Annotated in this window: 44 protein-coding genes (2 of these 44 cut by a window edge); 18 read left to right on the top strand and 26 right to left on the bottom strand. The window is 69.9% G+C overall.

What is annotated here, in order from left to right; translation table 11 throughout:
• A protein-coding gene (locus tag ACIPWY_RS19195) for an N-acetylmuramoyl-L-alanine amidase (protein WP_393700706.1) crosses the window boundary here: on the top strand, positions 1-1,740 show its 3' portion. It extends 246 nt beyond the left edge of the window; the window shows 1,740 of its 1,986 coding nt (coding positions 247-1,986); the start codon falls outside the window, past its left edge; it ends in the stop codon at positions 1,738-1,740.
• 70 nt (positions 1,741-1,810) lie between these two features.
• Here ACIPWY_RS19195 and ACIPWY_RS19190 read toward each other — a convergent pair whose 3' ends face one another.
• Positions 1,811-2,311: a hypothetical protein gene (locus ACIPWY_RS19190; protein WP_362902750.1), complete on the bottom strand. Its 501-nt coding sequence runs from the start codon at positions 2,309-2,311 to the stop codon at positions 1,811-1,813.
• A gap of 208 nt (positions 2,312-2,519) precedes the next feature.
• Positions 2,520-3,143 (bottom strand): CGNR zinc finger domain-containing protein, encoded by a 624-nt coding sequence (locus ACIPWY_RS19185; RefSeq protein WP_393700704.1) that lies wholly within the window; start codon positions 3,141-3,143, stop codon positions 2,520-2,522.
• A 6-nt stretch (positions 3,144-3,149) separates the two neighbouring features.
• On the opposite strand from ACIPWY_RS19185, the gene ACIPWY_RS19180 reads away from it, so the two are divergent.
• Positions 3,150-3,917 carry a leucine-rich repeat domain-containing protein gene (locus ACIPWY_RS19180; RefSeq protein WP_401533994.1) on the top strand — a complete coding sequence of 256 codons (768 nt, stop codon included), beginning with the start codon at positions 3,150-3,152 and terminating at the stop codon, positions 3,915-3,917.
• Between the two features lie 60 nt (positions 3,918-3,977).
• Here ACIPWY_RS19180 and ACIPWY_RS19175 read toward each other — a convergent pair whose 3' ends face one another.
• From ACIPWY_RS19175 to ACIPWY_RS19150, 6 genes are all read right to left on the bottom strand, one after another.
• Positions 3,978-4,892, bottom strand: a complete 915-nt coding sequence (locus ACIPWY_RS19175; RefSeq protein WP_393700699.1) for a universal stress protein — start codon at positions 4,890-4,892, stop codon at positions 3,978-3,980.
• A 198-nt stretch (positions 4,893-5,090) separates the two neighbouring features.
• Entirely contained in the window at positions 5,091-5,333 is a 243-nt protein-coding gene (locus tag ACIPWY_RS19170; protein ID WP_116500600.1) for a DUF397 domain-containing protein, read from the bottom strand.
• A gap of 82 nt (positions 5,334-5,415) precedes the next feature.
• Complete coding sequence (locus tag ACIPWY_RS19165; RefSeq protein ID WP_362902742.1) at positions 5,416-6,603, bottom strand: thiolase domain-containing protein; 1,188 nt, start codon at positions 6,601-6,603, stop codon at positions 5,416-5,418.
• Entirely contained in the window at positions 6,600-7,646 is a 1,047-nt protein-coding gene (locus ACIPWY_RS19160; protein ID WP_362902740.1) for a thiolase domain-containing protein, read from the bottom strand. The genes ACIPWY_RS19165 and ACIPWY_RS19160 overlap by 4 nt, the downstream gene beginning before the upstream one ends.
• On the bottom strand, positions 7,647-8,603 hold the full coding sequence (locus ACIPWY_RS19155; RefSeq protein WP_362902738.1) for an OB-fold domain-containing protein: 957 nt from the start codon (positions 8,601-8,603) through the stop codon (positions 7,647-7,649).
• Positions 8,604-8,631: 28 nt separating this feature from the next.
• Positions 8,632-9,456: a crotonase/enoyl-CoA hydratase family protein gene (locus tag ACIPWY_RS19150; protein ID WP_362902736.1), complete on the bottom strand. Its 825-nt coding sequence runs from the start codon at positions 9,454-9,456 to the stop codon at positions 8,632-8,634.
• Between the two features lie 196 nt (positions 9,457-9,652).
• On the opposite strand from ACIPWY_RS19150, the gene ACIPWY_RS19145 reads away from it, so the two are divergent.
• The 3 genes from ACIPWY_RS19145 (at position 9,653) to paaK (ending at position 13,610) form a co-directional block, all read left to right on the top strand.
• Entirely contained in the window at positions 9,653-11,269 is a 1,617-nt protein-coding gene (locus ACIPWY_RS19145) for an acyl-CoA synthetase (protein WP_393700695.1), read from the top strand.
• A gap of 92 nt (positions 11,270-11,361) precedes the next feature.
• A complete protein-coding gene (locus ACIPWY_RS19140; protein ID WP_362902732.1) occupies positions 11,362-12,150 on the top strand; it encodes a GNAT family N-acetyltransferase in 789 nt (262 codons plus the stop codon).
• A 164-nt stretch (positions 12,151-12,314) separates the two neighbouring features.
• Positions 12,315-13,610: a phenylacetate--CoA ligase PaaK gene (paaK, locus tag ACIPWY_RS19135; RefSeq protein ID WP_362902730.1), complete on the top strand. Its 1,296-nt coding sequence runs from the start codon at positions 12,315-12,317 to the stop codon at positions 13,608-13,610.
• 89 nt (positions 13,611-13,699) lie between these two features.
• On the opposite strand, the gene thrS is transcribed toward paaK, so the two are convergent.
• From thrS to ACIPWY_RS19115, 4 genes are all read right to left on the bottom strand, one after another.
• Entirely contained in the window at positions 13,700-15,010 is a 1,311-nt protein-coding gene (thrS, locus tag ACIPWY_RS19130; protein WP_393700692.1) for a threonine--tRNA ligase, read from the bottom strand.
• 191 nt (positions 15,011-15,201) lie between these two features.
• Positions 15,202-16,722, bottom strand: coding sequence for an acyl-CoA synthetase (locus ACIPWY_RS19125; protein WP_393700690.1), 1,521 nt, complete (start codon positions 16,720-16,722; stop codon positions 15,202-15,204).
• Positions 16,723-16,955: 233 nt separating this feature from the next.
• Positions 16,956-18,557 (bottom strand): acyl-CoA synthetase, encoded by a 1,602-nt coding sequence (locus ACIPWY_RS19120; RefSeq protein ID WP_393700688.1) that lies wholly within the window; start codon positions 18,555-18,557, stop codon positions 16,956-16,958.
• Entirely contained in the window at positions 18,554-19,681 is a 1,128-nt protein-coding gene (locus ACIPWY_RS19115; protein WP_393700686.1) for an NAD(P)H-dependent flavin oxidoreductase, read from the bottom strand. Before ACIPWY_RS19115 ends, ACIPWY_RS19120 begins: the two co-directional genes overlap by 4 nt.
• Before the next feature lie 161 nt (positions 19,682-19,842).
• Here ACIPWY_RS19115 and ACIPWY_RS19110 point away from each other — a divergent pair, with 161 nt between their 5' ends.
• Positions 19,843-21,663: a serine hydrolase gene (locus ACIPWY_RS19110; RefSeq protein ID WP_393700684.1), complete on the top strand. Its 1,821-nt coding sequence runs from the start codon at positions 19,843-19,845 to the stop codon at positions 21,661-21,663.
• Positions 21,664-21,739: 76 nt separating this feature from the next.
• Here ACIPWY_RS19110 and ACIPWY_RS19105 read toward each other — a convergent pair whose 3' ends face one another.
• The 3 genes from ACIPWY_RS19105 to ACIPWY_RS19095 form a co-directional block, all read right to left on the bottom strand.
• Positions 21,740-23,290 carry a phytoene desaturase family protein gene (locus ACIPWY_RS19105; protein WP_393700682.1) on the bottom strand — a complete coding sequence of 517 codons (1,551 nt, stop codon included), beginning with the start codon at positions 23,288-23,290 and terminating at the stop codon, positions 21,740-21,742.
• Between the two features lie 412 nt (positions 23,291-23,702).
• Positions 23,703-25,961 (bottom strand): tetratricopeptide repeat protein, encoded by a 2,259-nt coding sequence (locus ACIPWY_RS19100; protein WP_401533985.1) that lies wholly within the window; start codon positions 25,959-25,961, stop codon positions 23,703-23,705.
• Positions 25,934-26,875: an oxygenase MpaB family protein gene (locus tag ACIPWY_RS19095; RefSeq protein WP_401533983.1), complete on the bottom strand. Its 942-nt coding sequence runs from the start codon at positions 26,873-26,875 to the stop codon at positions 25,934-25,936. The genes ACIPWY_RS19100 and ACIPWY_RS19095 overlap by 28 nt, the downstream gene beginning before the upstream one ends.
• Positions 26,876-27,002: 127 nt before the next feature.
• Between ACIPWY_RS19095 and ACIPWY_RS19090 the strand changes: the two genes are divergently transcribed.
• The gene (locus tag ACIPWY_RS19090) at positions 27,003-27,218 is read left to right on the top strand and encodes a hypothetical protein (RefSeq protein WP_362902713.1); all 216 of its coding nucleotides are present in this window, start codon (positions 27,003-27,005) and stop codon (positions 27,216-27,218) included.
• A gap of 101 nt (positions 27,219-27,319) precedes the next feature.
• On the opposite strand, the gene ACIPWY_RS19085 is transcribed toward ACIPWY_RS19090, so the two are convergent.
• Positions 27,320-28,795, bottom strand: a complete 1,476-nt coding sequence (locus ACIPWY_RS19085) for an MFS transporter (protein ID WP_362907373.1) — start codon at positions 28,793-28,795, stop codon at positions 27,320-27,322.
• A 232-nt stretch (positions 28,796-29,027) separates the two neighbouring features.
• Between ACIPWY_RS19085 and mptB the strand changes: the two genes are divergently transcribed.
• Together mptB and ACIPWY_RS19075 are read left to right on the top strand one after the other, a co-directional pair.
• Positions 29,028-30,488, top strand: coding sequence for a polyprenol phosphomannose-dependent alpha 1,6 mannosyltransferase MptB (mptB, locus tag ACIPWY_RS19080; RefSeq protein ID WP_401533981.1), 1,461 nt, complete (start codon positions 29,028-29,030; stop codon positions 30,486-30,488).
• Positions 30,489-30,601: 113 nt separating this feature from the next.
• Entirely contained in the window at positions 30,602-31,300 is a 699-nt protein-coding gene (locus ACIPWY_RS19075) for an SDR family oxidoreductase (protein ID WP_362907375.1), read from the top strand.
• Positions 31,301-31,608: 308 nt separating this feature from the next.
• Here the strand turns inward: ACIPWY_RS19075 and ACIPWY_RS19070 are convergent, their stop codons facing one another.
• From ACIPWY_RS19070 to ACIPWY_RS19060, 3 genes are read right to left on the bottom strand one after another with little or no spacing between them, the layout of a single operon-like run.
• Positions 31,609-31,995: an excalibur calcium-binding domain-containing protein gene (locus ACIPWY_RS19070; protein WP_362907377.1), complete on the bottom strand. Its 387-nt coding sequence runs from the start codon at positions 31,993-31,995 to the stop codon at positions 31,609-31,611.
• A gap of 4 nt (positions 31,996-31,999) precedes the next feature.
• The gene (locus tag ACIPWY_RS19065; protein WP_393700670.1) at positions 32,000-33,652 is read right to left on the bottom strand and encodes a prepilin-type N-terminal cleavage/methylation domain-containing protein; all 1,653 of its coding nucleotides are present in this window, start codon (positions 33,650-33,652) and stop codon (positions 32,000-32,002) included.
• Positions 33,649-34,293, bottom strand: a complete 645-nt coding sequence (locus tag ACIPWY_RS19060) for a hypothetical protein (RefSeq protein WP_362907381.1) — start codon at positions 34,291-34,293, stop codon at positions 33,649-33,651. The genes ACIPWY_RS19065 and ACIPWY_RS19060 overlap by 4 nt, the downstream gene beginning before the upstream one ends.
• Positions 34,294-34,636: 343 nt before the next feature.
• Here ACIPWY_RS19060 and ACIPWY_RS19055 point away from each other — a divergent pair, with 343 nt between their 5' ends.
• Positions 34,637-35,812 carry a hypothetical protein gene (locus tag ACIPWY_RS19055; protein ID WP_393700668.1) on the top strand — a complete coding sequence of 392 codons (1,176 nt, stop codon included), beginning with the start codon at positions 34,637-34,639 and terminating at the stop codon, positions 35,810-35,812.
• Between the two features lie 202 nt (positions 35,813-36,014).
• Here ACIPWY_RS19055 and ACIPWY_RS19050 read toward each other — a convergent pair whose 3' ends face one another.
• The 3 genes from ACIPWY_RS19050 to ACIPWY_RS19040 all read right to left on the bottom strand — a co-directional run bounded on the left by ACIPWY_RS19050 (position 36,015) and on the right by ACIPWY_RS19040 (position 38,250).
• Positions 36,015-36,563, bottom strand: coding sequence for a PadR family transcriptional regulator (locus ACIPWY_RS19050; RefSeq protein ID WP_362907385.1), 549 nt, complete (start codon positions 36,561-36,563; stop codon positions 36,015-36,017).
• 226 nt (positions 36,564-36,789) lie between these two features.
• A complete protein-coding gene (locus tag ACIPWY_RS19045) occupies positions 36,790-37,614 on the bottom strand; it encodes a prepilin peptidase (RefSeq protein WP_393700665.1) in 825 nt (274 codons plus the stop codon).
• 249 nt (positions 37,615-37,863) lie between these two features.
• Entirely contained in the window at positions 37,864-38,250 is a 387-nt protein-coding gene (locus ACIPWY_RS19040) for a prepilin-type N-terminal cleavage/methylation domain-containing protein (protein ID WP_362907389.1), read from the bottom strand.
• A gap of 320 nt (positions 38,251-38,570) precedes the next feature.
• Here ACIPWY_RS19040 and ACIPWY_RS19035 point away from each other — a divergent pair, with 320 nt between their 5' ends.
• The 6 genes from ACIPWY_RS19035 (at position 38,571) to ACIPWY_RS19010 (ending at position 47,549) form a co-directional block, all read left to right on the top strand.
• Positions 38,571-40,322, top strand: coding sequence for a GspE/PulE family protein (locus ACIPWY_RS19035; RefSeq protein ID WP_393700663.1), 1,752 nt, complete (start codon positions 38,571-38,573; stop codon positions 40,320-40,322).
• 76 nt (positions 40,323-40,398) lie between these two features.
• Positions 40,399-41,610: a type II secretion system F family protein gene (locus ACIPWY_RS19030; protein ID WP_393700661.1), complete on the top strand. Its 1,212-nt coding sequence runs from the start codon at positions 40,399-40,401 to the stop codon at positions 41,608-41,610.
• The gene (locus ACIPWY_RS19025) at positions 41,607-42,041 is read left to right on the top strand and encodes a type II secretion system protein (RefSeq protein ID WP_362907395.1); all 435 of its coding nucleotides are present in this window, start codon (positions 41,607-41,609) and stop codon (positions 42,039-42,041) included. The genes ACIPWY_RS19030 and ACIPWY_RS19025 overlap by 4 nt, the downstream gene beginning before the upstream one ends.
• Positions 42,038-42,562, top strand: coding sequence for a type II secretion system protein (locus tag ACIPWY_RS19020; protein ID WP_362907397.1), 525 nt, complete (start codon positions 42,038-42,040; stop codon positions 42,560-42,562). The genes ACIPWY_RS19025 and ACIPWY_RS19020 overlap by 4 nt, the downstream gene beginning before the upstream one ends.
• On the top strand, positions 42,559-46,386 hold the full coding sequence (locus ACIPWY_RS19015) for a hypothetical protein (RefSeq protein WP_393700658.1): 3,828 nt from the start codon (positions 42,559-42,561) through the stop codon (positions 46,384-46,386). The genes ACIPWY_RS19020 and ACIPWY_RS19015 overlap by 4 nt, the downstream gene beginning before the upstream one ends.
• Positions 46,383-47,549 carry a type IV pilus twitching motility protein PilT gene (locus ACIPWY_RS19010; RefSeq protein WP_393700656.1) on the top strand — a complete coding sequence of 389 codons (1,167 nt, stop codon included), beginning with the start codon at positions 46,383-46,385 and terminating at the stop codon, positions 47,547-47,549. The genes ACIPWY_RS19015 and ACIPWY_RS19010 overlap by 4 nt, the downstream gene beginning before the upstream one ends.
• Positions 47,550-48,015: 466 nt before the next feature.
• Here the strand turns inward: ACIPWY_RS19010 and ACIPWY_RS19005 are convergent, their stop codons facing one another.
• The 4 genes from ACIPWY_RS19005 to ACIPWY_RS18990 all read right to left on the bottom strand — a co-directional run bounded on the left by ACIPWY_RS19005 (position 48,016) and on the right by ACIPWY_RS18990 (position 55,405).
• Positions 48,016-51,993 carry a P-loop NTPase fold protein gene (locus tag ACIPWY_RS19005; protein ID WP_393700654.1) on the bottom strand — a complete coding sequence of 1,326 codons (3,978 nt, stop codon included), beginning with the start codon at positions 51,991-51,993 and terminating at the stop codon, positions 48,016-48,018.
• Between the two features lie 277 nt (positions 51,994-52,270).
• Entirely contained in the window at positions 52,271-53,482 is a 1,212-nt protein-coding gene (locus ACIPWY_RS19000) for a HEPN-associated N-terminal domain-containing protein (protein ID WP_393700652.1), read from the bottom strand.
• Between the two features lie 296 nt (positions 53,483-53,778).
• Positions 53,779-54,039 (bottom strand): transposase, encoded by a 261-nt coding sequence (locus tag ACIPWY_RS18995; protein WP_393700650.1) that lies wholly within the window; start codon positions 54,037-54,039, stop codon positions 53,779-53,781.
• A gap of 175 nt (positions 54,040-54,214) precedes the next feature.
• Entirely contained in the window at positions 54,215-55,405 is a 1,191-nt protein-coding gene (locus ACIPWY_RS18990; protein WP_362907403.1) for an acyl-CoA dehydrogenase family protein, read from the bottom strand.
• A 248-nt stretch (positions 55,406-55,653) separates the two neighbouring features.
• Here ACIPWY_RS18990 and ACIPWY_RS18985 point away from each other — a divergent pair, with 248 nt between their 5' ends.
• Together ACIPWY_RS18985 and ACIPWY_RS18980 are read left to right on the top strand one after the other, a co-directional pair.
• Entirely contained in the window at positions 55,654-56,544 is an 891-nt protein-coding gene (locus tag ACIPWY_RS18985; protein ID WP_362907405.1) for a GNAT family N-acetyltransferase, read from the top strand.
• Between the two features lie 204 nt (positions 56,545-56,748).
• Positions 56,749-57,671, top strand: the 5' portion of a protein-coding gene (locus ACIPWY_RS18980; RefSeq protein WP_401533972.1) for a hypothetical protein. It continues 208 nt past the right edge of the window; the window shows 923 of its 1,131 coding nt (coding positions 1-923); its start codon is at positions 56,749-56,751; its stop codon lies beyond the right edge, outside the window.

The raw sequence follows: 57,671 nt of genomic DNA, 5'->3' as shown, positions 1-57,671 counted from the left end.
CACGGCGGTGCGCCCAGCGTCGCCGGGGGCTACGGCCCCATGCACCTCACGGACGCCCGCGCCGCGCTCGCCGGTGCGGCCACGCACAGCGAGGCGGCGGGCGATCCGCGCGGCGACTCGTCACGGCGGGCACTCACCCCGAAGACGAAGGTGCCGAAGAACTCCCAACTCCCGGCCCGTCTCAAGTCGTTGACACGCGCCGCCGAAATCAGCGGCATCCCCGCCGAGGAGCTGCGCTCCGACCCCGCGGCCAATGTGCGCGGCGGCGCCGCCCTGCTCGCCGCGGCGCAGAAGGCCCTCGGCAAGCCCCTCAGCTCCGACCCCGCCGACTGGTACGGCGCGATCGCGAGGTTCTCCGGCGCCGACGACACCGCCACGGCGGCCACGTACGCGAACGACGTGTTCGCCGTGATCCACGACGGTGAGCGGCGCACGACGGACACCGGGCAGCGCGTGGAGCTCGCGGCCGTCCCCAGCCTGAAGCCCGACGCGACGCAGGTGCAGAGCATGGGGCTGCGCAAGTCCGACGAGAGCGGTACGGAGTGCCCGCCGACGGTGTCGTGCGAGTGGATCCCGGCGCCCTACGAGGAGTTCGGGGACGGCGACTACGGCAACCACGACCTCGCCGACCGGCCGAACGACCAGAGCATCGACTACATCGTCATCCACGACACCGAGGCGACGTGGGACACGACGCTTCAGCTGGTACAGGACAAGACGTATCTGGCCTGGCACTACTCGCTGCGCTCCACGGACGGGCACATCGCCCAGCACGTGAAGGCCAAGGACGTCGGCTGGCACGCGGGCAACTGGTACGTCAACGCCAAGTCCGTCGGCCTGGAGCACGAGGGCTTCCTCGCCGAGCCGGACTCCTGGTACACGGAGGAGATGTACCGGGCGTCGTCGCGCCTGGTGAAGTACCTGGCGAAGAAGTACGACATCCCGCTGGACCGGCAGCACATCCTCGGCCATGACAACGTGCCCGGCACGACCCCGGCCGGGATCCCGGCGATGCACACGGACCCCGGTCCGTACTGGGACTGGGCGCACTACTTCGCGCTGATGGGCAAGCCGTTCAAGGCGACCGCGGGCACGAAGGGCGGGCTCGTCACCGTGGCCCCCGACTTCGCGAAGAACAAGCCCGTGTACACCGGCTGCGTCAAGGCGGGCGAGGCCTGTGCGGTGCACGGTTCCGGCGCCGTACGGGTCTACACCGCGCCCAGCGAGACCGCGCCGCTGATCAAGGACATCGGGCTGCGTCCCGGCGGCGACGACTCCACGATCGACGTGAACGACATGGGCGCGCGCCTGTCGACCGGCCAGCAGTACGCGGTCGCGGAGCGCAAGGGCGACTGGACGGCGGTCTGGTACCTCGGCCAGAAGGCCTGGTTCAAGAACCCGAAGAAGCAGCCCACGGCCGTGAACGGGGCGGGCCTGGTCATCGCCCCGAAGGCCGGCCGCACCGACGTCCCGGTGTACGGGCGCGCCTACCCCGAGAAGGAGGCGTACCCGGCGGACATCACCCCGCAGGCGATCTCTCCGCTGCCGTACAAGCTCCTCGCGGGGCAGCGGTACGTGATCGGTGGCCGGACGACCGGTGAGTATTTCTACTCGCCGACGTTCGACACGACGTCGCACCGGGTGGTTCGCGGCAAGGACGTCTACTACGAGATCCAGTTCGGCCACCGGGTGGCGTACGTGCGGGCCGCCGACGTGCAGGTGCTGCCGTCGGGCGCCTAGAGCGCACATGACTCGGCCGGGTCCGGATCTGCCGTGGGGGCAGGTCCGGGCCCGGCCGGTTTTCTGTGGCTCAGGCCTGCTGGAACAGCTCGGGGGGCAGCGGCTTCAGGAGCGCGTAGAGGTCGTCCGTGATGGGCCGGTCCCAGGCCGCGATCGTCACGAGGACGTTGTCGCTGCGGTCGAACTGCACGCAGGAGATACGGCTCTCGGAGAGCTTGAGGCGGCGCACGATGAGGAGGTTGTCGCCCTGCATCACCGGGACGTCCTCGGTGTCGACGACGGTGACCTCCTCGTCGTTCTCCAGCGCGAGGAGGAGCTGGGCCACCTCGAAGGGGATCTCGCCCTCGGTGACCTCGCGGGCCGACGATCCCTCGGGGAGATTCCCGATGATCATCGCGGGGCCGCGGCCGCCGAACAGGTCGTAGCGCAGGAAGACGCCCTGGCAGCTGCCGTCGGGGGCGGGCAGCAGGCCCGCGCCGAGATTGCCCGGCCAGTCACCCGGGTCCATGGCGAGGACATCGAAGTCAGGACCCGCGGGTGTGGCGGAGCTGCGTCGGCGGAGGAAGGACATGCCGCAATGGTACGTGCACCGGGGCCCTGCGCGGCGCGGGGGCCGCGGCCCCGACGGGGCTCTGACCCGACGGACGCGGGCGGATCCGGGTGCGTCCCCGGTTCCCGCGGGCAGGGTCCGGCCTGCTCATGGGGGTGCGGCCGGCCGGCCGCGAGCGTCCGGGCGCACGCCCGCGAGGTCACTCAACGACCTCTCCCCCGCGTCGCGTTCAGTCCCCTGCGACGTCCGCGCGGTGCCGCTCGTGATGCCGGGCGACCCGTGCGCGGTTGCCGCAGGACGGCTTGCACCACTCCTGGCGGGGATGGTCCTTGAGGAAGTAGCGCACACAGCGCGGGGCGTGGCAGGCGCGCAGCCGCTCACGGTCCTCACTCGCGAGGAAGCCGACGGCGGCACGGGCCAGGGCGGCGGTGAGCAGGTCGGCGGCGGCCGCCGGGGGGCGTGCCTCCTCGCGGACGAGGGGGGTGGCGCCGTCGTCCCAGGTGAGGACGGGGACGGTCGGGGCGAGCGCCGCCGCCGCGTTGAGCCTTCGCACCGCCTCGCTCACGGGGAGCAGCCGGTGGGCGTCGGCCGGGCTGGGCTCGCCGGGGCGCACGGCGTGGGCGAAGAGCGCGCGGACGGCGGCCCGTACCTCGCGCACTTCGGCGAGCGCCGTCGCGTCCGCCTCGAACGCGATGGTGTCCGGCAGCGCCTCTGCGTGCTCCCGCACCCAGGCCGTCAGTCCTTCGGACCGGTCGAGGTCGTCGGCGACACCGCCGTGCCCGTCGTGGCGGATGGTGAGGGCGAGGTCCAGAGCGAGCGCTGTGGCTCCCTGGCCTGTACTGATGTCACGCATGGGCTAATGATAAGGTCCCGCGCATCCATTAGATCTCCCCTCGGATCTCGGAGGTGGACGGCTGTGCTCACGTACTGGCGGGCGGGCCTGAGCGACGTACCGGACGAGGTGTGGGAGCACCCTCGCCTGGAGGTTCTCCTCCTGCCCGACAACGCGCTCACCCGGCTCCCCGACCGCATCGGATCGCTCCCCCACCTGCACACTCTCGACCTCGGCCACAACCGTCTCGCCTCGGTCCCGGACACGCTCGGTGATCTGACGGGTCTGACCCGCTTCCTCTACCTGCACGACAACGCGCTCACCGCGCTCCCGGACTCGCTCGGCGGGCTCTCGCGGCTGGCCTATCTGAACGTCGGCGAGAACCCGCTCGCCGGTCTCCTGGAATCGATCGGCTCGATGGCGGGTCTCGTGGAGCTGCGCGCGCAGCACGCCACCCTCGCCCGGCTCCCCGACTCACTCGGCGGCCTGAGTGCGCTGCGCGAGCTGTGGCTGCGCGGCAACCGGCTCACCGCCCTCCCCGATTCCGTACGGCACCTGCGGGAGCTGCGGGAACTCGAACTGCGGGAGAACGCCTTCACCGACGTGCCCGCGTCCCTGCGCGGCCTTCCGCTGCTGCGGCGCCTCGATCTGCGGTCCAACCGGCTTCACGAGCTGCCCGACTGGATCACCGCACTGCCCTCGCTGGAGAAGCTGGACCTCAGATGGAACGACGTGCACGTGCCGCCCGCGCTGCTCAGGACACTCACGGCGCGGGGCTGCGCGGTGCTGTACTGATCCACCAGGCCTTGTCGTCCAAGCCATGTCGTCCAGGCCTTGTCGTCTAGGCCTTGTCGTCTAGGCCTTGTCGTCCAGGACCGGGGGCACCACCGCGACCGGGCTCGCCGCGTGGAGCAGCACCGCCATGGTCACGGATCCGAGCATCGGTGCGGGGCGCGTGAACCTGCGCCGATGGCGGCCGACGACCACGAGGCCGGCGTCGCGGGAGTTCTCGACGAGGTGCCCGGCCGCGTCGCCCGGGGCCACGTACAGGTCCACCTGTACGTCGGGGTGCGCCGCGCGGAAAGGCGCCACCGCCGCGTTGACGAGCGTCAGGGTCTCGCGTTCGGCCGCTTCCTGGTCGACGGTCGTGGGCGTGAAGTCGCCGAACGTCGTCCAGGCGAGGACCGGCCACGGGAACGCGGCGATCACCTGAAGCCGCGCCCCGCGCCGCTCGGCCTCCTCGAAGGCGAAGGCGAGGAGGGTGTCGTCGGGCTCGTCCACCTCGACGCCGACGACCACGCGGGGTCCGGGCGGCATCTCACTGTCACCGTGCACGGAGCGTCCGGGCCTGGGAACCACGACGACGGGGCAGGCGGCGTCCCGCGCCGCGGCCACGCCGTTCGAACCGAGCAGCAGACTGGCGAAGCCTCCGCGCCCCCGGGAGCCGAGGACCAACAGCTGTGCCTCGGAGCCGAGTTCGGGCAGGACGGCCGCCGGAGCGCCCTCCACTGTCACGTACTCGACCGGTGACAGCTCGCCTCGCCCGGCCAGGCCGGCGCGCACCTCGTCGAGGACCGCGTCGCCCGCGGGTTCCGGCGGGCCGGACACCAGTACCCCGGGCTGGGTCCAGGGGGCGTACTGGCGCACATGGACGATCCGCACGGGCGCCCCGCGCCTGCCCGCTTCCGTGAGCGCCCATTCCAGGGCGCGCAGGCTGTCTTCGGACCCGTCGACGGCGGCCACGACGGGCAGGGGGCGCGGGGTACTCATGTCCAACCTCCGACACCGGGGCACGGTGTCGACGGGCCCCGGCAAGAGCGACTGTTCCTGCCCCCAGCCTCGCGTACACCGGGGCGAAGGAGCAGGGCCGCACGTCGCATGTCGCCGGAAAAGCCGGAAACCTCACCTGACCGCGGCTCGGGCCTGTACGGCTCGAGGTCAGGCAGAGCGGCTCGGGTCAGCCCCGGCTCAGGTCAGGTCGAACTCTCCCTCGCGCGCCCCCAGCACGAACGCCCCCCATTCCGCGGGCGTGAAGATCAGGGACGGATTCTGGGGGCTGCCGCCGTTGCGCATCGCGATGAACCCCTCGACGAAGGCGATCTGGACGTCGCCCCGCCCCTTGCTGCTCGAATGCCAGTCCGCGGCACTCAGATCGAGGTCCGGCTTGTCCCAACCCGCGAGCGTGTGCTGCTCGATGGTGCTTTCGGCCACGTCCGTGCTCCTCCCGGTTCGTCGTCCGCCCGCAAGCCTAGCGATCGGCCCGCGTGGCGGACAGGCCGCGGCGCCGAGCCGTTCAGGACGTGGGCGGGTGCGCGCCGACGAGCCACATCGAGAAGAACTGCGAGCCGCCCCCGTAGGCGTGCCCGAGGACCTTGCGAGCGCCGTCGACCTGGTGTTCTCCGGCCTGCCCCCGGACCTGGAGCGCGGCCTCCGCGAAGCGGATCATCCCGGAGGCGCCGATGGGGTTGGTGGACAGGACGCCGCCCGACATGTTGACGGGCAGGTCGCCGTCGAGTTCCGTGACGCCCGATTCCGTGAGCTTCCAGCCCTCGCCCTCGGCGGCGAAGCCGAGGTTCTCCAGCCACATCGGCTCGTACCAGGAGAACGGCACGTACATCTCGACGGCGTCGATCTCGCGGCGCGGGTCGCCGATGCCCGCCTGCCGGTAGACGTCGGCGGCGCAGTCCTTGCCGGCCTGCGGTGACACGAAGTCCTTGCCCGCGAACATGGTGGGCTCCGAGCGCATCGCGCCGCCGTGCATCCAGGCCGCCGGCTGCGGTGAACGAGCCGCGCCCGCACGGTCGGTGAGGATCATGGCGCACGCGCCGTCGGAGGACGGGCAGGTCTCGGAGTAGCGGACCGGGTCCCAGAGCATCGGCGAGGACTGGACCTTCTCCAGGGTGATGCCGTGCTCGTGCAGATGCGCGTAGGGGTTCTTCAGCGCGTTGCGCCGGTCCTTGTACGCGACCAGGGAGCCGACGTGGTCGGGTGCGCCGGTGCGCCGCATGTACGCGCGCACGTGCGGGGCGAAGAAGCCGCCCGCGCCTGCGAGCAGCGGCTGCGTGAAGGGGATCGGCAGGGACAGGCCCCACATCGCGTTGGACTCGGACTGTTTTTCGAAGGCGAGGGTGAGGACGGTCCGGTGGACGCGGGACGCGACCAGGTTGGAGGCGACGAGTGCGGTGGAGCCGCCGACCGAGCCCGCGGTGTGTACCCGCAGCATGGGCTTGCCCACCGCGCCGAGCGCGTCCGCGAGGTACAGCTCGGGCATCATGACGCCCTCGAAGAAGTCGGGGGCCTTGCCGATGACCACGGCGTCGATGTCGGCCCACGTCAACTGGGCGTCCTCCAGGGCTCGTCGAGCGGCCTCGCGGACGAGTCCGGCGATCGACACGTCCTTGCGGGCCGCGACGTGCTTGGTCTGGCCGATACCGACGACGGCCACGGGTTCTTTGTGCGTGGCGTGCCCCGTACTGCTCATCGGGCGTCTCCTTCCAGGACGGCGACCAGGTTCTGCTGCAGGCAGGGACCGGACGTGGCGTGCGCGAGGGCCCGGTCGGACTCACCTCGGTGGATGCGGGCGGCGGCCTCGCCGATACGCAGCAGCCCCGCGGCCATGAGGGGGTTGGCGGCGAGCGCGCCGCCGGAGGGGTTCACGGCCACGTCGTCGCCCAGCTTCAGCGCCTTGCGCAGGACGACCTCCTGCGAGGTGAACGGGGCGTGCAACTCGGCGGTGTCCACGGGCCGTTCGTAGGCTCCGGCTCGCTCGGCGGCGCGTCGCGTGGACGGGGAGTCGGTGAGGTCGCGGACACCGAGGCTGTGCGCTTCGATGCGGTGGTCCATGCCGCGGATCCAGGCGGGCCGCTCGCACAGTTCGCGGGCCTTGTCACCGGCGGCGAGGATCACGGCGACGGCGCCGTCGCCGACCGGCGGGCAGTCGCCCTTGCGCAGCGGCTGCACCTCGTAGTCGCCCTGCGGCACCGAACCCTTCACCTGCGCATGGGAGTTGGAGCTCGCCGACGCGCGGCTGCGGGCCGCGATCCCGGCGAGCGCGGGCTCATCCGTCTCCCCCGCGTCGATCAGCGCCTGCGCCTGGAGCGCGGCGAGCGCGACGGAGTCCGGCCACAGCGGGGCCACGTAGTACGGGTCGAGCTGGCGGGAGAGCACATCGCGCACGGAGCCCGGTGAGGACTTGCCGTACGAGTAGACGAGCGCGGTGTCGACCTCGCCGGTGAGCAGCTTCACCCATGCCTCGTACATCGCCCAGGCGCCGTCCATCTCCACGTGCGACTCGGAGATCGGCGGCCAGGCGCCCACGCCGTCGAGGGTCATCGTGAACGAGAAGGCGCGGCCCGCGAGATAGTCGGAGGAGCCGGAGCAGGTGAAGCCGATGTCGCTGGTCCTGAGGCCGGTCTGCGCCAGCACCTGGTGCAGCACCGGCATCACCATGTCGACCTCGGAGAGTTCGTCGGTGGTGCGCAGATGGTCGCTCTGCGCGAAGGCGACGATCGCTACCTCTCGCATCTACACCAGCTCCTTGTACGTGTCGTAGTCGGCGTCCGGTTCGCCGGTGGGCCGGTAGTGGTCGGGGTAGCGGCCGCCCTCGGTCCACACCGGCTCGACCCTGAGGCCCATCCGCACCTGGTCGTACGGGATGCCGGCGATGCGGCCGTGCAGGGCGAGGTCGGCGCCGTCGAGCGCGATGTGGGCGTAGACGTAGGGCAGTTCGATGTCGAGGTTCTTGGCCTTGACGTTGACGATGCAGAAGGTGGTGACGGTGCCGGCCGGGCCGACCTCGACCCGGTCGGTCGTGGCGACGCCGCAGGTGGGGCAGGCGCCGCGCGGCGGGACGTAGACCTTGTGGCAGGACGGGCAGCGTTCGCCGACGGTGCGCCGGTCGGCGAGGGCGTTGATGTAGGCGGTCTGGGCGCGTCCCGGGGAGTACACGTAGTCGAGCCGGGCCTGGGCGACGATCCCGGTGACCGCGTCGCCGAACTGCCCGTCGTGGGCGGCGGGTTCGGCGTCCGCGACCTCTGCCCGATCCGCATCGGATGGCTCGAAGCAGGCGATGTCGGTGATGGCGCCGGTACGTTCGGCGGCCCAGCGGACGCGGACGCGCATACCGGTGTGCACGGTGTCGGGGCCGGGTGCGTCGAGGGCGTGCAGGAGGGCGGTGTCGGCGCCGTCGAGGCGGACGAGGACCCAGGCGAAGGGGGTGGCGAGGGGCTGGCCGCGGCGGGGTTCGGGGTTCCAGGCCCAGGTGGTGACGGTGCCGGTGGACTCGACCTCCACGAGGTCGCGTAGTTCGTCGGCGGTGACGGGGTCGTACTCGACGGGCGGGACCATGACCTTGCCGTCGGTGGTCTTCACACCGAGGACGGTCCGCTCGCGCAGCCCGGTGAGGAACGCGCTCTGGACGGGGCCGAGCGAGCGGGTGAAGGGGAACTCGACGACGAGCGGGGCTTTGAGGACTTCGGTCACTTCATGACTCCTTGGCGGTCGCAGGGCTTCACGCGCGCCGGTAGACGGCGGGACGCTTCTCGGCGAAGGCCTTCGGGCCCTCCTTGGCGTCCTCGGTGGCGAAGATCGGCCAGCCGCGCTCCAGTTCGGACTTGAGGCCGTCGGTCTCGGTCATCTCGGCGGTCTCGTACACCGAGGCCTTGACCGCCTCCACCGCGAGCGGGCCGCAGGCGTTGACCTGCTCGGCGATCTCCAGGGCACGGTCGAGTGCGGTGCCGGCCGGGACGACGCTGCCGATCAGCCCGATGGAGAGGGCCTCGGCGGCGCTGTAGTGCCTGCCGGTCAGCAGCATCTCCAGGGCGTGGGTGCGCGGGATCTGCCGCTGCAGCCGCACGGTGGAGCCACCGATCGGGAAGAGGGCGCGCCTGACCTCGGAGAGGCCGAAGGTCGCGGTCTCGGCGGCGACGCGGATGTCGGTGCCCTGGAGGATCTCCGTGCCGCCGGCCACGCAGTAGCCCTCGACGGCGGCGATCACGGGTTTGCGGGGCCGGTGGTGGCGCAGCATGGCCTTCCAGTGCAGATCGGGGTCGGCCTTGAGGCGGTCCCGGTACTGCTCGCCCTCCATCCCCTTGCCGGCCAGGGCCTTGAGGTCCATGCCGGCGCAGAAGGTGCCGCCCGCGCCGGTCAGGACGACCGACCGGATCGAGTCGTCCTCGTCGGCGGCGACCCATCCGTCGTAGAGGCCGACCAGCATCGGCAGGGAGAGCGCGTTCTTGGCCTCGGGCCTGTTGAGCGTGAGGACGAGGGTGGCGCCCTCGCGTCGCACCGTGAGGTGTTCCGTCCCGTGTCCCGCGTCGTGTTCCGTGCCACCCATGGCCGTACTCCCGTCTCGGATGCGTCTCGGATGCCGCGTACGTCTCGGATGCGAGAACAGGTTGCAGTAGCCGGGTGGCCAGTTCAAGAGTTTTCTGACAGTCAGTCAGATTTCTTGTGCGGGGGCCCTTCCCTGTTCCCGGCGGCTCTGCTGAGATGACGGCCACATCGAGATGGTGCCTGGGTCAGGAGGAGCGGTGGAGTACAACCTTGCCGACCTGTTCGAGTCGGTCGTCGACGTGGTCCCCGACCGCGAGGCGCTCGTGCACATCGACCATCCCGGCACGGGCGCGGAGCGCCGGCTCACGTACGCCGGACTCGACGCGGCGGCCAACCGCCTCGCACACCATCTGATCGACAGCGGGCTCCGACCCGGCGAACACCTGGGCCTGCACCTCTACAACGGCATCGAGTACCTCCAGACCGTCCTCGCCTGCCTCAAGGCGCGGATCGTGCCGGTCAACGTCAACTACCGGTATGTCGAAGAGGAGTTGGTCTACCTCTACCGTGATGCGGACCTCGCGGCGCTGGTCTTCGACGCCGAGTTCACCGAACGCGTCGCGGCCGCTCAGCCACAGACGGAGAAGCTGCGCCACCTCGTGCGCGTGGGGACCCCGCCGACCGGTGCGCCGCCCGTCAAGGCCGTGGACTTCGCGGAGGCGGAGGCCGCGGGCTCGCCGGAGCGCGGGTTCGGGCCGCGCTCGGCCGACGACCTCTTCATCATCTACACGGGCGGCACGACCGGCATGCCCAAGGGGGTGATGTGGCGCCAGGAGGACCTGTTCTTCTCGGGGCTCGGCGGCGGCGCGCCCACGGGCGAGCCGGTGAGCAGGCCCGAGGAGCTGTCCGAGCGCGTCGCGGCCGGCGGTGACGGGATCACCTTCTTCCCCACCCCTCCTCTGATGCACGGCACCTCCACCCTCACCGCCTTCATCGGCTTCAACTTCGGTCAACGCCTCGTCATCCACACGAAGTTCGTACCCGATGAGGTGCTGCGCACCATCGAGAAGGAGAAGGTGACGAGCGTGTCGCTCGTCGGGGACGCCATGCTGCGGCCCCTGATCGACGCGCTGAACGGGCCGATGAAGGGCACGGACTGCTCGTCGATGTTCAGCGTCTCGTCATCGGGCGCGATCATGTCGGAGACCGTGCGCGCCCAGTTCCAGGCACTCGTCCCGAACGTGATGCTCCTGAACAACTTCGGCTCCTCCGAGTCCGGCTTCAACGGCACGGCGACGGACGACTCGGGCCCGGAGAAGGGCTTTCGCCTACGGGTCAACTCCCGTACGCAGGTGGTCGATCCGGCGACCTACAAGCCCGTCGCCGCCGGGGAGCCGGGCCGTATCGCCCAGCGCGGGCACGTCCCGCTCGGCTACTACAACGACCCGAAGAAGACGGCCGAGACGTTCTTCCAGAAGGGCGACGAGCGGTGGGTGCTGCTCGGGGACATGGCGACGGTCGACGACGAGGGCATCGTCACGGTCCTCGGACGCGGCTCGCAGTGCATCAACACGGGCGGCGAGAAGGTGTATCCCGAAGAGGTCGAGCAGGCGCTGAAGTCGCATCCCGACGTGTACGACGCGCTGGTGGCCGGGGTACCCGACGCGAAGTGGGGCAATCACGTCGCCGCGGTGGTCCAGGTGCGCGAGGGCGCGGCGCCGCCCTCGCTCGACGACATCCAGAACCACTGCCGCACGCGTCTCGCCGGCTACAAGATCCCCCGCCAGCTGGTCCTGACCGATCACATCCAGCGCTCGCCCAGCGGCAAGGCGGACTACCGGTGGGCGCGGGCGGTGACGGCCGGCGGGGCGTAACCGGACACGGCGACGGCTCCCGCCGGGACACGGCCTCACACCGGTGCACAATCCGGTTGCCACCCCCGTCGTCCCGGTGCTGGAGTGACCGGATGGATCATCAAACGGTGTTGTCCCTGTTCGACCGACAGATCAGGCGGGACGCCAAGCCCGACGGCCTTGGCGCGCGGGTCGAGCGGGTGGACGGCGTGGTGCGGCAGACCGGCGCCGCGGACGGCTGGAGCGGCGTCGTGTGGTCGGACCTCGACGAGAGCTCGGCGGACGCGGCGATCGCCGCCCAGGTACGCCATTTCACCGAGCTCGGGCGCGAATTCGAGTGGAAGGTGTACGGGCACGACCTTCCGTCCGACCTTCCGCGGCGGCTCACGGCCGCCGGATTCGTCCCCGAGCCCGTGGAGACGCTCCTCGTCGCCGAGGTCGCGGACCTGCCGACGGACGTCCCCCCTCCGGAGGGAATCCGGCTGCTCCCCGTCACCGACGAGGCCGGAGTCGGCCTCATGGCCGAGGTCCACGACAAGGCGTTCGGCAGGAGTCTCGGCCTCACCTGGCACCAGCTCCTCGCCCAGCTGGCCACGGACCCGGACGCGGTGCCCGCGGTGCTCGCCCTGGCCGGGGACGTGCCGGTGAGCGCGGCCCGCATGGAGACGCACCCGGGGACGGACTTCGCGAGCCTGTGGGGCGGCGGCACCGTCGCCGAGTGGCGCGGGCACGGCATCTACCGCAGCCTCGTCGCGTTCCGCACCCGCATCGCCGCCGAACGCGGCTACCGCTACCTGCAGGTCGACGCCTCCAGCATGAGCCGCCCCATCCTGGAGCGCCTCGGCTTCGCGGCCCTGAGCACGACGACTCCGTACGTCCACGGGGCCGCCCGTGGCGCCTGAGGGCGCACCGCCGGCGATTGGGTCCGTCCCGCCTCTTGACGTCTGGCCTCGCCCCTTGAATTACTGGCCCTGAACGGATCAACCGAATGATCGGTCGACCGATTCGCCCGTTATGTCACTGCGGGTGGGCGGTCGGCCCCCAGGGCTCGGGAGTGCGGTCGACGATGACAGAACTGCTGGACGCAGGGGAACGCCTCAGCCCGGAGGAGCTGCACGCACAGCAGCTGGAGCGACTGCGGGCGACGCTGCGCCGCGTGTACGAGAGGGTGCCGTTCTACCGCGCGTCCTTCGACAGGGCGGGCGTGCACCCCGATGACTGCCGCTCGCTCGCCGACCTGTCCCGCTTCCCGTTCACCACGAAGAACGACCTGCGGGACAACTACCCGTTCGGGATGTTCGCCGTGCCGGACGCGGACGTGCGGCGCCTGCACGCGTCCAGCGGCACCACGGGCCTTCCCGTCGTCGTCGCCTACACGGAGAACGACCTCTCCATGTGGGCCGCCGTGGTGGCGCGTTCCCTGCGCGCGGCGGGTGCCCACCCCGGCAACAAGGTCCATGTGGCGTACGGATACGGCCTGTTCACGGGCGGGCTCGGCGCGCACTACGGCGCCGAGCACCTCGGCTGCACGGTCATCCCCGCGTCCGGCGGCATGACCGCCCGCCAGGTGCAGCTGATCCAGGACTTCCGCCCCGAGGTCATCATGGTCACCCCGTCGTACATGCTGACGATCCTCGACGAGTTCGAGCGCCAGGGAGTGGACCCGCGCAGCACGTCCCTCAAGGTCGGGGTCTTCGGCGCCGAGCCGTGGACGGAGGAGATGCGCCGCGAGATCGAGGAACGCTTCGCCATTGACGCCGTCGACATCTACGGCCTCTCGGAGGTGATCGGCCCGGGCGTCGCCCAGGAGTGCGTCGAGACGAAGGACGGGCTGCACATCTGGGAGGACCAGTTCTATCCGGAGGTTGTCGACCCGGTCACCGGCGAGGTCCTGCCGGACGGCGAGCAGGGCGAGCTGGTGTTCACCTCGCTCACCAAGGAGGCGATGCCCTTGGTCCGCTACCGGACACGGGACCTGACCCGGCTCCTGCCCGGCACGGCCCGCCCCGCCTTCCGCCGCATGGAGAAGGTGACGGGCCGCAGCGACGACATGGTCATCCTGCGTGGCGTGAACCTCTTCCCGACGCAGGTCGAGGAGATCGTCCTGCGCACGCCGGGCGTCGCCCCGCACTTCCAGCTCCGGCTGACCCGCGAGGGCCGCATGGACGCCCTGACGGTACGCGCGGAGGCCCGCGGCGACGCGACCGCCGCCGAACGCGACGCGGCGGCCCGCGCCATCGCGACCGGCGTGAAGGACGGCATCGGCGTCTCGGTGGCGGTGGAGGTCGTGGACCCGGAGACGCTCGAACGGTCGGTGGGCAAGATCAAGCGCATCGTGGACCTGCGGGGGCGGGAGGGATAGACGAACGGTGGCGCCGGCGGGGCGCGGGGCCAGACGTACGGCGGTCCCGGCGCGGCCCGGTGGCTGCACCCCGGCCGGGACCGCGTTCGTCAGCCCGCGTCGTCCCACAGATCGTGCGCGTACGCGTCGACCACCGCCCCGATCCTCGCGAGCGCCTCCTCGGTGGGCAGCGGGGCGGGGCGACGGCCGTCACGCAGACGCAGCGCGACCCGGCCGTCCGCCGCCTCTCGCGCACCGAGGACCGCCTGGTACGGCACGAGCCGGGCCTCCCGGACGCGGGCGCCCAGGGTGCCGCGTTCCGGGCCCACGACCTCGGCCCGCAGCCCCAGCCCGGCGCATCGCCGCGCGAGAGCGTCGGCGTGCGGCAGCTCGGTGTCCGAGATCGGCAGGATCGCCACCTGGGTGGGGGCGAGCCACGCCGGGAAAGCGCCGCCGCACTGCTCGATGAGGTGTGCGACGGCCCGCTCGACGCTGCCGATGATGCTGCGGTGGACCATCACCGGACGGTGTTTCGCCCCGTCCGGGCCGATGTAGTGCAGGTCGAAACGCTCGGGCTGGTGGAAGTCGACCTGGACGGTGGACAGGGTGGACTCGCGTCCCGCGCCGTCGGTGACCTGAACGTCGATCTTGGGCCCGTAGAACGCGGCCTCGCCCTCCGCGGCCTCGTAGGCAAGGCCCGACCCGTCGAGGACCTCGGTCAGCAGCGCGGTCGAGCGCCGCCACATCTCGGGGGCGGCGACGTACTTCCCGCCGCGGCCCGGCAGGGACAGCCGGTAGCGCGCCGGGGTGATGCCGAGCGCCTCGTAGGCGCTGCGGATCATCTCCAGGGCCGCCCGCGCCTCACCGGCAACCTGGTCGAGGGTGCAGAAGATGTGCGCGTCGTTGAGCTGGATGGCCCGTACGCGGGTCAGACCGCCGAGCACGCCCGACAGCTCGGAGCGGTACATGCCGCCCAACTCGGCCATGCGCAACGGGAGTTCGCGGTAGCTGTGGGGGCGGGAACGGTAGATCACCGCGTGGTGGGGACAGAGGCTGGGCCGCAGGACGACCTGCTCGCCGCCCAGGTCCATCGGGGGAAACATGTCGTCGCTGTAGTGCGCCCAGTGCCCCGAGACCTCGTACAGCTCCCGCTTGCCCAGGACCGGCGAGTACACGTGCCGGTAGCCGGCCCTCCGCTCGGCGGCGCGGATGTACTCCTCCAGGGTGTGCCGTACGGCCGCGCCGGCGGGCAGCCAGTAGGGCAGGCCCGCGCCGATCAGCGGGTCGGTGTCGAAGAGGCCGAGCTCACGGCCGAGCTTGCGGTGGTCGTGCTCGGGGCGCTCACGCTTCGGGTGTTCTTGGTGGCGCCGGTCGTTCTTCAGCCGGTCGTTGTTCGGCCGGTCGTTCCTCTGCTCGTTCATCTGGGGATCCCTCGCGGTCGTCGGGCGAGTGGGCCCACGGCGAAGCCCCGGGGCACTCGCCCCGGGGCTTCGGACTGAGACAGCTGTCAGCGCGCCGGGACACTCTCCGGCGTCGTCGTCATGGCAGCGCGCTTCATGCCGGGACCGTAACAGGGCCCCGGCCGGGCCCGCGCGGCATTTTCCGGTGGGGCTCAGCCCGACGTACGGAACCGGTCCCGCAGCTCGCGCTTGAGGATCTTGCCGCTGGCGTTGCGCGGGAGTTCGTCCACGAAGACGACCCGCTTGGGCGCCTTGAAGTGGGCAAGCCTCTCGCGGGCGTGGGCGATGAGTTCCGCCTCGCTGACCTCGCCGCCGCGCACGACGACGGCCGTGACGGCCTCGATCCACCGCTCGTCGGGCAGTCCGATGACGGCGGTCTCGGCCACCTGCGCATGCGAGTAGAGCGCGTCCTCGACCTGGCGCGAGGCGACGAGCACTCCCCCGGAGTTGATGACGTCCTTCACGCGGTCGACGACGGTGAAGTAGCCCTCGCCGTCGCGCACCGCGAGGTCTCCCGAGCGGAACCAGCCGTCGCGGAAGGCCGCCTCGGTCTCCTGCGGCTTGTCCCAGTAGCCGTCGCACAACTGCGGTGAGCGGTAGACCACTTCACCGGCCGTGCCGTCCGGCACCTCCTTGCCGTCCTCGTCGACGACGCGTGCCTCGACGAACAGGACGGGCCGCCCGCAGGAGTCCATCCGGCCTTCGTGCTCATCGGGTCCGAGGACGGTCGCGAGCGGCCCGATCTCGCTCTGGCCGAAGCAGTTGTAGAAGGCGAGTCCGGGCAGCCGCGCGCGGAGCCGCTCGAGGACCGGAACCGGCATGATCGACGCGCCGTAGAAGGCCTTGCGCAGGCCGCTCAGGTCCCGGGTGGCGAAGTCCGGGTGCTGCGACAGGCCGATCCAGACGGTGGGCGGCGCGAAGAGGCTGTCGCCCGCGCCCGCCTCCACCAGGTCGAAGATCTTCGCGGCGTCCGGTGCGTCGAGGATCGTGTTCTGCGCGCCGACGGCGAGATAGGGCAGCAGGAAGACGTGCATCTGCGCCGAGTGGTAGAGCGGCAGGGAGTGGACGGGCCGGTCCGTCTCCGTGAGGCCGAGGGCATGGATCGCGCTGACGTACTCGTGGACGAGGGCGCGGTGCGACATCATCGCGCCCTTGGGCAGTGCCGTCGTGCCCGACGTGTACAGGAGCTGCACCAGGTCGTCGGCGTCCGGCTGCGGACCGTCGTACGGCTCGGCGGAGGGGATCCGGGCGAGCAGGGAGTCGTCCGCGTCGCGCAGGGCGAGGGTGCGCACGCCCGAGGGGAGCCGGTCTGCCAGGCCTGGGTCGGTCAGTACCAGTGCGCAGCCGGACTGGCCGACGATGTAGGCGAGGTCGTCTCCGGTGAGGCTCTGGTTGACCGGCACGTGCACGAGCCCGGCGCGTGCGCAGGCCAGGAAGCCGATCAGGTACGCGTCCGAGTTGTGCCCGTAGGCGCCGACGCGGTCCCCTCGCCCCAGGCCGAGACCGCGCAGCACGCCGGCCGCGCGCGAGACGGCCGCGTCGAGTTCGGCGTACGTCCAGATACGCGCGGCGTAGCGGACGGCGACGCGTTCGGCGACGCGCCGTGCGCTGCGGCGCAGCGTCCCGTCGACCGTGCTGGCGCGTACGTCTCGTTCATTGCTGACACCCGTCATGGCGCGATCCTGTGCCCCGGCCGTCACGAAATCAAGGCACCTGACACGCGCCGCGGGCAGGCCGCCGCGGACCCTGCGCTCGCGGGCATACCGGTTGGCATGCCCAACTGCCCCTTACCCCGCTCGGCGCCCACCAGTTCGTCGTACGTGAAGGTTCGTCGTACGCATCAGTCCGTCGTACGCGGCGGCAGGCGCATCACCGTGCACGGCGGCACGGAGTCCCCCGGTTCGCGTCACATCGCTCGCGTGCGGCCCTCCCAATACGGGTCGCGCAGGCGGCGCTTGTAGAGCTTGCCGTTCGGGTCGCGCGGCATCGTCTCGATGAAGTCGACGCTCTTGGGCCGTTTGTAGCCCGCGAGTTGGCGCTCGCAGTGGGCGAGGATCTCGGCGGCGAGCGCGTCCGATGCGGTGTGCCCCTCCGCAGGTTCGACGACTGCCTTGACCTCCTCGCCCCAGTCGTCGTGCGGGATCCCGAAGGCCGCGGCGTCGGCGACGGCCGGGTGGGTGAGGAGGGCGGACTCGATCTCGGCGGGGTAGATGTTGACGCCACCCGAGATGATCATGTCGATCTTGCGGTCGCGGAGGAAGAGATACCCGTCCTCGTCGAGAATGCCGAGGTCACCGACGGTGAAGAAGTCGCCGATGCGGTTCTTCTTCGTCTTGGTCTCGTCCTTGTGGTACGAGAATCCGCCGGTGCTCATCTTCATGTAGACGGTGCCGAGTTCGCCGGGCGGCAGCCGGTTGCCGTCGTCGTCGAACACGGCGAGTTCGCTGATGGGCCAGGCCTTGCCGACCGTACCGGGCTTCTTCAGCCAGTCCTCGGCGGTGGCGAACGCGCCGCCGCCCTCACTGGCCGCGTAGTACTCCTCGACGCTGTGACCCCACCAGTCGATCATGGCGCGTTTGACGTGGTCGGGGCAGGGCGCGGCGCCGTGGATGGCGTGCCGCATCGCCGACACGTCGTACGCGCTCCTGACGGAGTCGGGCAGGGCGAGCAGGCGGTGGAACTGGGTCGGCACCATGTGTGTGTGCGTGCACTTGAAGGTGTCGATGAGGCGCAGCATGTCCTCGGGGGTCCACTTGTCCATCAGGACGAGGGTGTGCCCGATGTGCAGGGACGCGCCCGCGAACTGAAGCACGGCGGTGTGGTAGAGCGGCGAACAGACCAGGTGGACGTTGTCGTCGAACGGCTTGATGCCGAAGATGCCGAGGAAGCCGCCGAGGTAGGTCTCCTCGGGAAGTTTGCCGGGCAGGGGGCGGCGGATGCCGCGGGGGCGGCCCGTGGTGCCCGAGGTGTAGTTCATGACCCAGCCGAGGGTGCGGTCGCCCGGTACCGACTCGGGCTGTCCGTCGAGGAGTCGGGAGTACGGGCGGAAGCCCTCGATGTCCCCTACCGCGTACCGCTGTCCTGCGGGCAGTGCCGCCTCGTCGGCGGCGGCCACGGCCTGTTCGGCGAACCGCTCGTGCGCGACGAGGACCTTCGCTCCGGAGTCGGCGACGATCCAGGCGATCTCGGGGCCGACCAGATGGTGGTTGACCGGGACGAGGTAGAAACCGGCCTGCGAGGCGGCGAGGAACGCGGTGAAGAACTCCACCCCGTTGGGCATGACCACGGCGAACGCGTCGCCTCGTTCGAGCCCGGCCGCGCGCAGACCGTGCACCAGCCTGTTCACGTCGGCATGCAGCCGGCCCGCGGTCCACTCCTCCCCGTCGGGAGCGACGAGGACGGTGCGGCCGGGATCCGCGGTGGCCTGGGCCCAGAATCCGTTGGGGGGCGTGCTGTTGGAGGGAGTGCTGCTGGGACGGGGGCTACTGGGGCGGGGGCCTGTGCTCACGACTGGCCGCTCCTTCCTGCGATGCGGTTGATGCGGTCGACGGCGCGCTCGAAGCCGCGCGTGAGGTCGTCGAACACGGCCTGGACGGGGCGTTCGCTCGTCATCCGGCCGACGATCTGCCCGACGGGCGTGCCGAGCAGCGGATCGACCTCGTACTTCTGGATACGGGAGACGGCCTCGGCGACGAGCAGCCCTTGCAAGGGCATCGGCAGGGTGCCGGGACCCGACGGGTCGTCCCAGGCGTCGGTCCACTCCGTGCGGAGCTGGCGCGCGGGTTTGCCGGTCAGGGCACGGGAGCGCACGGTGTCGCCGGAGCCGGCCGCGAGGAGTTTGGCGGTGAGTGCGCGGGAGTGGAGGTCGGCCTCGGTGGTGGTGAGCCAGAGGGAGCCGAGCCAGGCGCCCTGGGCGCCGAGCGCGAGCGCGGCCGCGATCTGCTCGCCACTGCCGATGCCGCCGGCCGCGAGGACCGGCAGCGGCGCCACGGCGTCGACCGCTTCGGGCGTGAGCACCATGGACGCGATCTCGCCGGTGTGTCCGCCTGCCTCGTAGCCCTGCGCGACGACGATGTCGATGCCCGCGTCCGCGTGTTTACGGGCGTGCCGGGCGCTGCCCGCGAGGGCGGCGACGAGTACGTCGTGGTCGTGGGCGCGCCGGATGACGTCGGCGGGTGGTGAACCGAGCGCGTTGGCAAGGAGTTTGATCGGGTAGTCGAAGGCGACGTCCAGCTGGTTGCGGGCGACCTGCTCCATCCAGCCCGTGATGCGCCAGCCCGACGCCTCGCCCTCGGCGAGCTCGGGCACGCCGTGCTTGGCGAGGGTGTCTCTGACGAACTGGCGGTGTCCTTCGGGGATCATCGCCTCGACGTCGGCCTCGGTCAGTTTCTGGTGGTTCGGGCCCTCGGCCTTCTTCGCGGGCATCACGACATCGAGCCCGTAGGGGGCGCCGTCGACGTGTTCCTGCATCCAGTCGAGATCGCGGGCCAGGTCGTCGGGTGCGGTGTAGCGGACCGCGCCGAGCACGCCGAACCCCCCGGCCCTGCTGATGGCGGCGGCCACCGCCGGGAAGGGCGTGAAGCCGAAGATGGCGTGCTCGATCCCCAGTTTCTTGCTCAGCTCCGTCTGCATGGGCGCAGAATGCCGCACTCCTCCGAACGAGGGAAGACACTTTCTGATGCTGCGTCAGATTTCTGTGACGTAATTCCGAGGCTTGACACGACCGGAACCTGACATGAAAGTTTCAGACGTCGAGCTAGATCCCGAAAGATTCTTTCAGAAGGGGTTCGTTCATGACCGACGGCGCGGCGGACAGACTGCATGACACGGGCGACGGGGTCTCCCGTCGCCAACTGGGCGCAGGGGTGCTGGCGTTGGGCGGGGCATTGGCCATCGCCCCGTTCCCGGCGGGGCCCGCTGCTGCGGCCGACACCCACGCGGGCGGGCACGCCGACGGGCACGGAACCACGCTGCGCCGCGGGTCCCCCGAGCGGGCCGGCCTGATCGCCGGGCATCTGCGCCAACTCGTCGCCGACGCCGAGAAGTTCCTCGCCCCCTCCCCCAAGCACCCCTGGTACGCGGGCGCCGTGCTGCTCGCCGGCCGCGGCGGCACGGTCGCGCTCCACCAGCCGATCGGCAAGGCCGTGCGCTACTCGGCCTACGACGACAAGACCGACACGGGTGTGGAGTTCCCCACCGACCAGCAGATCGCGGCGGCCGAGGACACGGTCTACGACCTGGCCTCCGTGTCGAAGCTGTTCACCTCGCTCATCGCCGTACAGGAGATCGAGCGCGGCAAGCTGGAGCTGGAGGCCACGGTCGCCTCGTACATCCCCGACTTCGCGGGCGCCGGCAAGCAGGACATCACGATCCGTCAACTCCTCACGCACACATCGGGATTCCGCGCCTGGATCCCCCTCTACAAGGAGACGACGCGCGAGGGCCAGCTCCGCCTCATCTGGAACGAGGCTCCCCTCAACCCGCCCGGCACCGTGTACCTCTACTCCGACCTCAACCTGATCTCGCTCCAGCTGGTCCTGGAGAAGCTCACGGGCCAGACCCTGGACGTGCTCCTGCGCGAGCGGATCACGGGCCCCCTCGGCATGCGCCGCACCCGTTACAACCCGCCCGCGTCGTGGAAGCCGAAGATCGCCGCGACGGAGGACGCACGCCTGCCCTGGTCCGGCCTCGACCGCGGACTCGTGTGGGGCGAGGTGCACGACGAGAACGCGTTCGGGCTGGGCGGTGTGGCGGGCCACGCCGGTGTCTTCTCCTGCGCGTGGGACCTCGCGATCCTCGGCCGCACGCTCCTCAACGGGGGTGCGTACGGCAAGGCGCGCATCCTGTCCGAGGAGTCCGTACGGCTGCTGTTCACCGACTTCAACCAGGCGTTCCCCGGAGACGAGCACGGCCTCGGCTTCGAGCTCTACCAGCACTGGTACATGGGCGCGATGGCGACACCGCGCACGGCCGGGCACACCGGCTTCACCGGCACGTCCATCGTCCTCGACCCGACGACGGACTCGTTCCTGATCGTGCTCGGCAACTCCGTTCACCCCGTGCGCACTTGGCGATCCGGCTCCGCTCCCCGGGTCGCCGCGGCGAACAACCTCGCCCGCGCCGTGGCCGTACGCCCCGCGCACGGCCGCACCGCCTGGTTCTCCGGCATGGCCAGCGCCACGTCGGCGACGCTCACCCTGCCCGGCCTCGACGTCACGTCCGACACCGCGAGCCTCCGCTGCGACCTGTGGTGGGACACGGAACCGCACTCCGACTTCCTGTACCTGGAGGCGTCGGCCGACGCCGGGGCGACCTGGCAGGCCCTGCCGTTCACGACCACCCGTAAGGGAGAGGGCGCCGAGGACCACCCGAAGGGCACGGCCGACGGCTGGTCGGGCCGCGCCTGGCACAGCCTGACCGCCGCTCTCGGCGCGTTCAAGGGCCGCCAGGTCCGCCTGCGCTGGCGCTACGCGACGGACCAGCTGTACGTGGGGCGCGGGGTGTACGTGGACGGGGTGCGCGTCACCGACGGCCGCCGGACCGTGTTCGACGAGGCGCGCCCGTCCGACGCGGCACGGATCGAGGCGGTGGGGTGGTCACCTTCGCAGGACTGAGGGACGCGCGGGCCACCATCGGGGGCCGGGGTCAGGCCTGAGTCGGCGGCTCGAGTGGGGAGCCGGGGTCGGCGGGTCACTTCCCCAGGACTGCCATCGCCGCGTTGTGCCCGGGGATCCCGCTGACCCCGCCGCCGCGCACGGCACCCGCGCCGCACAGCAGGACGTTGGCGTGGGCGGTCTCGACGCCCCAACGGCCCGTTCCTTCCTGGGAATACGGGAAGGACAGGTCGCGGTGGAAGATGTTGCCGCCGGGCAGGCGCAGGTCCCGCTCCAGGTCGAGCGGCGTCTTCGCCTCCATGCACGGCCGACCGTCCGCGTCCAGGGCGAGGCAGTCCTCGATCGGCTCGGCCAGCTGCGCGTCGAGCTGGGCGAGGGTGGCTTCGAGGAGCTCGGCGCGGGCGGCGTCGTTGTCGCCCGCGAAGAGCCGGGCGGGCGTGTGCAGGCCGAACAGGGTGAGGGTCTGGTAGCCGCGCGCGACGAGGTCCGGGGCGAGGATGGTCGGATCGGTCAGCGAGTGGCAGTAGATCTCCGACGGAGGCGCCGCGGGCAGTGAACCGGCCGCCGCCTGGCCGTACGCCGTCGCCAACTGCTCGTAGCCCTCGGCGACATGGAACGTTCCGGCGAACGCCTCGCGCGGGTCGACGGACGTGTCCCGCAGCTTCGGCAGCCGGGTCAGGAGCATGTTGACCTTGAGCTGCGCGCCCTCGGCCGGGGCCGGCGGCTCGTCCCCGACGAGGGCGGCGAGGGCCTGGGGCGAGGCGTTGACAAGCACGTGCCCGGCCCCGACACGACCCGCGCCGCTCTCCGACTCGTACGTCACCTCGGCGTGTCGCCCGTCGGTCTCGACGCGGGTCACCTCGTGACCGGTGACGATCTCGGCACCTGCCGCGCGTGCGGCGGCGGCGAGGGCGTCGGTGAGGGCGCCCATGCCGCCGACGGGCACGTCCCAGTCGCCGGTGCCGTTGCCGATCACGTGGTAGAGGAAGCAGCGGTTCTGCTGGAGGGACGGGTCGTGGGCGTCGGCGAACGTACCGATGAGGGCATCGGTGAGCACGACGCCGCGCACCAGGTCGTCCCTGAAACGCTCCTCTACGGCGGCGCCGATCGGCTCCTCGAAGAGCATCCGCCACGCTGCGTCGTCGTCGACCCGCCGGCGCAGCGTGTCCTTGTCCGGGAGCGGCTCGGTGAGCGTAGGAAAGACCCGCTCGGCGACGCGGCGGGTCGTCTCGTAGAAGTCGGTCCAGGCCGCGTACTCCCGCCCGCCGCCCGTGAGGTGCTCGAAGGAGGCGCGGGTGCGCTCCTCACCACCGCCGACGAGCAGCCCGGTGGCCCGCCCCTCGCGCACGGTCGGCGTGTACGAGGACACGGTGCGGCCGCGCACGGCGAAGTCGAGCCCGAGATCGTCGACGATCTTGTGGGGCAGCAGGCTGACCAGGTACGAGTACCGCGACAGGCGCGCGTCGACCCCGGCGAACGGCCGGGTCGAGACGGCGGCACCGCCGGTGGTACCGAGCCGCTCGAGAACCAGGACGGAACGTCCGGCCCGAGCGAGGTAGGCGGCGGCGACGAGGCCGTTGTGACCTCCGCCGACGATGACGACGTCGTAGCGCTCGTGAGCTGGCATCCCTCTTGGTAACACGAGCCGATCATGCCGGGCCAGACCTCGGGGCGGCAGATCGGCGGATCGGCGGATCGGCGGATCGGCGGATCGAGGGCGGGCGCTGGAGGCGCGGGACGTACGGGGGGCACGGGGGGCGCGGACGGACGGGGGGCGCTGGGGATGCGGGAGACACTGCGGACGCGGGACGCGGGACGCGGGCGGGCGCAGCGGGCCGGCGGGCGAGGGCGTGCCACTGGGGCAGTGCTCGCGGTCCGGCGAACCCGGGCACCACCCGCCGCAGGCAGGCGGCGCTCGCAGGCAGCCGACCTCCCGCAGCGCTCGCGGGCGCCCGATCAGGGGCAAGTGACCGCAAGCACCAGACCACGCGCAAGCGACCTCAGCGCCCGACCACGCGCAAGCACCCGCAGGCAGACGCTCAGTGGCCGCCGGACCCCCGCTGCTGTCGCAGGGCCGCCACGCGCCGGTACAGCTCGACCGCCTCCGTGCCGCGGCCGAGTTGTTCCAGGCAGTGCGCCTCGTCGTTGCGGCTGGCCAGGGTGTCCGGGTGGTCGGCGCCGAGGACCTGTTCGCGGGCCGCGGCGACCCGTCGGTACTCGGTGAGCGCGTCGGCCCACCGGCCGAGCCAGCCGAGCCCGACGGCCACCTCGCGCCGGCTGACCAGCGTGTCCGGGTGGTCGGCGCCCAGGACCCTGGCACGGATCGCGCAGACGTCGCGGGCCTCGGCGAGTGCCTCCTCCCAGCGGCCCATCCGCCCCAGGTTCACGCCGAGGCCGTGGCGGGCGCGCAGGGTCTCGGGGTGGGCCGCTCCGCTGACGCGCGTACGGTCGTCGATGAGGTCGCGGTAGAGGCCGAGGGCCTCGGCGCTGCGGCCGAGCCGGCCGAGGCTGATGCCTACCTCGTAGCGCGCGGCGAGGGTCTCCGGGTGGTCGGTGCCGAGCGCCTGTCCGCGGGCTTCAGCCACCTCGTCGTAGCCGCGCAGGGCCTCGGTCCACCGTCCCAACTGGCCCAGCGCATAGGCGACTTCGCACTTGGTGACGAGCGTGTCCGGGTGGCTGGGGCCGAGGACGCGGGCGCGCGCCAAAGCCACCTCGCACGCCATGCGGTACGAGTCCTCGAGGCGCCCGAGCCGGCTGAGGTTGTACGCGAGGTTGTGACGGCAGCGCAGGGTGTCCGGATGGTCGGCACCCATGACTCGCTCCCGCGCCGCGAGCACGGACGTGTACGCCTGGTGCGCGTCGAAGTGCCGCCCCAACTGGCCCAGGACGTACGCCATTTCCTGCCGGGCGCCGAGCGTCTCGGGGTGCTCGGGGCCAAGGACCCGCTCGCACCCCTCGGTGACGCGGCGGTACTCGCGCAGGGCGTCGGCGGGGCGGCCGGTGCGACTGAGCGTGAAAGCGACCTCGTAGCGGCTGGCGAGTGTGTCGGGGTGGTCCGGGCCGAGGGCGTGCTCGCGCTCCGCCGCCACGGCGCGGTGCACCTCGCCGGCCTCCTCCCAGCGACCGAGCCGGCCGAGGCTCAGGCCCGCGTTGTGCCGGGCGGTGAGGTGCGCGACCAACTCCGGTGCCGGCGTGGGACGTTCCGTACGGATCGGCTGCTCCCTGCGCCGGGACTCGGGGCGCGCGATCCACTCGCCGGCCAGCCCCGCCGCCACGTCGGGCGGTGTGCCGCGCAGGACGGGCGGGCCTGCCGCCTTGTGCCCCGTCGTCATGCCGCGCGTCCAGGAAGGCAGCCGCGGCTCGCGGGACACCGCCTGCCCCGGCCCGACAGCGGTCTGCCACAGCGGTGCGGTGGTCATCGTCGGCACATGTCCGGATGGGGAACGGCCGTCACCGATTCGGCGGGCCAGCTCACGGGCGTCCCAAGGCCGCTCGTCCGGCTCCTTCGCGAGCAGGTCGAGGATGATCCGGTCCAGGAAGCCGGGGAGCTCGGCACGGTGCGCGCGGGGCGGCTCGGGCACGGTGTCGCGGTGCCCGACCAGGACGGCCCAGGCGTCCTCCAGGTCGAACGGCGGTGCTCCCGTCGCGATCTCGTAGAGCACGCAGCCGAACGAGTACAGGTCGCTGCGCTGGTCCACGTGGTCGCCGCCGATCTGCTCGGGCGACATGTAGTGCGGGGTACCCATCGCGATGCCCGTACCGGTGAGGCGTGAGGTGAAGCCGATGTCGTGGCCGAGCCGCGCGATGCCGAAGTCGCAGATCTTCACCGTGCCGTCGGTGAGCCGCATGATGTTCGCGGGCTTCAAGTCGCGATGGACGATGCCCTGTTCGTGGGTGTAGGCGAGCGCGGCCGAGACCTGTCCGGCGATCTCGACGATGTCGGCGACGGGTAACGGGTGCTGCTTGTTGTCCTCCAGGAGCTGGCTGAGGTTCTTGCCCTCCAGGAGTTCCATCACGAGGTACAGCACGCCGTCGTGCTCGCCGAAGTCGTGGACGACGGTGACCCCGCGGTGCTGAAGGCCGGCTGCCACGCGGGCCTCCCTGCGGAAGCGCTCACGCAGGACCCGGGTGAAGGACTGGTCGTGCTGCGGGCCCATGGGCTTGAGGCACTTGACGGCGACTCTGCGCCCGAGCGACTCGTCCCTGGCGCGCCACACTTCGCCCATACCGCCCCGCCCGATGAGATCGAGCAGCCGGTACCGGCCCTGGATCAGCCTGGTCTCCCCCGACTCCGGCATCTCGCGCTGTCGCCCCCGTCGCCTCGCTGCGCCCTCCCCGGCCTGTCCAGTATGGCCGTCCGACTCCCGATTTTGTACGATGCCGGGCGGCTGCCGGGGCCGAGTCGTGACATGGCGCGCAGGATGTGTTTCGGCGGGAGTTGCCAGCGCACACGTGCGGGAACGCAGCGCAGGACGGTGCCGGTGAACCGCAGCTCCCGGGTCACGGCGGTCGGTGCCGGGGCCGGTCTGCCGTACAACTCGTGGGCGTACGACGGCAGAGAGGCGTACGCCAGCTGCGACACGCGCCGCCACAGCGTCGCGCGCGCCGGGACGAGCAGGGGGTGGACGGGCGGCCTGCGCAGGAAGTCGTCGACGTCCCGGGCCTCCGGACCGGCGGCGAGCAGGGGCCTCATCTTCTCGAAGTACGCGGCGAGTTGGGCCCGGTCGCAGGGCACGTCGGCGGGGTCGAGGCCGACCAGCCGGGCGCTGGTGCGGTGTTCGGCGATGTACTGGTCGGCGTGCGCGTCCGTGAGCCGGAACCCGGAGCGGCGCGCGACGTGGAGGTAGGACTCGATCTCGGCGCAGTGCACCCACAGGAGCAGCTCGGGCTCGTCGACGCCGTACCGCTCACCGGTGTCGGGATCGGTGACCTCGAGGTGGCTGTGGATCTTCCGCACGCGAACACCGGCACGCTCGGCGGCCTCAGTGGTCCCGTACGTGGTCGTGCCGACGAACCCGGCCGTCCGCATCAGCCGCCCCCAGGCGTCCTTCCGGAAGTCCGAGTTCTGCATGACGCCCCGGACCGCCCGCGGAAGGAGCGCCTGGAAGTAGAGCGCGCGCACACCGGCGACCCACATCATCGGATCCGCGTGCACCTGCCAGGTGACCGACCCGGGCCCGAAGAGCCCGGGATCACCCCGACCCTCTGCCACTCCTGTGCCCTCCACACCATCGCCCCTCTCCCGAATCGGCGGTGCCCATTGCGATCGAGGACCTCTGCTCGGCGCTTTGGTACAACGCTACCGGTGAGTTGGGGCACCGGCCGGGGAAGATGAGCAGATGATCAGGACCGAAACCCTCGGCCGGATCGCCTCGGGCGACGAACAGGGCCGCTACGTCTACATCCGCGAGCTCGCCGACGAGCCTCCGAGCTACCTGGTCCTGACCGCCGCGGACCCCGACCTGAAGGTCACCGGCGGCGACGAATGGGTGGAGGACTTCGCCTCGCTGGAGCAGTTCTTCGAGGAAGGCCGCTGGGTCGTGGACTGGCAGTGATTTCAGGGAGTCCCTGACGGGGCGGACCGAGGCGCTCGCGCGCTGAACGTCCGGGGCCCCGATCGGCGGTTGCCGGTCGGGGCCCCGGACGTTCAGGCCTCTTACGCCGTCGCCCCGGACCGGCTCCGTTCCTCCGCGTCCGCGTCGAAGCCGATCGGCTCCCAGCGCTTCGCCAGCAGAGCCGTCAGGCCCAGGACGGGGGCGGCCAGGATGACCCAGTAGACGTGGGTGCCGAGGCCGGTGCTGAGGATGGGGAAGAAGAACAGCGTCAAGGTCGAACCCAGACGCAGCACGGCCTGGTTGAAGCCGATGCTGACGCCGCGCATCGACGTCGGGAAACCCAGCGAGGCGTAGCTCATGATGTGCGCGCCGGGGCCGAAGCCCTGGGCGAACATGAACGCGCCGAGCATCAGGATGCCCCCCGTCACGAAGGCCGTCCCGGACGGGTCCCCGATGAGGCCGAGCACCGTGATGGCGACGAACTGGATCGCGAAGCCGAGCGTCATCATCGGCCAGGCGCCGCGGGTCGACGCCCAGCGGATGCCGAGCAGCCCACCGGTGAGGGCGAAGACGAGGTTCAGGGCGAAGGAGGACGCGATCGTGGTGAGCGGGCCCTGGGTCATCAGTGTGGCGATGATGATCGGCAGTCCGAACGCGACCGCGTTGTAGCCGAAGGTCTCCGCCAGACCGACCGCCACCGACTGGATCGTGCGCGTGCGGTACGGCGGGGTGAAGAGCCGCGCGTACGCGCCGAGGCCGGTCCGGGGCGGGCGGGCAGTCGTGGCGGGCGCGTCGTCGGCGACGCGCGCGTCCACGCCGTACGACTGCCGCAGGATCTTCGCCGCGCCTTCCAGGTCGCCCTGGTCGGCGGCCCAGGTCGGGGACTCGTTCATGTAGCGCCTGCGCAGCAGCAGTACGAGCAGTGCGGGGACCGCGCCGAAGCCGACGGTGAACCGCCACAGCCAGCCCAACTGGGCGTCCGGCAGCACGAAGTACAGCAGCATGATCACGAGGTAGCAGCCGCTCGTCGCGGTGTACCAGGCGGGTGACCAGGCAGCCGTGCGTGAGCCCTTGCTGCCCTTGCCGCGCAGCCGGGAGAACTCGGCGAGGAACGCGATCGCGACCGGGATGTCCATGCCGACGCCGATGCCCATCACGAAGCGGGCGGCGATGAGCGTCCACACGTCCTGCGCCACCGCGCACACCAGCGCGGTGGCGACGAAGAAGAGCATGTTGGCCATGAAGACCCGGTAGCGGCCGATCCGGTCCACCAGCCAGCCGCCGACGAGGGCGCCGAGGAGCGAACCGACGCTGATCGAGGCGGTGACCGTGCCGGCCATGGTGGAGCTGAGGCCGAACTGCCGCGTGATGTCGGGCAGGCCGTAGGCCAGGGAGCTGAGGTCGTAGGCGTCGAGGAAGATGCCGCCGAGCGCGATGACCACGATCATCTTGGCGTGCCGGCCCTGCGCCGTGCCCGAGTTGACCAGATCGGAGACATCGGCCGCGGAGCGGATCAGCACCGTGCCCGACTCCGTCACCGGGGATGTGCTGGTGGACTGGGGGGAGGTCGTGCTCACGAGCGCCTTCCGGTGTGGTGCGGGGACGTACCGTCGGATCGTATGCACCGACCGGAATTCACTCGTCCGCATGTCCAGATAGTGGTCACCCCTGTGGACGCGGCGACGGCACGTGATCCAAGCTGGGAACGCGGCAATGTCCCGGCCTCGGACGCAGGCGACACCGTGCGTTCTCCGTCAATTGGGGCGGAGCTAGGTGCGGTGATCCGGAAAGCGCTCTACCTTCGTCCGAATGAGAGCGGCGCATAACGATAATTGGGTCTGGGCACAGCGGGGCATGTGGGGTTCCGTGCTGCTCTCATCAGGCGCCTGGGGCGCCGGCGCTCTGCCGCGCGGCGTGCCGGACGGGATCTGGGGAGCCCCGGGACCCACCCTGGCGCTGATCGGTGCGACGGCGGCGTACGCGGGACTCGTCCTGCTGCTGTGGTCCTGGTGGCAGTTGGGCACGCTGCTTCGGGCCGGCGCGTCGATGAGCAAGCGGCGTCAGTGGCTCACCCTCGGAGGCTGGGCGCTCCCCCTGCTTCCGGCGCCGTCGCTGTTCAGCACGGACATCTACAGCTACGTGGCCCAGGGCGCGATGGCCGGGCGCGCCTGGAACGTCTACGACGTCGGACCCTCGGCACTCGGCGGACCCCTCGCCGCGAATGTCCCGGAGGTGTGGCAGCACGCCCCGGCTCCGTACGGGCCCCTGTCCGTGTCGGTGAGCCGGGCCGTGGTCTTCGTGACCGGCGAGCAGCATGTGGTCGCCGCTGTCGTGCTCCATCGGGTGGCCGCGCTCGCCGGACTCGCCCTGCTGGCCTGGGCGGTGCAGTGGCTCGCCACGCGGTCCGGCGGCGAGGGCGCGGGAGCCTGGTGGGCGGCTCCGCTCAACCCGCTGGTGCTGGCCCACCTGGTGGGCGGGGCGCACAACGAGGCGCTGATGATCGGCCTCATGATGGCCGGTCTCGTGGCGTGCCGGTCAGGACGGTGGGTGCTGGGACTTGTCGCGCTGACGTGCGCAGCGTTGGTGAAGGCCCCGGCCGCGGTGGCCCTGGCGTGCGCCGCGTTGGTGGCGGTTGCCGGGCAGACGGGCCGGTGGCGGCGCCTGGGCCGTGCGGCGGGTGTCCTGCTCGTGTCCGTCGGGACGCTGTTGCTGACGGTGACGCTCTCCGGGCTGGGCTGGGGCTGGCTCGACACCCTCCGCACGCCGACCCACTCCTACACACCGATGTCGGTGAGCACGGACATCGGCCGGCTGCTGAGGTGGATCGGGACCGAGGCCGGCTGGGTCACCACCCCGGACCCGGTGACCGTGATGCGTGCGATCGGGACCTTGGCCGGGCTCTGCGGGGCCTTGTACTTCCTGGCGCGCGCACCTCGCCTCGGCGCCGAACGCGCCACGGCCTTCGCATTGTTGGCCCTGGTGGTGTGTGCTCCCGCCGTGCAGGGCTGGTACCTGCTGTGGGGGGCGGTGCCGCTGGCCACGGTCGCATGGCGCGTGCTGGCGGACACCCGGATCAAGGCAGCGGTCCTCGTTCTGGTCCTCATGGTGTTCCCGTCGGGCCGGGGGCCCACCGTCACCGATGTGGTCGGCGCTGTCCTGGGGGGCTCGATCATCCTGCTGTGGGCATGGACGTCTCAGCGAGCCCGTGACGCGGGACTGCAGCCTTCTCCCCGGCCCAGTTACGGTGAGGCACCGTTGCGGTTTCCCTGACGCTGGGGCCGGCGCAGGCCCGACGTCGGCCGACCTCACGCGCCACCTCGCGTTCATCGACGTCCGGGACCCTGGCGGGCGCCGGATGACCACATCACTGAGGAGTCCGTCACATGGAACCCGTCACGCTGATCACCGGTGGCTCGACCGGAATCGGCGCCGCCACCGCCCGTGCTCTGCTCGAGCAGGGTCACCGCGTAGCCGTCACCGGACGTGACGCGAAGAAGCTGGCCGCGTTCGCCGGTTCGGCGGCAGCGGGTGAGCGGCTGCTGACGATCACCGGCGACACCAGCGACGAGCACGACGTCGCCTCAGCCGTCGGCCACGTGGTGGACGCGTGGGGCCGGCTGGACAACGTCATCGCCAACGCCGGTTTCTCGCTGCCGGGCAACCTCGAGAGCCATGCTCCCGAGGACATGCGCGCCATGGTCCTCACCAACGTGCTGGGCCCTGCCCTGCTGGTGCGGGAGACCCTGTCGCATCTCAGGGAGTCCAAGGGCCGGATCGTGATCATCGGTTCGGTCGCCGGGGTGCGCAACACGCCCGGCAACCTGTACTCGGTCACCAAGTGGGCCGCACACGCGCTGGCCGAGAACACCCGGCTGCTGGTCGGCAAGGACGGGGTCGGCGTGACCGTCATCGCCCCCGGGGTGGTGGACACTCCGTTCTGGGACGAACGCGGCGGCACGCCCGAGGCGGCGCCGGCGATGACCCCAGAACACATCGCGGACACGATCGTCTTCGCCGTCAACCAGCCCGCGGGCGTGGACATCAACCACATCACCATGCGGCCGACCGGGCAGCTCGGCTGACGCCGCGCTCCCCCGACCTGACGAAAGGCGCCCTTGGCCCTCGCCGCGTACGACGCGGTGCGGGCCAAGGGCGGCTTCGCGCGCCCGGCGCGGTGCCCCGCCCTGCCCGCTCCACGGCCACGGGCACGGCCAGCCGACCGACCCGCTACCAGACATCGAGCAGCACCCCGGCAGGGCACCGGCACGGGAAGGGGGCGTGGGCTGCCGTGTCTGTCATCATCCCTCCCGTAGGCAGGAGCGAGATGCGCCAGGACCGGCTATGCGCGTTGGCAAGACATCCGTACCGAGCATGACCGCTTCCAGTGTTGCTACGCCGGCGGCGGCTTGAGCGGCTCGATGATCGGCGCGCCGTCCTTGTCGGTCATGAAGTCGCGGTGGACCGGCTTCTTGTCCGTCGGCTCGGGGAGGTTCGGGCACGCGATGCCGTCGCCGTCCCGGTCGAGCGCGTTCGGGTCGAGTGCGTCCGCTCGCAACACCGCTTGCGCGTCGGCCTGGGTCTTGAACGCGTCGCAGTTGACCACGTGCCCCTTGTGCACATACGGAGCGACGTCGAACGTATGCTCCGGGGTTCCCTTGTCGCCGCACGCGGTCAGCGTGATCGCCGCGATCACGCTGACCGCCGCAATGGAGGTACGACGACCCGGTCGTAGCCGGCGATCCGGGCCCTTGTGGATGGTGCGTGGCTGGTCCGGCATTGTCCTAGGCCGATCCTGTCCGAAACACCGCGACCGTTCCGTTCACCGGATCGACCGCATACACCTTCGCCGTAGTGTTGTTCGTGGCCAACGCGCCGAACTGGCGAGGCGTGCCGAGCGGAGTTTGCCGCAGCAGCGTGCTGCCGTCGGCCACCCCGAGGCCGCCCGGCGCGCCACCGACATTTTGTTGTGCGACGAAGATCCTGTTGAAGTTTCTCAGCACGGTGAGCTTGTGCCCTTGGTTCCCGGGGGCAGTTGACACTCCGCAGACTGATGCTTGTCCCGTGACCTTCGTCCCGACGATTCGGTCGATGCGGCCCCCGGCACCGCCGCAGTTCGCTCCACCGTCCAAGTAGACGTAGAGCGACCCTGCCGCCGCGTTGTAGACCGCGGAGTTGGGCCCGTAGGGCGTTCCCACCAGGTCGTTGATCGCTGTTGAACTGCCGTCGCTGGGGTTGATGGCGATCGTTGTCGCGACGGCATTCCACTGGCCCGAGGGATTCGCGGGGTTCGGAACGCACCTCCTGGCAAGGAGGTAGACCAGGTTGCGGCCGGGATCGACAGCGGTGCTGCCACGAGCGGAGTTTGCCACGAGGACGTTTCCGGCGTTGGTGCCGCAGGATGACTTCGTCGGGAACTGCGCTACGACCTTGGCGTCGTGGGTCCGCGACGAGATGGCGAAGAGGCCGATGCCGGCAGCGGGGCTCGTGCCGCTGCCGACACCCGCCTTCGCGAGGTACACCGCGTGGTGCGCGGAGTCAAAGGAAAAGTCCATGCTGCTGCTTGCGCCCACGACTCCCGCAGCGGGCAGTGGGATCGGCGTCGCCGACGAACTGCCGGCCGCGATGTAGGCGACCGCCGAGGTGCTTGCGGAACCGCCGCCGACGTAGACGTCGCCGTTCTCGGGAGAGACGGCCAGGCCAGTGACGGTCGTCGTATAGCCGCTGACGTGGGTCAGTTGATTGGCGTTGGTCGTGTCGATGATCGCGACGCCGCCCGTCCCCCCGACGTAGACCCGCCCCGTACCGGGGTCGACCGCGATGCGGGTCGGGCTCGACACAGCGCTGGAAACATCGATCGGAGGACCGATCGGGGCGTCGGTCTTGCCGTCGATCACGGTCACGTCGTTGCTCCCGCTGGCCACGACGTACAGGCGATCGGCCTTCTCATCGACCGTGAGGTCGGCCGGATTCGTGCCCACCTGGATTGCGTCCGCTCCGCGCTCGGTCGGTGTGGAGGTGTCATTCAGCGTGAACGACGACTTCTCGCCTCGGCCGCACTTGTTTTCCTCGCCGACCACCACCACGTTGTAGGCCGGTTCGCCGGAGAGCAGCCCGTCAACTTGCAGATCATCGGCTGTCCCATAGTGTCCGTGCTTCGCACAGTAGGACTCTTCCGCCGTTCGCAGGGTGGCCGCGTCCGCGGCGACCGCGTTCTTGCGGCCCTTGTCGCCGATGCCCCTTACGGAGAACACCACGATGGCGGCAAGGACGCCGAGGATCACGATGACCACGAGCAATTCGATGAGTGTGAAGCCGTCCTGGCCTCGGGCGCGCAATGAGAACCGGCGATGGTCCGATGTCATGGCAGTCGGGGCTTCCTTCAATCGATGGGTCACGTTCAGGCCGGGCGCACGCGCGAGCCCTTGCCGCGTCACGGTGTTCCCCGTCGCACGGGCTTGACGTCCTTTGATCCCGGCAGGTCCGGGCACGCGATGCCGTTCCCGTCGTCGTCAAGGTGATTCGGGTCGGCCGGCTCGAAACGCAGGACGGCCTGCGCGTCCGCTTGGCCGGCGAAGTCCGAGCAGTCGTAGGCGTCATTGCCGTAACGCAGGAAGTAGCGAGCGTCGAAGTGCCGCTTCGGCTGTGGGCAGAGCGCGCTGCGAATGTCGCCAGGACCGCACCTGAAGTGCTGTGCGACGCCGGCAACCGGTTTGGTGTCGCGCGGTGCCGGCAATCCACGACACGCGACGCCGCCTCCGTCGTCAAGGTGATTCGGATCGCTGGGGTTTGCCCGCAGCACCGCCTGAGCATCCGCCTGACTGGCGAAACCGACGCACTCGAAGGCGTCGCCGTGGATGGCGTATTCCTTTGCGTCAAACACCTTGCTGTGTGGGCAGAGCGCGGTGCGCTGGGTGCCCGGCGTGCACCACTCGGGGTCGGACTTCTGGGCTGGGGCGGCCGCATCCGACCCACCGCGCGCAAGCGCCACAACGACGAGCGCCACCGCAACCACCGCGAGAACCAGCCCACCCCACCTGAACGTGCGCGAGCGCGACAGTCTGCTCAACAGTGCCATAACACGCCTCTGCCCATAGTGCCGCCAGCCCCTCCCTTGCGTCCCGCAGAGGGCCGACGGCACTCGGCCGCCGGCCTGCCGCGGGCTGGACAGGTGCATTACATACACGGCGGTCCTGGTTGTCAATCATTGACTACTGGGTCGCCAAGTGAGCACCATCTAGGCGTGTGAGGCACCGTCATGCCGGGAAACCACGCAGATGCCTATGAGTTCTCGGACATTTGCCTACTCCCACCAGCAGGGTGCCCGTGCGGCAGCCGCCGCCAACCGGATCTACGAGGAGTAGCAGATGCAACTAAGGTCCAGACACACTCGGAGCGCTCCGGGCTCCGGCTTCAGCGCGATGCGCCGGGTTCGGAAGGCGTTCGCGGCGGGTGCCCTGGCGACGGCGCTGATCGCCGCCACGGCACCGACAGTGTTCGCCGCGACGGATTCGCAGGTCGGCATCGCGAACAACATGTATCCCGCGACGAAGGACATGAAAGGCACGATCGAGTCGCTTGGGACGTTCACGACGTTCACGGCGAATGCCGCTTCGCAGACCGGCGGGTTCTGGAACAAGCCGGCGATCGACACGTCGACGATGCGGGGGATCACGTCGGGAAGCCTGCGTCAGCAGCTGAAGAGCGCCGGCCCTTACACCACATGCGATCCGTCTTCGTCGAACAACTGCGTGAATGGGCCGTTGCACATCGACGCGTTCCTGTCGGCGGACGAAACCAACGTGGACGCGGTTATCCCGACCGCGGATGGTGGGACGTGCACGGCGAGCGGGAGCGTCGAGTGCAACGGCGCGATCTCGAGCAAACATGCTGTGGCCATCGGGCACCTGGCGATCTACAGCTGTAACGGCAGCTGGGCGGGCTCGACTCACGGTGATGACCCGTCCAACGCCGGGAGTCCGCCGCTGGCGTTCGGCGCGGACGCCAATGGCAGCGGTAACGGCAAGGCGCAGTCGCCTCGGTGTGATGCGTCGCCGATTGCCGGCGGCGCACCCACGACGATCTCGGGGGTGGTGAGCTGGCTTGCGACGAGTGGGCACCGGATCGCGATCGCCGACCCGGCTTCCGCGCCCTTCGGTGCGGCGTCCAAGCAGGCGTTGATCCAGAACGGGTTCTCGTGGACCGCCAGCGGGGCGGGTCAGAACGTGTTCACCGGAAGCGCGTGCGACAGCGCGGGTACGGCGTGCAAGGTGCGCCTGGAATCAGGTATCAGCCAGGTGCGGGGCGCGGTGACGGCGAATGCCGGCGGGAACACCCAGCTGGGTCTTGTCGCGAAGTCGAACATCATGCACGTGAGCTGGACGTCGAGTTCGCTGAACGGCACCACGGGCAATGATCCCAACACGTGGGCCGACGTCGATCCGAGCGCGTACTCCGACTACGGAGACATCGAGCAGTACGGTGTCGCCCTGAACGGCGGCAACACCGGCGCAGCGGCCGCCTGGGACAACCTGTTCAACGCCAAGTGGGACAGCAACACCACCATCCAGTCGACTCTGGCCGCCTACGGCTACTAGGCGGTCCGGAGCACTGAGCAACGGACCGTCGGTCAGGCACGCGCATCGCCCGCCGACGGTCCCGGCTCGCCGATCCCCGTCGGCGGTCCCATTGCCCATCGGCGGCATAGGACCGCCGACGTGCGCATCCCGCGGCAGCGGCAGGCTGGACAGTGCGCATTGGAGACGTGGATGCCGAGGGGAGGCTGCCACGACCGTGCCGTCAGCCGGCCTTGACCGCCGGCCGCGCCGAGTCGACGTCGACGGCGTCGAGAAACCGGCGCGCGGCGCGGACGTGTTCCAGGCGCCAGGCATAGATCGCGCGGACGAGGGGGTCGCCGGCGTGCTCCTTGGCGCGCAGCGACTCCTCGATCTCGTCGATGACGACCCGTTGACGCTCGACCAGGCGGGCCGGGCTGGTGTCGCGACGCCGGAGCAGCAGAAGCTTGCTCGTGAGCTCGGCGCGGACGTCGAACAGCTGGACCACGGGTTCGCTGAGCCACCGGCTGACCGCCGTCTTCGCCGAGCGGGTGGTGGCGTAGATCATGCGCTGCGGTCCGCGATCACTTTCCTCGGTGCCGACCGGCGTGATCAGTCCGCGCTCGACCAGCCGCGTGATCGACCGGTAGACCATGGGTCGCGAGATGTACCAGAACTCACCGATTTCCGCGCCTTCCGCGGTGAGGGCTGCGATGGCGAAGCCGTGGCTGGGTCGTTCGGCCATGAGTGCGAGCACAATCCACTCGGCCAGTGGCAGGTCAAGTTGCTTCATGGTACCCAGGGTAAGGATCGTCGGTGGTGTTTGCGATGTCGCCCGAGCCTGGAGCCGGAAAGGCTGACATAGGGACCAGATCCCAGGAGAACTGACCGGTCGGTCCGGCAGGCGGTTGCGCGATGGAACCGTCTGCTGTGCCCGTGCGGCTCACGGCGCTGAAGGCCCCGAAGCGCCGTTGCGGGTCGTCGGCAACCTGCCCGCGACTGACGTCCGGCCCGGGTGGTCATGGTCGGTGGCCGACCGTTGTCAGCGGCGCACCCATCGCGTACAGGTCACTCACACTCTCGTACCAGTGGACGACAGGAGTGCCGACGAGGATGGCGGCGATGGCGCCGGCGGCGAGGAACACACCGAAGGGGAGGCGTGTTTGGCGGTTCGCTCGCCCCGCCGCCATGAGCGCGATGCCCAGAAGCAACCCGACGACGCTGCCGGCCAGCACCGCGAAGACGAGATGCCATGGACCGAGCCAGCCCAGCCCGGTGCCGAGCAGGCCGGCCAGGCGCACGTCGCCGAATCCGAGCCAGGCCGGCCGCACCCGGTGCAGGGCGAAGAAGACAGCGAAGGCACCCACTCCGCATGCCGCGCTCACGCCGAGCCGATGCCACTGGCCGGTAGCCGCCGCGGCCGCGAACAGACAAGCGGCGGTGAGCCCGAGAGTCGGATATATCAGCCGCCGCGGGAGCAGGAACTGTTCGGCGTCGCAGGCGGCCAGGGCCAGCAACCCGGCGGTGAAGACCAGTTCGGCCGGCAGTATTTCCGACCAGCCGAAGCGCAGCGCCTCGGCGGAGAACAGGATCGCGGTGAGCGCTTCGATGAGCGGGTAGCGCGCGGGGATGGGAACCCGGCAGGCGCGGCAGCGCCGGCCCAGCAGGAGCCAGGACACGATGGGGATGTTGTCCCGGGCCGCGATCGGCGTGGCGCAACCCGGACATGCGGAGCGGGGCCGCACGACCGAGCGGCCGGCCGGCACCCGGGAGACGGCGACGTTGAGGAACGACCCCACCGCGAGCCCCAGTACACCGAAAATCACAACAAATATGGATGACATGGACGCAATGGTGCCGTACCGTGCGTGCCAGTCGCTACCGGCACGATGCGAGTGATCCAGACCAGAATTCCAGGCCTCCGCGACCCTCGCCGCGACCGGCCTCACGGTCCGCAAGGCGGTTCAGGCCTAGGGCAGTTCCGGCGATGCCGCAGGCCGCCGACCGTGGATCGCCAGGTGGCGCTTCCGATGCCACCGGGCGAACTCGGCCGCCCGAGACCGCCGACCGGCGGTGTCCGGTGAGGACTCCCCCTATTCGGTGCAGGGGTTCGGCTTGCCGCCTGGGAGTGCGGCCTTCGGCGTGATGTCGTACGTGGCGCCGCTCGGCTTGACGTCGTACCAGATGGAAGCGGTGGACAGGAATCCACCGTCCACCAGCTCAGCCATGCTGCCGTACACGCTGCGGTTGTCGCCGGCGAAGTACGCCTCTTCCGCAGTCTGGATCGTGGACTTGTCGGTCTTGCACGCCGAACCCTGGCCCTTGTCGTTGATGCCGCGGACGGAGAAGACGACGACGGCGGCCAGGATGCCGAGGATCACGATGACCACGAGAAGCTCGATGAGCGTGAAGCCGGCTTCCGCAGTCTCGTTCAGTGCGCGAATTCGCTGGCGCAACTTGCCTTGCAGGTATGTGGACATCTTTCTCCATCTACGGCGACCGGTGCAAGCAAAATCGAGCGATAGTAACAGCTTGATTAATCAGCGGTAGACTACTTAGCGGGCGATGGACCCACAAGGGGGGACTTCGGGCGGATGACAGCGCACCGGCGTGCAGTAGTATGCGGCTGACTAATCAGCGGCTGACAGTTCCGCCGGATGCGCTCGCGGCGATCGGCCGTTGTTTCGGATGCACGAAAGGGGTGGGTTCCTTGACGAATCGTCGGCTTCTCCGGCGCCGCGCGGCGACGACAAGCCCTGCGGGCGAGGACGGCACCCTGCCCGATGGAGCGCGGGGCCCGGTGCCGTCTCCGGTCCCTGCGGGCGAACCGGTCCGGGACGCGACGTCCGGCGCGGCGCAGTCGTCGCCCGCAGGACAGAAGCGGCCGCGTATCGGTGAACTGCTGGTGCAGCGCGGGCTGCTCACCCCGGCGCAGGTGGACGAGGCGCTCCTGCAGCAGTCGGCGTCGGGCAAGCGACTCGGCACGCTGCTGGTCGAACTCGGCATGGTCGACGAGTGGTCACTGATCGAGGCGCTGTCGGCTCAACTCGGCGTCCCGGTCGCCGACCTGCGCCAGAGCGAGCCTGATCCCGAGGCGGCCGCCCGGGTGCCGGAGGCGCTCGCCCGCTCGCTGGGCGTCGTCGCGGTGCGGCGGGCCGATGGCACGCTGCTGATCGCGGCGGGTGACCCGGATGACCCGCGTGTGCTCGACGAGGTCGGCCGGGCCGTCGCGCCGGACCAGGTGCAGTTGGCGATCGCGGCTCCCGCGGACATCCGGCGCTCGATCGACAGCGCCTATCGGGCGTTGACCGGCGTCAGCAGCCTGGTCGAGGCCTTCGAGGCGACCGAGACCGGCCGCAACGCCAACTCCGGTGCCAGGGTGGTGAGCGAGGACGCGCCGATCGTGCACCTGGTCAACCTCATGCTGACCCAGGGCCTGCGCGACCGGGCCTCGGACGTCCACGTCGAACCGCACGCCGACCGGGTCCGGGTCCGGTACCGCATCGACGGCGCGCTGCATGACGTGCTGAGCCTGCCGGAGAACATGGGCCCGTCCGTGGTCAGCCGGATCAAGATCATGGCCAACATGAACATCGTCGACCGGCGGCGCCCGCAAGACGGGCAGATCGCCACCGAGATCGACGGCAGGTCGGTCGACATCCGGGTCGCGACCACCCCCACCATCTGGGGCGAGAAGGCGGTACTGCGGCTGCTCGACAGCAACCGCACACTGCTGCGGCTTGGAGAGCTCGGCATGCCCGCCGCGACCTACGAACGGTTCGCGTCCCTGCTGCGCTCCCCGTACGGCATGGTCGCCTGCGGCGGACCGACCGGCAGCGGAAAGACGTCCACCCTGTACGCCACGCTCGGTGAGCTGAACCAGAGCGAGCGCAACATCACCACCATCGAAGACCCGGTGGAGTACGTGGTGCCGTCGGTCAACCAGATCCAGATCAACGAACAGGCGGGCGTCTCGTTCGCGACCGGACTGCGCTCGATCCTCCGACAGGACCCCGACGTGATCCTGGTCGGCGAGATCCGAGACGGCGAGACGGCGCGGATCGCGGTCGAGTCCGCTCTCACCGGCCACTTCGTACTGTCGTCCATCCACGCCGCCGACGCCTGCTCCGCGCTGCACCGGTTCACCGACATGGGCATCGAGCCGTTCCTGATCACCTCCACGGTCGCCGGGGTGGTCAGCCAGCGACTGGTGCGGCGGATCTGCGACCAGTGCCGCGAGCCCTACCAGCCGGGCGTGGACGAACTGGCCTTCTTCGCAAAGGCCGGCGGGTCGACCGACACCGGGTTCTGGCAGGGCCGGGGCTGCAACTTCTGCTCCCGGACCGGCTACCAGGAGCGGATCGGCGTCTTCGAACTGCTCGTGATGAGCGACACGGTCAAGGGGCTGCTCGTCGACAAGGCGCCGATCAGCAGCCTGCGCAAGGCCGCCCGCGAGCAGCACATGGACAGCCTCCTGGACGGAGGCGTCCGCCTGGTGGAGGAGGGCGTCACGACCATCGCCGAGATCATGTCCAGCGTGTACGTGGTCTAGTGCCCGGCTCGCTGGATGCCGCACCCAAACACTGACGACGCGAACCTCTGACACCGGAAACCAGGAGGGCTTCGGCATGGCCACCTTCAAGTACGTCGCGGTCGGCCCGGACGGGAAGCGGGCCAACGGTGTGCTCACGGGCTCCAGTGTCGACGGCGTGACCGACAGCCTGACCCGGCAGGGCTACGACGTGCAGTCGGTCAAGGCCGCGGGCCGCAACCTGCTGCAGCTCGAACTCACCGCGGAAAAGGTCGACCTGGTCGAGCTGAGCAACTTCTCCCGCCAGATGGGCGCCTTCATCAAGGCCGGAGTGCCCATCCTGGACGCCCTGGAGATCATCCGCGCCGAGACCAAGGACAAGAAGCTGGGCAAGGTACTCGTCGACGTCATGGACTCGCTGCGATTCGGCGAAAGCTTCGCCGTCGCGATGGCCGCCCACACCACGGCGCTCCCGCCGTTCTACATCTCCGTCCTCCGCTCGGCCGAGGCGACCGGTGAACTCGACGTGGTGATGGCCCAGTTGGCCCGCTACATCGAGCGCGACGTCGAGGGCCGGCGCAGTATCCGCTCCGCGCTGACCTATCCGATCCTGGTGATGGGTCTGGCCGTCGCCGTCGTCCTCGTCCTCGTCATCTTCGTGCTGCCCCGTTTCAAGGTGTTCTTCGAGTCCTTCCACGCGGAACTGCCGCTGCCCACCCGGATTCTGCTGGGCTTCACCGACTTCGTCACGGCCTGGTATCCGGTCATCGTCGGCGTGCTCGTCGCGCTCGTCGCCGCACTGATCGCCGGTTTGCGGACCGAGCGGGGACGGGTACTGCGCGACCGCTTCCTGCTGGCGATGCCGGTGGTCGGCGACGTGGTCCGCTTCATGGTCATCGAACGGTTCTGCCGCATCCTGACCTCGATGATCAAGGCCGGCGTGCCCATCACGGAGGCGCTCAGCCTGGCCGGCTCGGGCGCCAACAACCTGGTGTACGAACGGTCCATCGGGACGGCCCAGATCGAGATGCTCGAAGGCGGCGGCGTCTCCGGGCCGATCGCCCGCACCAAGCTCTTCCCCGGGGCGGTCACCCAGATGATGCGTGTGGGGGAAGAGACCGGGACCCTCGACGACCAGCTCGAGAACGTGTCCGAGTTCTACGAGAAGGAACTGCAGCACAAACTCAAGCGGCTGACCAGCCTGTTCGAGCCGACTGTGGTGATCATGGTCGGGGTCGTCGTGGGGTTCGTGGCCGTCGCCCTCATCTCGGCGATCTACGGCGTCTACAGCCAGGTCAACGTCCAATGACCGGCCTGGCACGCCGCCCGCGGCTCCGCCGCGGCGAAGAGGGCGAGACTCTGGTCGAGGTTCTGGTCGCCGTGGTGCTCATGGGAGTCGCCTTCGTGACCATCCTCGGGGGCATGGGCACCGCGATCATCAGCTCGGTCACGCAGCACAAGGTGACCAGCGCCGATTCGGTCATCCGCAGCGCCGCCGAAAAGGTCGTCAGCGACCCGTACGTGTCCTGCGCCAGTAGTTACGAGACTCCGACGCCGCCGGCCGGGTACACCGTGACCGTCAAGATCGAGTACTGGGACGGGGTGGGTGCGTTCGGCCGGCCCTGCCCGACGGCCGACACCGGAGTGCAGAAGGTGACGCTCACCGTGCACTCGACCGGCCCACACCCCGTCAGGGACGCGACGCTCGAGGTGGTCAAGCGGGAGTCGATGCTGTCATGACGACACAACGGCCGACTGTGCGCTCGGAGTCGGGGTTCACCCTGACCGAGTTGCTGGTCACGATCGTCATCGTGGGCATCATCGGGGCACTGCTGCCCAAGGCCATCATCCTCGGACTGCGGTTCACAGCGGGCACCGAGAAGCGGGTGGCCGCCACCAGCGCGCTGGGCACGCTCAACCGCTACTTCTACGGCGACGTGCAGAGCGCGGACAAGGTCACGACCGACCCCGCATGCGGCGTTGCCGACGTGATCGTCCACCTGAGCCGGACCGGTACCGACGTCGTCTACACCTACGACCGGCCGACCGGCGCCCTCAACCGGGTGAAGTGCACCGACGGAGGCGTCGTCACCACGTTGCTGGGCCGGTTCGACAACGCCACATCGACCCATCCGGTGACTCTGAGCTGCGGTGCCGAGACCTCGTGCACCCCGCCCATGGAGGTAACGCTGACCGTGCAGAGCGACCCCGCCGCGCCCCCGACCGCCCTCACAGCCGTCCGACGATCGAGCTCGTCATGACCGGCCGCCTGGATCCGCGCCGCCTGCGCGACGACGAACAGGGCGCGACACTGATCCTCGCGCTGGCCTTCGTCGTCGTCTTCAGCCTGGTCACCGTGTCGGTCCTGTCCTTCGCCGGCACGGGACTGAAAGCCGCGAGCGTGTACGTCGACCAGGGCAAGCGGGGCTACAGCGCGGACGGTGCCACGCAGCTCGCGATCAAGAACTTCTCGCAGGGCAACCCGTGCGCCGACTACACCGCCCCGCCGATCAACGGCCGGCAGATGATCGTCCACTGCGACCCCCTCAACGCGTCTCCCGCCACCACGCGCGCGACCCAACCGCAGGACGCGCTGCGCAGCCTGGGCCAGGCCGCGAAGGACGGCATCAACGTGACCACGCACGGCCTGCGCGTGCAGGGCAGCGTGTTCTCCAACTCGAACGTCACCACCGGCGCCGGCGCCTCGATGACGGTGTCCGGCGACGTGTCCGCCGTCGGCGACTGCTCCAGTGCCGTGTCGCAGACCCAGCTGCCCCCGGCCCAGGCGCCGTACGTGCACGACTGCGCCAACGACACCCCGTCGGCTCCCGCCGACGAGGTCGTGGGCGCCGACCCCGACTACGCCCCGCCCGCCACGGCCGTCCCGGTCCGGCGGACGGTGCCCACGTGCCCCGACCCCGGTTCCTGGCTGGTGCGGTTGCGGCCCGGCTACTACGACGACGCCCGCGCCCTCACCCGCCTCACCGGTGGTGATTGCCCCGACGTCGTCGTGTGGCTGCAGCCGGGTATCTACTACTTCGACTTCACCTTCTCCGGCCCCGCCGCGGTCTGGACGGTCGACGACCCCACGGTCAGCGTGGTCGGCGGCACGCGGGCAGGCTGGGATCCCGGGGCCCCCGCCCGCCCGGCCGTCCCCGACCCGGGCGGTTGCGACAAAAAGCGGCCCGAGGGCGTCGAGGTCATGATGGGCGGCGGCAGCCGATTCCAGGTCGACCGTGGACACGTCGAACTGTGCGCCCCGGTGGCCCCGGACGCGCAGCAGGTGGCGGTGTACGGGGTCCAGCCGCCGAAGCCGTCCCACACGCTGAAGCCGACAGCGGTGGTCGCGAACACCGGCTTCACCAACCCGGGCCATGCTCTGACCAGTGGCGAACAGCCGACCCTGCCCGGCTGTCCGCAGCCGACGGGCACCGCGAGCTGCACGGCCGACGCTGTCCTTGACCCGACGAAACGTCCGTCGGCCTCGATGCAGCTCGCCGGCTTCACCCCGCAGGTGCCGCCCGGCTCGGTCATCACCAGCGCGAAGCTGCGTGTCAATCACGAGGACGACGGTGACCTGACCTCCCCCGGCGCGGTGAAGGTCACCACCGCGGTCGGCACGGACACCTGCCGCACCGACAACCTGCCCCGGCACACGGCGCTCGCCATGGATCCCCCGATCGACCTGCTGGGCGCGTGCGGGCTCACCGACCCGGCGCGGCTCACCGGCCTAACAGTGACCTACGCCGCCACCCTGGACACCGACGGCACCACCGCCGAGGAACGTCTGGACGGCATCTGGCTGGAGGTCGCCTACCGCACACCGACCACGTTCAAGCCGACTGCCGTGACCGCATCGACCGGGTTCACCGCCACCGGCACCGATCCCGACGACGCCCTGGAGATCGGCGAACAGCCGACGTCGTTGATGGCCGGCGCAGATCTGACCACGGCGGCGCCGTCCGCGTCGGTCACCCTGGCCGGGTTCGGCCGGCCGCCCTTGCCACAAGGGTCGACGATCCGCTCTGCCGTACTGCGGGTGGCCCATCAGGAGACCGGCGACGCGGCGGCGCCCAGAGTCAACGTCACCCCCGGGGGCGGCGGTGGCGGTTGTACCGACCTGCCGCTCACCGCGCGGGCCGACCTGGGCGACGACCGCGTCGACCTGAAGGCATGCGGCATCACCGACCCCGCACAGCTGACCGGCCTGACCGCGACCTACGCCGCCCGACTGAAGGTGGGCGGCACCGCGGGCGCCGATTCCCTGGACGGCATGTGGCTCGAAGTCGTCTACGATCCGCCGCCACCCCGGCCGGCGACGAGCGCGGAGTCGACGACGTTCACCCCCGCGACCAGCGCCAAGGCGATCGACGGCGCCGACACGGCCCGCGCCACACTCGACTCGGACACCAGGCCGACCGCCACCATCGACCTCGGCGGTTACGACACCCCTGCGGTGGCGCCCGGCTCGGTCCTGGACGGGGCCCTGCTGCACGTCGCGCATCGCGACGATCCCGGGGCGGCCGGAGGACCGCCGCCGAAGGTCGCGGTCACCCTGACCGGGCCCGGCATACCCCGCTCCTGCACCACCTCGCAGAAGCTCGCCGCGCGCCCGGACGCCCTGGCCACCGACACCCTGGACCTGGTCGCCACCTGCGGGCTGACCGACCCCGCCCAGCTGACCGGCGTGGTCGTGACCTACACCGCCACCCTCGGCGCCGGCAGCACCACCGCCACCGATCAGCTCGACGGCGTCACCCTGGAACTGGCCTACCGACCCCCGATCTCGGTACGGCCCACCAAGGCGATCAGCACCGCGACGCCCACCGCCGCGGCGTTCCCCGACCCGAAGAACGCGCAAGCGATCGACACCACCACCTCGACCGCGAGGCTTGCCGCGGCCTCCCCGTCGGCGTCGATCCAGCTCGGCGCGTTCGCGACGCTGCCCCTGCCGGCGGGCGCGGTGATCGACAAGGTCCTGCTGCGCGTATCGCACCGGGATGACGACACCACCCCGGCACCGCCTTCGCCCACGAAGCCACCCGCGGCCGCGCTGACCGTCTCCGGCACCGGTACCGCCTGCGACGCGAAGCACGCCCTGACCGCCCATGAGGGGGCACTCGGTGTCGACGTGGTCGACCTCGGCGCCTGCGGGGTCACGAAGGACGACCAGTTGTCCAAGCTCGCTGTCGACTATGCGGCGAGGTTGGGCGAGGGCAGTACCGACGCCGTCGTCCAGCTCGACGGCGTCGAGCTGGACATCGTGTTCCGAGCCCCGTCCATCAGGGCCCTGTCCGGCTGCCTCACCGTGGGCAGCCGTTGCGCGGTGCTGAAGTCGACCGACGACGCCGACACGACCACCGATCACAGCCGCCTGGTGATCAACGGCACCGTCTACGCGCCGACCGCTGCCGTCGACCTGTCGATGAGTCAGGTCAGCTCTCAGGTCGTCACCCGCGGCATCATCGCCCGGACCATCGATCTCGGCATCAGCCCCGCCACCGGATACCGCCGCCCGGTGATCGGAATCCCACCGGAGCCGGTGCTGTTCACGACCTATCCGGCCGTGATCGCGAAACCGGCGTCGGTCGCCGCGATCACCAGGTTCACGCCCCCGGCTCCCGGCGCGCCCGTCGACGTCACGGACGCCACCATCCCCGGCGGTGGCCAGGCGTCCCTCACGTTCGGCGGCTACGACCGGCCGGCACCGGCCACGACCGGACCGCTCGAGCACGTCGTCCTGCAGGTGGCGCACCACGACGACGGCGACGTGAAGTCGGTGAAGATGTCGGTGGACTTCACCGGCAGCACCTGCACCGGCGTCAACAACTCACTGGACGTGCCGGTCCATCTCGGCTCGAGCGGCCCGGTGACCGACCAGATCGACCTGGCACCGTGTGGCCTGACCAAAGCCTCCCTGTTGGCCGGGTTGACCGTGACCTACACCGTCACCGCCGGGAGCGGCGGCGCGACCGAGCACCTCGGCGGCACCCGGATCGACCTGCTGTCCGGCCCGCTCGTCCAGGCCGCCGTGTCCTTCGACGGCCACGCCGGCACCGTCAAGCAGTGGACGGTCCTGCCATGAGCAAACACGCCACCTTGGAGGCCACCATGCCCGGGCCGAGTTCCGCGATCATTGACCACCTGCTCGGTGAGCTGTGGGAGCGGGGCGGCAGCGACCTGCTGCTCACCGCCGGATCGGCGCCGTTCCTCCGCGTCGACGGCGCCCTGCGACCGGTCGAGGGGGCCGCGCTGACCGAGCCGGAGGTTGATCGCCTGGTGACCGGGGTGCTGGGCAAGGAACTCACGGAACGGTTCCGCCGGGAGAAGCAGGTCGATTTCGCGTTCAGCTGGGGCGAGAAGGCCAGGTTGCGCGGGAACGCTTTCGTGCAGCGCGGCGCGTCGGCGCTGGCGCTGCGGATCATCCCGTTCGACGTGCCGTCGTCCGAGCAGCTCGGGCTTCCCCCGGTCGTCATCGGATGGGCGGGTATGCCGCGCGGGTTCGTGCTGGTCACCGGGCCGACCGGGTCGGGCAAGTCGACGAGCCTGGCGGCGCTCCTCGACTACGTCAACACGCACCGGTCGGTGCACATCCTCACCATCGAGGACCCGATCGAGTACCTGCACCGGCACAAGCGCTCGGCGGTCAACCAGCGCGAGGTCGGCACCGACACCGACTCGTTCCCCGCCGCGTTGCGCTCGGCCCTGCGCGAGGATCCCGATGTCCTGCTCCTCGGCGAGATGCGCGACCCGGAGAGCATCTCCGCGGCCCTGACCATCGCCGAGACCGGGCACCTGGTGTTCGCCACCCTGCACACCAACGACACGTCGCAGACGCTGGACCGCATCGTCGACGTGTTCCCGGCCGAGCAACAGCCGCAGATCCGGCTGCAATTGGCGCACACCCTGGTCGGCATCCTCAACCAGACGCTCATCCCCCGGATCGGCGGGGGCCGGGTGGCCGCCTTCGAGGTGCTGGTAGGCACGTCGGCGATCCGCAACCTGATCCGCGAGGGCAAGACTCGCCAGATCCGCAACGTGGTCTCGACCGGCCACCGTGACGGCATGCAGACCCTCGAGACCAGCATCAACGCCCTCGTCGCGGCAGGCACCATCGCCTACGAGGAGGCCGTGCTGTGCACGGCCTGCCCGGAGGACATCCAGCGGCCCCACGTCCCGGTCGGCCGCACCACGGCTCACCCATGGGACGGCCGGAAAGACTCAGTGCCGACCATCCGCAGTATGTGACAACCGGCGTCCGTGGTCACAGGGCTGTGACCAAGAGCGCTAGTTGGCACTTGGGAGCGTTCGTGACCTGCTCTGATGCCAACTAACCTCAGCAACTGGCGGTGCGGAATCAGATAGATAGTTGGCGCTTTGGTACACCGCAGGTCAGAGGCTGTTTCATCGGTAGTTCGAGGTCATCGGCCCGCGCGTCCGACGAAGAGGACGATGGCGCCGCAGGCAGCATCGACCGGTCGGCAGTGAGCGTGGACTCCACCTCCTGCCAAGCCCACCAGCGCGTCGCCCGAACTCCCAGGAAGCGCCCGAGCATACTGCCGGAAAGAACACCGTCCCACAGCATTACGGCGACCTCATTCATTGGCACGACGCGAGCGCCTGATAGCCAACGTCGAAGAGCTGCATCGTGCTGGGGTCCGTGCAGGCCAGTGAGAGGGGCGAGTGCCTTCTGGTTGACGCGCCGATCCGACTGTCAGGTGAGTCCGCTCGCCTTTTTGAATGCCGCATTCCGCCGACGCTGATGCGTCGCCGCACTGTGTCCAGCCATGGCGTCGCGGAGCTTACTGGCGAGTTTGCGGTGGCCGCGCAGGGCATGTCCAAGCGCCTCTGCCAATGGCTCGTCAGCTTCGCGCAGGGGTTGCGTGAGGATGCTGATCAGGTCCGCCGGGATCGCAGCTGGATGGCGGGTGATGAGGGAAGCGACGAGATCGGCGCCGCGCAGGGCGGGCGTCTGCCCCTCGGTCAGCAACTCCTCAGCAAGAGTCCACAGCGGGCCAGGCGTCGTTGTGAAGCCCATGGCCAGGTCGCATCGGTCCGGTGCCCATTCCTTCTCGTTCACCGTGGCCCGTACGTAGGCGAGGATCGACTCGTCCGCGAGCGTTGCCGAGCCCATGAGTCGCAGAACGTGGTCAAGGTCGTCTCCTGCCTCAACGAGCGCCGCGCACAGAACATCGGCGTCGCTTTCTTCCGCCCGCTGAGCGAGTTCGGGCGCGCGGCCTCGGGCGGCCGCCAAGAGAGTGACACGCTGTTGAGCAGTGGCGTGTGGCCAGAGTTCGTTCGCGTAGTCCCAAGGCCGTTCGGTCTCGGACTCGGCAAGATGTGTTACGAGGCAGTCGCGCAACTCGTGGGGCAGATCGGTTCGTTGGGCCGCCGCTCCAGCACGATCGCGGGTGACGGCGTCGAGGGAGGACCAGTGCTGTGCATACCAACGCAGACAGGTGACATCGACGGCCGCCTCGGTGACGTAGTGCGCGAGGAAGCTCAGCGCGACCCCCGTCTGGTTGTAGCTGACAAGTTGGTGCATCAATTGGACGGCCTGCGGGAGATGGCGGGCGCGTGCGGCGTCATCTTGGAAGACGACGTGAACGCTGGGCATCAGCTCCTCGGCGATGGTCGGTTGGTTCGCTGGTACAGCACTGAGGAGTAGGGCTGCCATATCCGTGGCTCGCCTGCAGCCGATGCTGGTAGTGAGGAGGGCTGGGAGTGTCTCGCGTGCGAACCGACCCATCGCGTCGTGCGCCGTGAGGTCGGAAGTGAGGGCAGACAGGGTGTGCTCTAGGGCGTCGCGGACGGGGGGTTCGGCAGCGTCGGGGGCACGGTGCAGGTATTCGACGAGTACGTCGCGCAGGGTGGAGCCGATGGTGTCCCCGGGGCCGCGGTGCTCGAGAAGCCGGTCGGCGAGTAGGCGTACGCAGAGTGCGGCGTCGTTTTCGGGCAGACCACGCAGCACATCACCTACTGCGCCTGCCACCAGCGGGTCGTCGCCCGCCACGGCGCCGAGCGCTTCGGCGATGGTGTGGGTAACTTTCGCGCTGTCGGTGAGGCTCTTGACTGCGGGGAGCCACTGCGTGAGGAGTTCGAGGCCGGCGAGCATGATGTCGGTGTCCTCGTCCTCCGCGCACGATACGGCGACGGCCCCGGTGAGCTGGGCGGCAAGCGTGTCGTATGTCTCGCTATTGGAGGAGTCTTCCCATTCCCTGTCCGGGCCGGTGCTGTGGGCAAGGACACGGATGGCTTCACGGCTTGCGGGAAGGTCGCCTTGAAGGCAGGTCAGGAGGGCGAGGGCAAGCGGGCGGTTCCAGCGGTGGATGTCGGCGTGGTCGATGACCGCTGTGGCGACGGGGGCGAGGAAGTGGGGAGCTTCGCTGCGGGCGGCCCGGGTGAGGAGAGCGGCGAAGGCACTGGCGGGCCATGCGGAGCGGTGGGCGCTGCGGTCGTCGTCGATCCAGAAGGCGAGGTCTTCGTCTTCTCCGCCCTCGGTGAGATAGCGGAAGTAGCTGTCCACTGCGGGCGCTAGTTCGGTGGCGTGGGCGCCCGCGGGCAGCCGTATCAGGGCCTCCGCCCAGAGCAGCGCCTCCCCCGCATCCTCAGGCGGGTCGAGAAGGATCTTGAGGAGGCGAGGCAGGTGGGCTTCGTCGGTGAGGCCGAGCAGCGGGACGAGGAGGTGAGAGGGGACCGCCAGGGTCATCTCGGGGCGGCGGCGAGCGATGATGTCGGTGAGTGCCCGCAGGGGCCGGGTTTCCTCCAGAGGCAGGTTCGCGAGCTGTTCGGCTGTTTCCCCGAGGGCGATGATCGCGGCTGTCACAGCGTTGTCGAGGTCCTGGCCTGGGCGGGCCGCCCCCAGCGCTGCCGCGGCAGCCTCGAGCACGCGAGGGAGCGCGTCCGCAGCGGCCAGTCGGCGCGCGAATGCCGCACCGTCACGGCCGATCAGCTCTTGCTGGATGTGCGTGGCCATCTCACTGCCGAGCAAGCGACTGGCCTGGCTCGATCCAAGGGTCAGCAGCGGACCGATGCGGGCAGGGCGGTCCACGCGGGCCCGGGCAGCGGTCGCCAGCAGGTAGCGCAGACCCGGGTGGCTTTCGAAGTCCGGGCGGGGCGGGGTTGATGCGATCACGTAGGACTTCAGAAGCGGGTCCAGGAGTCCTTGTTCTGGACCCAGGAGCGCGTCATCGATCCGGTGGAGGAGGTCTTCTTCCGCACGGATGGCGTCATAGAGGTCGCGAAAGTCGTGCCGGAGCACCGTCAATCGGGCCAGTGCGACGGGGTATCCGGTGACTTCTCGCGCCGCGATCCGGGGCGGCCGGGCACCTGCGGCCATCTCACGGAACTGGGCGAGCTGGAAGTCGGTAAAGAAGGAGTTCAGAAGACGGATGACATGCCGGGGGTCGCGCACGCCTTGGTGAACAAGAACATCGAGGAGGGTGCGTACTTCCGCCTGACCGCCAAGTTCGGCTACTGCGGGGTGCTGCGGCTGGCGGTGCAAGAGGAGTTCGGCGGCGTAGTCGCGCAAGTCAGCGTCGCCCGGCGCAGGCAACACCAGACGGACGGTGAACAGCTTGTTGAGGTATTCCTGGGCGGCCTCCTCGGTTGCCTTGCGAGTGGCAATCGCGGTGGGAGCGGGGGACGGTGCGGCTGCGGGAATAGCAGCCGGAGCTCTCGTCGTGGCCTCTCCTGGCTCGCCAGCCACTGGGCCCTGGTCTCCACGGACCCGCATCTGAGTATCAGCTGGGCGTCGCGCAAGCCCAGGTCGCACGCCGACGATGGCCTCCCTCACGATGCTCTCGTCACAGGACAGCACGAACACCGGCTGCTTGACTCGCTGTTGGTGACCTGTCAGCAGAAAGCTGCGTAGCGTGGTGAGCGCTTCGAGAACGTCGGCCGCGGCAAGGCGATCAATGTCGTCCACAGCGATCACCAGGCGCCGGTCAACGGAGAGCAGCAGCCGGGTGAAGGCCTGTTCCAGTTCATCGGTGGAGTCTGGGCGGGGACTCGTCAGCGTGATCTCGTAGGCCTTGAGAGTCTGCAGGGCACTTTCCTTGCCGGCCGCGAGTACCGCAGATATGGCGGCAGCACTGACCAGGACAGCGGTCAGCGAGGTCGCACCTTTGGCGGCAAACCACGTCAGGGCAGGAACTCCTTCACCCACACCGAACCGGTGGCCGAAGATGACGAGGGCCACGCCGATGAGCCACAGCACGCCGAGCATGGTGCCAACCCAGGCAAGCCCGGTCCCGGCCGCGAGCACGTAACGGCGTAGGCCCGAGCGTCCTGGAACGGTGGAGCGAGGCCCCGGGCGCGGCAAGGTGTGCTGACGGCCGCCCTCCATACACGCCCGTTGGCTCGCGAACTCATCGGCACTGATGAGATCCTGTCGGTGGGCCTCATCTAGCAAGGCGTACATCAGTGCTCTCGCCCGGGCGACCCCGCTGTGGTGCTCAGCGCTGACGTGCAGCACAGCCCACTTCTTGTTAACCGCCAGTTCCGTCTTCAGCAACTGAACGACGGACGACTTGCCACTGCCGAACGGTCCAAGCAGTCCAATCGCCAGAGACTGACCAGCGGCGGTGATGGTGCGCGCAAGTTGTCGGGCGACCGAATGATGGTCGAAGAGGTCCTCGCGGCTGTGGCCGATTGCGATGTCCTCGATCGTCCATGGAAGTTGAGGTGCCACTGATCACATCCGATGCAGCCGTACGCCAGAGTGCCTGAATCTTACGAGCAGGCACTGACACCACGCGAAGGATCAGGGTTATCACGAGCTCGGACACCGCCGTCGTCGCGGTGCTGGATCTGTGCGCCAGCTTCGGACTACCGAAGTAGAGCGGCCAGGCGCCGGCGTCCGCACCAGCCGGCCCTGGTGGATCACCCGTCACCGCCGGCGGGTCATCTCTCCGCATACGCTCCGCGCAATCCGGTGGTTCGCGCCACCTAGCGGCACGCCAAGCTGGTCAGCTGTTGGCCCTGACCACTTCAACGGAACCCGGAACGAGCCCGAGGCGGGTCTCCGTCCGGGTGTTCCACCCCATCGTCTGCTCCACACAGCGGCTGCTGTCGAGGTCGAACACCGCGCAGGGCTGCTGGTTCAACGACGACGTGTAGATCAGACCCTGAATGGGGTCGTCCGGGTTGAAGACCTTGAGGAGGAACTCCGCGATCACTTGAGTCGGCACGTAATCGATCTGGTCGTAGCCGTCCCGAACCGGCTTGGCCATCTGCGCAACGAACTGGTGCAAAAACTGCAGGGTGCGCCGCTGGTGGCCACGTTCGGGGTCGAACATCGACGGAACTCCGGGAAGTCGGGTGAAGTCGACGACCGCGCAGCTGCGGGAAAGTTCGAAGGTGCCTACAGCCAGCTGTAGTGGCTCGCCGCGCGTCACCTCCTGCACAGCGGTGTCCTGGTCGAACGCGCCGTAGAACATCGGGATTCCGGCCGGGCTCATCCTGTTGGAGCTCCGGGCGAACTCACGGGGAGCGGTGCCGAGGTCGGCAGCGCCCCAACCGGCTGCTGTCGTCACCTCGCTGTCCCGGACCTCGCGGGCGCGCCACAGCCTGGTGCCTGCGGGGATTTCCTGCACCAAGTCCAGGTCCAAGATGTGCTGACCGATCTGATCAAGGATGCGTCCCGCGGGGATCTCCCCCCAGCGTTCCTCCTCCCGGTCCGCATTGTCGCGGCGGAGCCAGAAGACGTACCTGGTCCTGTGTTGGATCTGCTCGCAGAAGCTCTGCCAACTGGAGGCGAGCTGCTCGTTGTAGCGCAGGAACTGCCAGCCGATCTCGGTCCATGTCTGGTCGCCGATCGCATCGCGGACAGCCTCCAGGACTGCATCGTTGGCGAAGGCGTCGTAGTAGTCACTCACCAGGTCCCAGGTGTCCCAGGTGCCGGCGACATGGTAACCGCCCTCCCCGCTGTCGTAGGGGACTCCCTCGTCGTCGGCGTTGGCGTACTCGGTCCTCAGCCCGGCGACGAATGCTTCTGTGAGAACGTCCAGTTCAGCGGCAGAACTCTCGCCACAAAAGGAGCACTCCTCGTCGTCCTTGGCGGCATCCGAGATCACCTTCTTGAGTGCCGGCTCACGGAGGCATCCCGCACACACATGGTTGCTTCGGGAGGACCAGCCCCGATCGAACTCAAGCTCCATCTGCCGCTTTGCCGCACCCATGTCCGGCAGCCTACGCGTGGCAGCGCTCGGTCTGTTCATCGGCCGTGCGGTGTGTGATGAGCCGTAGTGCACGGTCGGCGCGATATATCGAGCTCGCCAGCCCGGAGGCTGGGTGCCGCTTGTCAAAGACTGCCGGTCTGCCACGCCAGCCGCGGCGCATGTCCGTCTTCCCGTCTACGGAGCCCTGCGGCCACGCTGACCGCGCCGGGAGCGGACACCAGTGAGCGCCGCGGACCGAGACTGGCCGTTGCGCCGGCGCGTACTGTGCAGCGCCGACGCTCTCTCGGGATTGGCGATCACCTGTGCCGTGCCGCTGCTGTCCTCGCCTTTGTCCACTTGGTGGTGTGGATCGGCCCCCGCTCGACCTCAGCAGCCCGCACCCAGTTCCGCAAGGTGTCCGGGTTGACCCCCGTCTCCTTCGCGACCGCAGTTCGGTGGCCGCCCCAATCTCGATACAGCGCGACCGCGTCACGACGGAACTTGCCCAGGCACTTCGACGGGCGTCTCGCCTGGGCTTCCCTTCCCAGACCTACAAGATCAAACTGGCAGGTGTCCACAGCGAGGGGTGAAGCTCCCTACCTGTCGCCCCTGCCAGGTTCGTCTCTCATGGCCAGCTTTCAGCTAGCGCGCCACCGTTGGGCAGTGAGGCGCCATCACCTCTAGAAACCAACAGTGATCTTGGTGCCAACTATCCCTCTTTTGTGCCAACTAAAAATCCTCGTCACAAGGGCCTCAGCGGCGCACGCGCGGCATTCCCAGGCCTATCCAGGAGATGATTTCGCGCTGGATCTCGTTGTTCCCGCCGCCGAAGGTGAAGATCACGGCTGATCGGTAGCCACGTTCGAGCTCGCCGTGCAGAACGGCGCCCGCGGAGCCCTCCTTGAGCGCTCCCGCCGCCGCGACGACCTCCATCAGCCAGGCGTACGCCTCACGACGCGCCTCGGAGCCGTACACCTTCACGGCGGAGGCGTCCTGCGGGGTGAGGCTGCCTTCCTGGACGGCGTTCACCATCTGCCAGTTGAGGAGTTTCATCGCGTCGAGCCGGGTGTGGGTCTGGGCGAGGCGCTTCCGCACCCAGCCGAGGTCGATGACCCGGCGCCCGTCGGCCAGTTTGGTGTCCATGGCCCAGCGCTGCACGTCGCGCAGGGCGCGGATGGCCATGGTGCCGTGGGCGGCGAGCGTGACGCGCTCGTGGTTGAGCTGGTTCGTGATGAGGCGCCAGCCCTTGTTCTCCTCGCCTACGCGCCGGCTGACGGGAACGCGGATGTTCTCGTAGTAGCTGGCCGTGGTGTCGTGCGAGGCAAGGGTGTTGATGAGGGTGCAGGAGTAGCCGGGGTCCGACGTCGGCACGAGGAGCATGGTGATGCCCTTGTGCGGCGGGGCGTCCGGGTCGGTGCGCACGGCGAGCCACACCCAGTCGGCCGTGTCGCCGTTGGTCGTCCAGATCTTCTGCCCGTTCACCGTGTAGTGGCCGGTGGCCTCGTCCCCCTCGCGCACCGCCCGCGTCTTCAGCGCGGCGAGGTCGGTGCCCGCGTCGGGCTCGCTGTAGCCGATGGCGAAGTCGAGCTCTCCGGAGAGGATCTTCGGCAGGAAGTACGCCTTCTGCTCGTCACTGCCGTACTGCATGATCGTGGGGCCGACGGTGTTGAGCGCCATGAGCGGCAGGGGCACCCCCGCCTGCGCGGCCTCGTCGAAGAAGATGAACTGTTCCATGGGCGTGAGGCCGCGCCCGCCGTACTCCTTCGGCCAGCCGACGCCCAGCCACCCGTCGGTGCCGAGCCGGCGCACCGTCTCCCGGTAGAACCGCTTCTGCGCGGCCGGGTCCTCGTAGCGGGCGTACGCGTTGTCGGGCACCAGCTCCGCGAAGTAGGCGCGCAGCTCCGCGCGCAACTGCTGTTGCTCGGGCGTGTATTCGAGGTGCACGGCCCCTCCTGGCGGTCGCTGGTACACCGGTTCCCGGTCCTGACGGCGCACACAGTAGAACTCGTTACAGAAATAGGGAATGGGCACGGGCGGACGGTTCCGGTGCCGGAGCCCTCGCCGTCAACCCCTTGGCCGGGTCCCGCGCGGTCGATCCCTTTGCGGGGGCGCCCGCGGTCAATCCCTTTGCGGGGGCGCGCGCCCGTGGTTAGGTTCAGCCGCGCCCTCAACTCCCCGCCCAAGGAGCCCTCTTGTCGCTGAACCTGACACCGCTGACCGATCCGTCCGGTGGTCCGGACACCCGCCGCCTCGCCTGGCTGGCGTCGGACGCCGACGGGAACCCGGTCGGCTCCGCGTTCCTGCGGCTCATCGACCGGGACGGGCAGCGGCATCTCGCCCAGCTGTCCCTCCAGGTGCATCCCGCGGAACGCCGTCGCGGCGCCGGCACCCTGCTCCTCGACGCGGCGGTGAAGGGCGCGAAGGACGACGGGCGGCGCTCGCTCACCGCGCCGGCCGACGACGGCTCACCCGCCGACCTGTTCCTGGCCGCGCGAGGGTTCCGCCGGGTGCTGAACCTGACCTACGCGCGGCTCCCACTCTCGGACGCGGATGTCCCGGCCCTGACCCGGACGAAGCATGCGGCGCACCCCGGCTACCGGCTCGTCTCCTGGGAAGGGACCGTTCCGGACGACCTGGCCGCGACGTTCGCCGCGTCGCGTCGCGCCATGGACGACATGCCGATGGACGACACCGACTACGGGACGGTCGCGTGGGACGTGGACCGGGTCCGCGCGGTGGCCAAGGCGGTCGAGGAGCGCGGCGAACACCTCGACACGGTGGCGGCGGTCGACACCACCGACGGCACGGTCGTGGGGTTCACCGAGCTTGTCGTCCCCGGTGACGGCACGGGCGACGGGGAGCACTACGGAACGGGCGTGCTGCCCGAACACCGCGGTCACGGGCTCGCGCGCTGGATGAAGGCCGAGTCGATCCTCCGCGCCCGCAGCCGCCACCCCGAGCTCGGGGGCCTGCTCACGGACACCGCCGACAGCAACACGCACATGCGCGCGGTGAACGACGGACTCGGATACGTGCCGACGCACCGGACCTACGAGTACCAGCTCGACCTCCAGCAGGCCTGACGACCTCGGCTCTCGACCGGACCTGAAGGCGCGCACGACGGCCATCGCGGGACCGCGGTGGCCATCGTCACACCCTCCCCCGGCCACCACCGCGCCGAGGTAGTTGTAGAGTACAACGTGAGCGAAGGTTGTAAACACCAACTCTATGAGCTGTATACGCCAACGCCCGCCTCTGCTCTCCGCCCATCACTGGAGGTCCTGCCCATGCCCGCCGATCACAAGGCACACCGCCCCGAGCACTCGGGCGCCGTGCACGGCGTGCGGAATCCGGCTCTGCGCCACGTCGTGACGCACCTCATCACCCCGCTGCTGATGTGCGTGGGCATGGGGCTCGCCTACATGGGGGCCTTCGTGGCGCCCGAGCCGCACCATCTGCCGGTGGCGGTCGTCGGGTCGGGGCCCGAGACGAAGGTCTTCGCCCAGACGGTGAAGGACAAGGCCGGTGACGCACTCGACGTCCGTACGCTCGACAGCCGCTCGGCGGCCGTGGAGCAGCTTCGGTCGCGTGACATCGACGGCGCGTACGTGCTGAGCGCGAAGTCCCCCGAGCTGATCGTCGCGACCGCCGGGTCCGACATGAGCGCGATCACCGCCGAGAAGATCTTCACGCCTGTCGCCACACAGCAAGGCGTGCCGCTCAAGGTGACCGACGTGACCCCGACCGTCTCGGACGACCCGACGGGACAGGGCCTGTTCTTCCTGCTGGTGGCTCTGAGCATCGGTTCGTACGCGTCGGTGGCCGTGGTCGGCGCGGCGGGCTCCGCCCTGTCGATGCGGACGCGGGCCGCGCTCGTGGTCGGTGTGTCCGGCGTGGTCGGCCTCGTCGGCGCGGCACTCGCAGGGCCCGTCTTCCACCTGGCCCACCACGGCCTGTGGGGCATGTGGGCCATGTCCTGGCTGTACTCGGCGGGCATCCTGTTCGTCGGCGTGGGTCTGCACACGTTCCTGAAGAGGTGGACGACGCTGGCGCTCATGGTCCTGTTCGTGATGCTGAACTTCACCAGCTCCGGCGGCCTCTACCGGCCCGAGCTGCAGAACGGCTTCTTCGGCACCCTGCACGCCTTCTGGAACGGCGCGGGCTTCGTCGAGGGCTCGCGCAGCCTGCTCTACTTCGGCAGCCACGGCCT

The sequence above is a fragment of the Streptomyces sp. NPDC090032 genome, from assembly GCF_044748025.1.
GTDB lineage: Bacteria > Actinomycetota > Actinomycetes > Streptomycetales > Streptomycetaceae > Streptomyces.
The sequence above is the reverse complement of the archived record's forward strand: the minus strand, read 5'-3'. Positions and strand labels throughout refer to the sequence as shown.

Excerpts from the sequence above, each read along its gene's own strand:
- ACIPWY_RS19190 (WP_362902750.1), bottom strand. The coding sequence starts at position 2,311 with ATGTCCTTCCTCCGCCGACGCAGCTCCGCCACACCCGCGGGTCCTGAC.
- ACIPWY_RS19185 (WP_393700704.1), bottom strand. The coding sequence starts at position 3,143 with ATGCGTGACATCAGTACAGGCCAGGGAGCCACAGCGCTCGCTCTGGAC.
- ACIPWY_RS19180 (WP_401533994.1), top strand. The coding sequence starts at position 3,150 with ATGATAAGGTCCCGCGCATCCATTAGATCTCCCCTCGGATCTCGGAGG.
- ACIPWY_RS19175 (WP_393700699.1), bottom strand. The coding sequence starts at position 4,892 with ATGAGTACCCCGCGCCCCCTGCCCGTCGTGGCCGCCGTCGACGGGTCC.
- ACIPWY_RS19165 (WP_362902742.1), bottom strand. The coding sequence starts at position 6,603 with ATGAGCAGTACGGGGCACGCCACGCACAAAGAACCCGTGGCCGTCGTC.
- ACIPWY_RS19160 (WP_362902740.1), bottom strand. The coding sequence starts at position 7,646 with ATGCGAGAGGTAGCGATCGTCGCCTTCGCGCAGAGCGACCATCTGCGC.
- ACIPWY_RS19150 (WP_362902736.1), bottom strand. The coding sequence starts at position 9,456 with ATGGGTGGCACGGAACACGACGCGGGACACGGGACGGAACACCTCACG.
- ACIPWY_RS19140 (WP_362902732.1), top strand. The coding sequence starts at position 11,362 with ATGGATCATCAAACGGTGTTGTCCCTGTTCGACCGACAGATCAGGCGG.
- paaK (WP_362902730.1), top strand. The coding sequence starts at position 12,315 with ATGACAGAACTGCTGGACGCAGGGGAACGCCTCAGCCCGGAGGAGCTG.
- thrS (WP_393700692.1), bottom strand. The coding sequence starts at position 15,010 with ATGAACGAGCAGAGGAACGACCGGCCGAACAACGACCGGCTGAAGAAC.
- ACIPWY_RS19125 (WP_393700690.1), bottom strand. The coding sequence starts at position 16,722 with ATGACGGGTGTCAGCAATGAACGAGACGTACGCGCCAGCACGGTCGAC.
- ACIPWY_RS19115 (WP_393700686.1), bottom strand. The coding sequence starts at position 19,681 with ATGCAGACGGAGCTGAGCAAGAAACTGGGGATCGAGCACGCCATCTTC.
- ACIPWY_RS19110 (WP_393700684.1), top strand. The coding sequence starts at position 19,843 with ATGACCGACGGCGCGGCGGACAGACTGCATGACACGGGCGACGGGGTC.
- ACIPWY_RS19105 (WP_393700682.1), bottom strand. The coding sequence starts at position 23,290 with ATGCCAGCTCACGAGCGCTACGACGTCGTCATCGTCGGCGGAGGTCAC.
- ACIPWY_RS19100 (WP_401533985.1), bottom strand. The coding sequence starts at position 25,961 with ATGCCGGAGTCGGGGGAGACCAGGCTGATCCAGGGCCGGTACCGGCTG.
- ACIPWY_RS19090 (WP_362902713.1), top strand. The coding sequence starts at position 27,003 with ATGATCAGGACCGAAACCCTCGGCCGGATCGCCTCGGGCGACGAACAG.
- mptB (WP_401533981.1), top strand. The coding sequence starts at position 29,028 with ATGAGAGCGGCGCATAACGATAATTGGGTCTGGGCACAGCGGGGCATG.
- ACIPWY_RS19075 (WP_362907375.1), top strand. The coding sequence starts at position 30,602 with ATGGAACCCGTCACGCTGATCACCGGTGGCTCGACCGGAATCGGCGCC.
- ACIPWY_RS19070 (WP_362907377.1), bottom strand. The coding sequence starts at position 31,995 with ATGCCGGACCAGCCACGCACCATCCACAAGGGCCCGGATCGCCGGCTA.
- ACIPWY_RS19060 (WP_362907381.1), bottom strand. The coding sequence starts at position 34,293 with ATGGCACTGTTGAGCAGACTGTCGCGCTCGCGCACGTTCAGGTGGGGT.
- ACIPWY_RS19055 (WP_393700668.1), top strand. The coding sequence starts at position 34,637 with ATGCGCCGGGTTCGGAAGGCGTTCGCGGCGGGTGCCCTGGCGACGGCG.
- ACIPWY_RS19050 (WP_362907385.1), bottom strand. The coding sequence starts at position 36,563 with ATGAAGCAACTTGACCTGCCACTGGCCGAGTGGATTGTGCTCGCACTC.
- ACIPWY_RS19045 (WP_393700665.1), bottom strand. The coding sequence starts at position 37,614 with ATGTCATCCATATTTGTTGTGATTTTCGGTGTACTGGGGCTCGCGGTG.
- ACIPWY_RS19040 (WP_362907389.1), bottom strand. The coding sequence starts at position 38,250 with ATGTCCACATACCTGCAAGGCAAGTTGCGCCAGCGAATTCGCGCACTG.
- ACIPWY_RS19030 (WP_393700661.1), top strand. The coding sequence starts at position 40,399 with ATGGCCACCTTCAAGTACGTCGCGGTCGGCCCGGACGGGAAGCGGGCC.
- ACIPWY_RS19025 (WP_362907395.1), top strand. The coding sequence starts at position 41,607 with ATGACCGGCCTGGCACGCCGCCCGCGGCTCCGCCGCGGCGAAGAGGGC.
- ACIPWY_RS19020 (WP_362907397.1), top strand. The coding sequence starts at position 42,038 with ATGACGACACAACGGCCGACTGTGCGCTCGGAGTCGGGGTTCACCCTG.
- ACIPWY_RS19015 (WP_393700658.1), top strand. The coding sequence starts at position 42,559 with ATGACCGGCCGCCTGGATCCGCGCCGCCTGCGCGACGACGAACAGGGC.
- ACIPWY_RS19010 (WP_393700656.1), top strand. The coding sequence starts at position 46,383 with ATGAGCAAACACGCCACCTTGGAGGCCACCATGCCCGGGCCGAGTTCC.
- ACIPWY_RS19000 (WP_393700652.1), bottom strand. The coding sequence starts at position 53,482 with ATGGGTGCGGCAAAGCGGCAGATGGAGCTTGAGTTCGATCGGGGCTGG.